General features: G+C 39.8%; 40 protein-coding genes and 1 pseudogene (2 of these 41 running past the window's edge). 38 read left to right on the top strand and 3 right to left on the bottom strand.

Going from position 1 to position 57671, the window contains the following annotated elements; genetic code table 11:
- From V7077_RS13690 to nagA, 9 genes are all read left to right on the top strand, one after another.
- Window positions 1-1483 carry the 3' portion of a Sip1-related alpha-galactosidase gene (locus V7077_RS13690; RefSeq protein WP_335502411.1) on the top strand. Its footprint begins 671 nt before the window's first position, so only the last 1483 of its 2154 coding nucleotides appear in the window; its start codon lies beyond the left edge, outside the window; it ends in the stop codon at window positions 1481-1483.
- 19 nt (window positions 1484-1502) lie between these two features.
- A complete protein-coding gene (locus tag V7077_RS13685; protein ID WP_335502409.1) occupies window positions 1503-4652 on the top strand; it encodes an FAD-dependent oxidoreductase in 3150 nt (1049 codons plus the stop codon).
- Between the two features lie 95 nt (window positions 4653-4747).
- Entirely contained in the window at window positions 4748-6091 is a 1344-nt protein-coding gene (locus V7077_RS13680) for a GH1 family beta-glucosidase (protein WP_335502407.1), read from the top strand.
- Window positions 6092-6098: 7 nt separating this feature from the next.
- The gene (locus V7077_RS13675; RefSeq protein WP_335502405.1) at window positions 6099-7982 is read left to right on the top strand and encodes a beta-N-acetylhexosaminidase; all 1884 of its coding nucleotides are present in this window, start codon (window positions 6099-6101) and stop codon (window positions 7980-7982) included.
- A gap of 11 nt (window positions 7983-7993) precedes the next feature.
- Window positions 7994-9478, top strand: a complete 1485-nt coding sequence (locus V7077_RS13670) for an FGGY-family carbohydrate kinase (protein WP_335502402.1) — start codon at window positions 7994-7996, stop codon at window positions 9476-9478.
- Window positions 9479-9529: 51 nt separating this feature from the next.
- Complete coding sequence (locus tag V7077_RS13665; protein WP_335502400.1) at window positions 9530-10609, top strand: GNAT family N-acetyltransferase; 1080 nt, start codon at window positions 9530-9532, stop codon at window positions 10607-10609.
- 90 nt (window positions 10610-10699) lie between these two features.
- On the top strand, window positions 10700-11518 hold the full coding sequence (locus tag V7077_RS13660; protein WP_335502398.1) for a sugar phosphate isomerase/epimerase family protein: 819 nt from the start codon (window positions 10700-10702) through the stop codon (window positions 11516-11518).
- A gap of 39 nt (window positions 11519-11557) precedes the next feature.
- A complete protein-coding gene (locus tag V7077_RS13655) occupies window positions 11558-12535 on the top strand; it encodes a Gfo/Idh/MocA family protein (protein ID WP_335502396.1) in 978 nt (325 codons plus the stop codon).
- Window positions 12536-12736: 201 nt separating this feature from the next.
- Window positions 12737-13891 carry an N-acetylglucosamine-6-phosphate deacetylase gene (gene nagA / locus V7077_RS13650; RefSeq protein ID WP_335502393.1) on the top strand — a complete coding sequence of 385 codons (1155 nt, stop codon included), beginning with the start codon at window positions 12737-12739 and terminating at the stop codon, window positions 13889-13891.
- Window positions 13892-13980: 89 nt separating this feature from the next.
- Here the strand turns inward: nagA and V7077_RS13645 are convergent, their stop codons facing one another.
- Window positions 13981-14787 (bottom strand): sugar phosphate isomerase/epimerase family protein, encoded by an 807-nt coding sequence (locus V7077_RS13645; protein ID WP_335502391.1) that lies wholly within the window; start codon window positions 14785-14787, stop codon window positions 13981-13983.
- A complete protein-coding gene (locus tag V7077_RS13640; protein ID WP_335502389.1) occupies window positions 14784-15872 on the bottom strand; it encodes a Gfo/Idh/MocA family protein in 1089 nt (362 codons plus the stop codon). The genes V7077_RS13645 and V7077_RS13640 overlap by 4 nt, the downstream gene beginning before the upstream one ends.
- Before the next feature lie 132 nt (window positions 15873-16004).
- Between V7077_RS13640 and V7077_RS13635 the strand changes: the two genes are divergently transcribed.
- The 21 genes and pseudogenes from V7077_RS13635 to manA all read left to right on the top strand — a co-directional run bounded on the left by V7077_RS13635 (window position 16005) and on the right by manA (window position 43838).
- Window positions 16005-16838 carry a helix-turn-helix domain-containing protein gene (locus V7077_RS13635; RefSeq protein WP_335502387.1) on the top strand — a complete coding sequence of 278 codons (834 nt, stop codon included), beginning with the start codon at window positions 16005-16007 and terminating at the stop codon, window positions 16836-16838.
- A gap of 65 nt (window positions 16839-16903) precedes the next feature.
- Window positions 16904-17491, top strand: coding sequence for a YesL family protein (locus V7077_RS13630; RefSeq protein ID WP_335502385.1), 588 nt, complete (start codon window positions 16904-16906; stop codon window positions 17489-17491).
- Between the two features lie 259 nt (window positions 17492-17750).
- Window positions 17751-19094, top strand: coding sequence for an ABC transporter substrate-binding protein (locus V7077_RS13625; protein WP_335502383.1), 1344 nt, complete (start codon window positions 17751-17753; stop codon window positions 19092-19094).
- Between the two features lie 72 nt (window positions 19095-19166).
- A complete protein-coding gene (locus tag V7077_RS13620; RefSeq protein ID WP_335502382.1) occupies window positions 19167-20129 on the top strand; it encodes a carbohydrate ABC transporter permease in 963 nt (320 codons plus the stop codon).
- A complete protein-coding gene (locus V7077_RS13615; protein WP_335502379.1) occupies window positions 20126-21001 on the top strand; it encodes a carbohydrate ABC transporter permease in 876 nt (291 codons plus the stop codon). Before V7077_RS13620 ends, V7077_RS13615 begins: the two co-directional genes overlap by 4 nt.
- A gap of 64 nt (window positions 21002-21065) precedes the next feature.
- Complete coding sequence (locus V7077_RS13610; RefSeq protein ID WP_335502376.1) at window positions 21066-22028, top strand: ROK family protein; 963 nt, start codon at window positions 21066-21068, stop codon at window positions 22026-22028.
- A 37-nt stretch (window positions 22029-22065) separates the two neighbouring features.
- Complete coding sequence (locus V7077_RS13605; RefSeq protein WP_335502374.1) at window positions 22066-22644, top strand: SIS domain-containing protein; 579 nt, start codon at window positions 22066-22068, stop codon at window positions 22642-22644.
- A 19-nt stretch (window positions 22645-22663) separates the two neighbouring features.
- Complete coding sequence (locus V7077_RS13600; protein ID WP_335502372.1) at window positions 22664-23587, top strand: class II fructose-bisphosphate aldolase; 924 nt, start codon at window positions 22664-22666, stop codon at window positions 23585-23587.
- A gap of 14 nt (window positions 23588-23601) precedes the next feature.
- The gene (locus V7077_RS13595; protein WP_335502370.1) at window positions 23602-24969 is read left to right on the top strand and encodes a protein O-GlcNAcase; all 1368 of its coding nucleotides are present in this window, start codon (window positions 23602-23604) and stop codon (window positions 24967-24969) included.
- Window positions 24966-26306, top strand: coding sequence for an amylo-alpha-1,6-glucosidase (locus tag V7077_RS13590; RefSeq protein WP_335502367.1), 1341 nt, complete (start codon window positions 24966-24968; stop codon window positions 26304-26306). Before V7077_RS13595 ends, V7077_RS13590 begins: the two co-directional genes overlap by 4 nt.
- The gene (locus V7077_RS13585; RefSeq protein ID WP_335502365.1) at window positions 26282-28120 is read left to right on the top strand and encodes an MBL fold metallo-hydrolase; all 1839 of its coding nucleotides are present in this window, start codon (window positions 26282-26284) and stop codon (window positions 28118-28120) included. Before V7077_RS13590 ends, V7077_RS13585 begins: the two co-directional genes overlap by 25 nt.
- Before the next feature lie 249 nt (window positions 28121-28369).
- Window positions 28370-29164 carry a DeoR/GlpR family DNA-binding transcription regulator gene (locus V7077_RS13580; RefSeq protein WP_335502362.1) on the top strand — a complete coding sequence of 265 codons (795 nt, stop codon included), beginning with the start codon at window positions 28370-28372 and terminating at the stop codon, window positions 29162-29164.
- A 46-nt stretch (window positions 29165-29210) separates the two neighbouring features.
- Window positions 29211-30242 carry a Gfo/Idh/MocA family protein gene (locus V7077_RS13575; protein WP_335502360.1) on the top strand — a complete coding sequence of 344 codons (1032 nt, stop codon included), beginning with the start codon at window positions 29211-29213 and terminating at the stop codon, window positions 30240-30242.
- 1 nt (window position 30243) lies between these two features.
- The gene (locus tag V7077_RS13570; protein WP_335502358.1) at window positions 30244-31305 is read left to right on the top strand and encodes a Gfo/Idh/MocA family protein; all 1062 of its coding nucleotides are present in this window, start codon (window positions 30244-30246) and stop codon (window positions 31303-31305) included.
- Window positions 31306-31374: 69 nt separating this feature from the next.
- Complete coding sequence (locus V7077_RS13565; RefSeq protein ID WP_335502356.1) at window positions 31375-32145, top strand: sugar phosphate isomerase/epimerase family protein; 771 nt, start codon at window positions 31375-31377, stop codon at window positions 32143-32145.
- The gene (locus tag V7077_RS13560; protein WP_335502354.1) at window positions 32142-33917 is read left to right on the top strand and encodes a glycoside hydrolase family 2 protein; all 1776 of its coding nucleotides are present in this window, start codon (window positions 32142-32144) and stop codon (window positions 33915-33917) included. Before V7077_RS13565 ends, V7077_RS13560 begins: the two co-directional genes overlap by 4 nt.
- 102 nt (window positions 33918-34019) lie before the next feature.
- The gene (locus tag V7077_RS13555) at window positions 34020-37166 is read left to right on the top strand and encodes an alpha-mannosidase (RefSeq protein WP_335502352.1); all 3147 of its coding nucleotides are present in this window, start codon (window positions 34020-34022) and stop codon (window positions 37164-37166) included.
- A gap of 88 nt (window positions 37167-37254) precedes the next feature.
- Window positions 37255-40761 (top strand): glycosyl hydrolase-related protein, encoded by a 3507-nt coding sequence (locus tag V7077_RS13550; protein WP_335502350.1) that lies wholly within the window; start codon window positions 37255-37257, stop codon window positions 40759-40761.
- A gap of 33 nt (window positions 40762-40794) precedes the next feature.
- On the top strand, window positions 40795-41841 hold the full coding sequence (locus tag V7077_RS13545) for a family 43 glycosylhydrolase (protein ID WP_335502348.1): 1047 nt from the start codon (window positions 40795-40797) through the stop codon (window positions 41839-41841).
- A gap of 164 nt (window positions 41842-42005) precedes the next feature.
- A complete protein-coding gene (locus V7077_RS13540; RefSeq protein WP_335502346.1) occupies window positions 42006-42878 on the top strand; it encodes an ROK family protein in 873 nt (290 codons plus the stop codon).
- A 15-nt stretch (window positions 42879-42893) separates the two neighbouring features.
- Window positions 42894-43838 (top strand): annotated as a pseudogene (gene manA, locus V7077_RS13535) (mannose-6-phosphate isomerase, class I).
- A 202-nt stretch (window positions 43839-44040) separates the two neighbouring features.
- Here the strand turns inward: manA and V7077_RS13530 are convergent.
- Window positions 44041-45201, bottom strand: a complete 1161-nt coding sequence (locus V7077_RS13530; protein WP_335502345.1) for an ROK family protein — start codon at window positions 45199-45201, stop codon at window positions 44041-44043.
- Window positions 45202-45389: 188 nt separating this feature from the next.
- Between V7077_RS13530 and V7077_RS13525 the strand changes: the two genes are divergently transcribed.
- From V7077_RS13525 to V7077_RS13490, 8 genes are all read left to right on the top strand, one after another.
- A complete protein-coding gene (locus V7077_RS13525) occupies window positions 45390-47540 on the top strand; it encodes a glycoside hydrolase family 52 protein (protein ID WP_335502343.1) in 2151 nt (716 codons plus the stop codon).
- 106 nt (window positions 47541-47646) lie between these two features.
- Window positions 47647-48285: a YesL family protein gene (locus V7077_RS13520; RefSeq protein WP_335502341.1), complete on the top strand. Its 639-nt coding sequence runs from the start codon at window positions 47647-47649 to the stop codon at window positions 48283-48285.
- A 225-nt stretch (window positions 48286-48510) separates the two neighbouring features.
- Window positions 48511-49845 carry a xylose isomerase gene (xylA, locus tag V7077_RS13515; RefSeq protein WP_335502339.1) on the top strand — a complete coding sequence of 445 codons (1335 nt, stop codon included), beginning with the start codon at window positions 48511-48513 and terminating at the stop codon, window positions 49843-49845.
- A gap of 86 nt (window positions 49846-49931) precedes the next feature.
- The gene (gene xylB / locus V7077_RS13510; RefSeq protein WP_335502337.1) at window positions 49932-51431 is read left to right on the top strand and encodes a xylulokinase; all 1500 of its coding nucleotides are present in this window, start codon (window positions 49932-49934) and stop codon (window positions 51429-51431) included.
- Between the two features lie 258 nt (window positions 51432-51689).
- Complete coding sequence (locus tag V7077_RS13505) at window positions 51690-52841, top strand: glycosyl hydrolase family 8 (RefSeq protein ID WP_335502334.1); 1152 nt, start codon at window positions 51690-51692, stop codon at window positions 52839-52841.
- 395 nt (window positions 52842-53236) lie between these two features.
- The gene (locus V7077_RS13500) at window positions 53237-54823 is read left to right on the top strand and encodes a response regulator transcription factor (RefSeq protein WP_335502332.1); all 1587 of its coding nucleotides are present in this window, start codon (window positions 53237-53239) and stop codon (window positions 54821-54823) included.
- A 5-nt stretch (window positions 54824-54828) separates the two neighbouring features.
- Window positions 54829-56583 carry a sensor histidine kinase gene (locus V7077_RS13495; protein ID WP_335502329.1) on the top strand — a complete coding sequence of 585 codons (1755 nt, stop codon included), beginning with the start codon at window positions 54829-54831 and terminating at the stop codon, window positions 56581-56583.
- Between the two features lie 123 nt (window positions 56584-56706).
- Window positions 56707-57671, top strand: partial view of an ABC transporter substrate-binding protein gene (locus tag V7077_RS13490; RefSeq protein ID WP_335502327.1) — the 5' portion only. The gene runs 712 nt beyond the window's last position; the window shows 965 of its 1677 coding nt (coding positions 1-965); its start codon is at window positions 56707-56709; the stop codon falls past the right edge of the window.

Genomic DNA, 57671 nt, shown 5'->3' with positions numbered 1-57671 from the left:
AAATACTAGACCAAGAGAGGAAAAAAAGTACCCTGAAATTTTGGATTACTTGGGCTGGTGCAGCTGGGATGCCTTTTATCATTCAGTAAATGAGGCAGGGATTCTGGCAAAAGCAGATGAGTTGAAGGAAAAGAAGCTCCCTGTTAAATGGATGATGATTGATGACGGCTGGTCTGAGGTTAACGGGAAAAAACTGCAGTCATTTAACGCTGACCAAGAGAAATTTCCGAATGGATTATCCAATACCGTTTCATTATTAAAAGAAGATTATGGTGTGAGCTGGGTTGGAGTATGGCACACTCTTGCAGGATACTGGGAAGGGATTGCACCAGAAGGTCCACTAGCTAAGTCGTTAGACAAGCATCTATATAAAACAAAGAATGGGAGTCTCATACCTTCACCAAAAGCAGAAGAAGGATTTGGTTTTTGGCACGCCTGGCATTCAAAGTTGAAAAAAGATGGAATTGATTTTGTAAAGGTAGACAGCCAAAGTGCGATCTTAAACTTCATGGTGAATAACCAAGCTGTTGGCGAGGCAGCAAGTGGGGCACATTCAGCTTTAGAAGCATCCTGCTCCTTACATTTTGATAATACCGTGATCAATTGTATGGGGATGGCAGCGGAAAATATTTGGCACCGTCCTTACTCCTCTGTTTCAAGGAATAGTGATGACTTTGTCCCGCAAGAAACAAATAGTTTCAAAGAACATGCTTTACAAAATGCCTATAACTCCTTCTATCACGGGGAATTTTATTGGGGTGATTGGGATATGTATTGGACGCAAAACCATGATGACTTACAAAATATGATCTTACGCGTGATTAGCGGAGGCCCCATTTATTTTAGTGATGCCGTAAATCAAACCAATGCTGACAATATTTGGCCGCTCATTTATCAGGATGGAAGAATTATTCGTTGTGAACAGCCTGGCGTTCCAACTGAGGATTGTCTATTTATCGATCCAATTAAAACAAAAGCACCGTTAAAAATATGGAATACCTGTAAAGGCACGGGAGTTGTCGCAGCATTTCATCTTCATGAAGAGTCCGAATCTGTTCATGGTTTGATCGGACCAAGTGATGTTCCAAATCTCGATGGTGAGCGGTTTGTTATTTTTGACGTGATGACAAGACGGCAATGGACTGTGAACAAAGATGATAGGATTAGCATCGAATTAGCCGAAAACGGCGTATCCTTATATTTAATTATTCCGATACAGGATTCTGTTACACCGGTTGGCCTTTTAAATAAGCTTATCTGTCAAGATGGGATCGTAAATGTTTGGAATAATGAGAACTCACTTAAGATTATCATTAAAGAAGGGGGAGTTTTTGGATGGGTGTCTGAAAACGAACCTAAGAAAGTAACAGTGAACGGTAAAGACGTAATGATTCTACAAGACCCGGCAAATGAACAGCTTTATACCATTAATTGTTCTAATATCCAAGGCGAAGTCCTGATTGAGATTGAAGAGGCTCACTAATTAGAGGGGGTCAGTCATTATGAAAAATCAGCAATTGCCCGCTCAAAGTATCCCTATCTTAGCAGAGATTGATGTCACCGTTATTGGTGGAACCTTTGCTGGTTTGGCAAGTGCCTTACAATTCGCGAATCAAGGTAAACGAGTAATCGTAGTCGAACCAAGGACCTATTTAGGGAGTGAAATGACTGCAGCACTTTCTCCTTGGATGAATCCATCTGAGCAGATATCTTCTAAATTAATAAAAATATGTAAAGAGAGTTGCGGAAAAACAGTATCTTTTGGAAGTTCTGATTGGTTCGTATTCCATCTCGACAAATTGAAAAGTAAGCTTGAAGAGGAATTGTTAGAAGCAGGTGTTCAATTATTATATGCATCGCTGCCAATCGGTCTTACTCGTTCTCAGGAAAATGGGAATGGTTTAGTTATTGCCAATAAATCTGGCAGACAATTAATTGAGTGTAAGGGAATCGTGGATGCGACTGAAACAGCGATCACCACATTTTTGTCAGGTCAGCCAATCAAACCAGCAGGTAAAGATAAAGGGACTTACAAACGTGTAGTAGAGTTTACAAATGTGCTGGAGATAGTTCAACAAGAAATTCCAGTACCCGCATCATTAGGAATTAGGGAGAATAAAGTGATTCTCTACCCCGGTTTTCATGAAAATGGCCATTACTATGTTGAATACCAAATGGTATTAGAAGTGGATAACAGTTTAGAAGGAAATCGACTTCGTGAAACTGCTGCACAAAAACTGGGAATTTCTCTTGCGGAATATTTAGTCCATGAGGTTCCATCCTTCCATAAAGCGCTGCTGTGTTCAAGTTCTAATGAACTAAAAGGGCCGTATATGGTGGATGAAGCAGAATCGGGTATCCATGCTCGACAACATATACAAATTGAAAACTTAGCGATTAACCATCCTAACACATGGTGCTTTTATCAGGATTTTTATAAAAATAACAATCAGGGTTGGCTTAACCCTGTCACAGCTGCAACTTATGGTGAACAGTTTGCAGATTTAGTAAAAGACTTCATCTTAGAAGAACAGGGCCCCATTCAGATAAATCGGTCTGTATCAGAAATCGATTCTGAATATGATATAAAAATTCCAGTTGATTATGTAGAACAGAATCTTAATTTTGGGAACGTTCCTAGTCAAGAGATTTCCTTATTGAAAACAACCGACGTACTCGTTTGCGGCGGCGGCTCTAGCGGCGGCCCAGCCGCGATTGTATCCGCACAAGAAGGAATGAATACGATATTGGTTGATCTTAACCCAGGTCTTGGCGGGACTGGTACTTTCGGCGGCGTTGACAGTTATTGGTTTGGGAAACGTCATGGGTATGCTGAGAGGATAACGAAGCTGGTTCATGATGTCCAGAAAAGAATTAAATATAAGGGTTATAAATGGAATATTGAAGCGAAAAAATACGCGCTTTTACAAACTGCTGATGACTTAGGAATCGAGATGCTCTTCAACACGATTACTTTTGGGGCTGTCATAAAGGGCTCTCGTGTATGCGGCTGTATTACGGCAACCAGATGGGGAGTATGTTCGATTATAGCGGACTGTGTGATTGATGCCACTGGTGATGGGGATGTTGTTTCCTTTGCGGGCGCAGAATTCGTTTATGGTTCTGTCCGCGACAATCTCGTCATGTGGTATTCGCTGGCACAATATAATTCACCGGGCAAATTACAAAATAATTTTACTAGTATGGTGAATGTGGCAGATGTGCGGGATTATACAAGAGCAATTTTGGCGGGCAGAAGAAGATGGAGTATCGATGTTGATGGATGCCATGATCATGGGGTCTATGTTGCTCCCCGTGAAAGCCGCCATATTGTTGGCGACGTTGTCATGAAGATAAGCGACCAATTGCTGCAGCGAAGCTGGCCAGATGTCATTAATATTCATTTTAGCAACCATGATATAAAAGGAATCAGTGAGGCAAACTGGGTACATTCCGGTTTAATCCCGCCAAACCTTGAAATTGAAATCCCTTATCGGCTGCTGCTGCCAAAAGGGCTTGAAGGAATACTAGTGGCAGGAAAAGCGATATCTGCAACCCATGATGCCCTGCCTGCAATCCGGATGCAATCAGATTTGGAAAATTTGGGTGGTATTGCAGGTCTTGCTGCTGCGATGGCTGTGAAAGAAGGCAAATTTCCACGACAGCTTGACTATCCGCTTTTACAGGAAAGAATCGTGAAGGAAGGGCTTCTGTCCGAACGGATTTTGACGAGGAAACTGAAGCCGATTCATTACACTGATGAAGAACTTTTGTCACTAATTCATTCTATCGAAGTGGACGAACCATTATATGAATATTCCAATATGAGGATGAATGAAATCTATCAAAACCGAATACCGTTTGTTGAAATTTGTTCGGTCGGAAAACGAATCATTCCCTTTTTAGAAAAAGCACATGAAGAGGCAGAAGGGGTTCGGAAAGTTCGAATTGCACAAGCTCTGGCGATTTATGAGTCAACAGTTGGTGTACCGACATTAATTTCCGAAATCATGACCTTGCTTCAAGGTGAGGGGCTGCCGAAAAGAACGGCGAATATTTTGTATGTAACCATGCCGCCTGACCATGGTGCCATGCCGGATGTTTGTTATTTACTCTATTCCCTGGGTCTTCCTAGGGATAAGCGAAGCATCGAGGTCTGGCAAAAGGTGGCGGAATTACTAGATCCCTCCGAGGAAGATTTTAAAGATTCGATGTCGGGAATCTTCTATTATATCCATGCCGTTTCGATTGGTGCTGAGAGATTAGGCAGCCAGGATGCTATACCAGTCCTGAAACAGTTACTACAAATTCCATTTGTAAATCATCAACATTGTTATCAGGGCCATCAAGCAGATTACTTTCTTGAAAGGCGTTCTATCCTTGAATTGGCGATAGGGAGAGCATTAGCAAGATGCGGAAGTAAAAAAGGGTATCAAATCTTAATCCGTTATCTGGATGATGTTCGTTCCCTGCTTAGCAAGCAGGCTCATTCAGAATTAAAGAGATTAAGTGGACTCCATTTAAGAATGGACAAACAGAGTTGGTCCGACTGGCTTGAAAAAGTAAAAGCAAGCATCACTCCCGAGCCCTATATTTATCAGACCGATCTAGCAGATGAAAATGAAATCATTTTAAGGAAAGTAATTTCTTAGTTTAACAGAACAGGCATGATGGATCTCTTACTAAATGGGATATAAAAGCATGCCTACCTTCATTGAATAATAGAATCGAAAAGAGGTTAACAATCATGGCAATTATTACGTTTCCGAATGATTTCCACTTCGGGGTGTCCACGGCTGCCTATCAAATTGAGGGAGCCTATAACGAAGATGGCAGAGGCATGTCGATTTGGGATACCTTTAGCCGGATTCCAGGTAAGGTCAGAAACGGGGACAACGGTGATATCGCATGTGATAGCTATCATCGTATGGATGAAGATATTGCTTTATTAAAAGAATTAGGTGTAAACACGTATCGTTTTTCCATTTCATGGCCAAGAATTTTTCCAACTGGCAGAGGAGAGGTCAATCCAAAAGGTCTTGAACACTATCATCGATTTGTTGACAAGCTGTTAGAAAACGGAATTGAACCGCTTTGTACCATTTATCATTGGGACCTACCGCAGGCACTTCAAGATGAAGGCGGCTGGAAGAATCGTCAAACAATTGAAGCATTCGTGGAGTACTCAGAATTATTGTTCCGTGAGTTTTCCGGGAAAATCAAATCATGGCTGACGATCAATGAGCCATGGTGTGTGTCGTTCTTAGGTTATTTCATAGGGGAACAAGCACCTGGCGAAAAAAATTTACAAGCGGCTTTAGATGTTGCGCACCACTTATTATTGGCCCACGGAAAAACGGTTAAACGCTTTAAAGAACTCGGAATACCCGGTGAAATTGGTTTTGCACCGAATGTTACCTGGTATGAACCATACAGTAATCGTCCTCGGGATATCGAGGCTTGCCAGCGTATATCTGCGTGGTTCATGGAATGGTTCTTCGATCCTGTTTTCAAAGGTACCTATCCCAAGATATTAGTGGATTGGTTTGCAGAAAAAGGAGCAAAGGTAAACATCGAGGAAGGCGATATGGAGATTATTTCACAGCCGATCGATATTTTGGGCATCAATTATTATACTGGAACGGTTTCCCGTTATAAAGAAGGCCAGGGAACTTTTGATTGTGAGCATATTGATATTGGCTTTGATCATACGGATATCGATTTCACCATTTATCCTGAAGGGTTCTATAAGGTGCTGATGGACATTAAACATAAATATGGTGATGTTCCAATCTACATAACGGAAAATGGAGCCACCTACAATCAGGATCCAGTTGATGGCAGAGTCCGAGACGACAAACGAATTAAATACCTGAAGCAGCACTTAACGCAGATTAGTCGTGCACTTGAGTCAGGTGTTAATTTAAAAGGCTATTGTATTTGGTCCTTGATGGATAATTATGAATGGTCTTATGGCTATAGCATGCGATTCGGTCTTGTCCATGTCGACTACCAGACATTAAAAAGAACGAAAAAAGATAGCTTCTTCTGGTACAGTAAATTGAATCAAAATCATTGGTTTGAGGTGTAGCACTAATATGAAAATTCATTTTCTTGGTGACGTTGAAAGTGTTGGGCAGGGATTAGAGATTATCTGCAATGAGCTGAATATTGAACGTAATGATGATGGTTTTCCTATTCACTTGAAACAAAAGAAAGGGCCATTAGTAGTCAGCTGTACACGAAAGGGCGGCGAAATTTCCTTTCAGGAAAAAATCCACTTCTTCCGTGCATTAGGTTTATGGTTACAGGAATTTAAGGAAAATCAGGAGTTTCATGTAAGTGAAGAGCCTCAATTTAAAACAAATGGCGTTATGGTTGATGTTTCACGCAATGCTGTCATGACCGTTGAAGAGATTCAAACTCTCCTACGAAAGATGGCTTTAATGGGTTTGAATGTCGTCATGATGTATACAGAAGATACGTTTACAGTTGAAAAATACCCTTACTTCGGCTATATGCGCGGTCGTTATAGTGAGAAGGAGTTGGAATTATGTGATGAGTATGCTCATTGCCTTGGGATTGAGATGATTCCATGTATTCAAACACTTGCCCATTTAACCGAGGCATTGAAATGGAATTATGCTGCAAAAATCAAAGATACTCCCGATATTTTGTTGGTTGGCAATCAGGAAACATATGAATTTATTGAAGAGTTATTAAAAGCTGCCTCTAAACCATTTCGAAGTAAGCGTATTCATATTGGTATGGATGAAGCCCACCAGCTTGGCTTAGGAAAATACTTAGAACAGCATGGCTACCAAAAACGCTTTTCAATTATGAATGAACATTTGCAAATCGTGGCAAAACTGGCTGGAAATCTATCATTAAAGCCAATGATTTGGAGTGATATGTATTTCCGCCTGGGATCAAAAACAGGAAATTATTATGACCTGAATACGGAAATACCTGAAGATGTCATTGAATCGATGCCAAACAACGTACAGTTGGTTTATTGGGACTATTACCATACAGACGAAGAATTTTATCGGACTTTTTTACAAAAACACAAAAAGTTCGGCTCTGAACCAATATTTGCCGGCGGTGTCTGGACATGGAACGGGATTGCCCCCAACTATGGTAAAACCATTGCCACCACAATACCAGCACTGAATGCTTGTAAAAAAGAAGGAATTTCCGAAGTTTTTGCAACTATGTGGGGAGATAACGGTGCCGAAACCCATCCATTCACAGGATTGGCCGGTCTGCAGCTGTTTGCAGAACTTGGATATGGAAATGATGTTAGCCAAGAAAGAATGGCAAAACGCTTTGCATTTTGTACGGGCGGAAATTGGGACGATTTTCTTGCGCTAAATGAATTTGATGAGACACCTGGTGTATCAAAAGATAATCTTCATGAATCCCATCCATCAAAATTTTTACTATGGCAGGATGTTTTACTCGGCTTATATGATGCAAATATTCGCTCATTGCCGTTGCAGGAACATTATGCAAACCTTGCATCAAGATTGGATAGAGCGAAGGAAAGGAATAAAAACTGGAAGCAGATTTTTACCTTTTATAAACAGCTTGCAGAGGTTTTAAGTGTAAAAGCCATGTTAGGAACGAAAATAAAAGAAGCTTACGACCGAAACGACAAGGATCAAATCACAAAATTAAAAAACGAAATGCCTGGATTACGAGCTATGGTGGATGATCTACGAAAGCTTCACCGTTCCTTATGGTTTTCAACTATGAAGCCTTTCGGTTGGGAAATCATCGATATTCGCTATGGAGGAGTATTAGCAAGATTAGAATCCGCGGAGTATCGGCTTCAGCAATGGCTGAACGGTGATGCTAATAATATCGAAGAGCTCGAAGAAGAACGCCTTTATTTTGATGCCCCATGGATGATGCCAGAAGGCGCTTTAGGAAGAAATTCTTATCATCGGATTGTTACAGCAGGAACCTTTTCTGGATAGGGGTGTTTATTTTGATTTTAACAATAGATTTAGGTACTACCAATCTTAAAGTAGGTTTATTTGAAGAGAATGGGTCCTTAACAATGGTATCTACGGAGCAAACCCCGTACGTACATCATCCGGAAGGATATACGTATATACCTGCACTTGGGCTATGGAATCAAGTGTCTGGACTCATTCAAAAAACCATTGAGTCCTCTGGCAGTCCAAGAATCAGAGCTGTGAGTATTACAAGTATGGCGGAGAGCGGGCTGTTAATAAACCCAGACAATGGAAGACTTGTTTCAGAAATCATTCCATGGTTTGATCCTTCTTCCATCAAACAAGCAGGTTTTATTGAAGGTGAGATAGACTCGTTTGAACAATTTTGCCAAACAGGGCTCCATGTGTCCTTTAAGCATGGACTTTCTAAACTGCTTTGGCTCCGGGAACGCGATAGTGCTCTCTTCAACAATCAGGTTGTTTGGGTATCAATTTCATCTTTTATCGGGTATTGCTTAACAGGTGTCATTGCAGAGGAACAAAGTTTAGCAGCTCGGACCTTCGTCTATCAAATTGACAGGGGAGAATGGGACAAATCCTTGATTTCTCATTTTGGATTAAGCCCTGAACTGTTCCCTCCTGTCACGCATTGTTTGGAGCCGATTGGAGTGGTGAATGAGGAAAACTGTTATTTAGGATTAAATACCACTACAAATGTCTATATAGCTGGGCATGATCATGTGAGCTCCTCACTCGCTGCAGGAGTGGTTTCACCAGGGAGTGTTTATAATTCCATGGGAACAGCTGAGACCCTAGTCGGTACCTTTAATAAACGGAAGCTAACAAGGAACGATTATCAATCTGGCTTATCGTTCGGTCTGCATCCCCTTAACCAGCTTTATTTTTGGATGGGGGGGCACTCATCATCAGGAGGATCGGTTGAATGGATGCGTGATATTCTCGGGGATGATCGATTAACTTATGCCGAGATTAATCGCTATTTAGAATTGGCAGGTGACGATCCTAGTGGAATCATTTTTTACCCGTATTTAACCGGCCGCGGTGCTCCAGCCCCTAACCCAAATGCAAAAGCAGCTTTCCTTGGACTAAAGAAAAACCATGGGAAAACCGATCTTCTCAAAGCGGTGTTAGAAGGGAATGCCTATCAGATGGAAATGCTTCGTGAGGAAGCGGAAAAAACCAGCGAAATGAAAATTAGTAGAATGAGTGTGATTGGAGGCGGTGTCCGTAATCCTCATTGGATTCAAATAAAAGCTAACATTTCAGGGAATGATCTTGTCTTGCCCAATATTTCAGAAGCGGCGCTGTGTGGTGCTGCATTAATTGGTGCAACAGCTGAAGGGATCTTTTCCTCCTTGGAAGAGGCTGTGGCCAACCTTCGTAAGGAAACGGATAAAATAGTACAGCCAAATAAAGAAATCTATGACTCCTATCGTGATATCTATGAAAATCAGTATAAACCACTTAGCAAACTGATGGATTTAATAACGTAATTTTAATAGAAGAAACAAGGAAACAGTAGATTGCTGAATAGGAGAAAACCAATGATAGAATTTCGATTGTTACACTATGATGAATTCGATCAAGCGATCGCATTAGCTGACAAAACGTTTCGGGATGATGAGCAAATATCGATGGGGGATGCATTTCCCTATGTATTTTCACATGAACTCAGCCAGTCATACGGTGCCTTTATTAACAATGAACTAGTTTCCTTTATTGGGTTAGTCCCTTCCGTTATCCATCTCGAGTCTGCTGAAATTCGGGCATACTCGATTGGCGCGGTTTGTACACACCCAAATCATCGAAAGAAAGGCTTTGCCAGCATTCTTCTAGAAAAGGTTATCGCTCACGTTAAACGGGCGAAAGCTTCTATTTTATTTGTATCCGGAGATTTGCCCATCTATCGAAAAGCGGGCTGTACCTTTTATGGGGAACGGAATGTATACGAATTTCAAAAAGGAGATTTACCAATAGCAGGTGGATATTCGATTCGAGAATTTCTCCCATATGATTGGTTTGAGCTGCGGAAATTAAACGAGGCTCGTAAAGTTTATGTTGATCAAAGTATCTTTGATTTTGCTGTTCTTCATCAATCAAAAGGCTTCGCCAGTATCCATAAGTTGGAACATAAGATTTTAGTAGCAGAATCGGGAAATGAAATAAAAGGGTTTATTGTTCTAGGTGTTCCTAATTCTTCTACTAATCAAACACCTGCCCGCCTGATTGAATGGGGAGGGGACCCTCAAGCGATCCATGCTTTGTTGGCCAATTCTTTTCAACATGGAGTGAATACGTTAAAACTATCCATTCCAACATATGAGACGGAACTAAATGGGCTGCTCGGCTCTTTTGAAAAAACAGTGGCAGCTTTTCCAGGGACCATTAAAATTACTAATCTAAATTTGTTGTTGAAGCAATTACAACCATACTTTAATGGAAAAATAAAGATCGAAAAAGCCGAACAGAATTATATGAAACTGCTATTTCATGATAAGTCACTTGTCGTTGACGATGCTGCCTTGGAAAAAATGATTTTGCAAGGAAATCCTAATTTAGATGCTGATTTACAGGGGATTTTTCCAATTCCACTCCCTTTCCCTGAAGGATTAAATTATGTTTAAACCTTTTTTCTATTAAAAAGCTTTATGTATTAATGGTACGTGACCCCTGTGATTTTCGGATTAATTATAATGAGACAAGAGGTGTTTTTCATGCTTTTAGGTTTTCAAACAGCCAATTATTTTGCTCGATCAACAAACTATCAAACTAGTATGGATGAATGGGGAGCTGCAGAACGAAAAGTGATTGAAAACTTTAGTCTGGCTGAATTCGAGCGGATTTGCCGTGATATTAAAGGAGCAGGGTTTCAACATATAGAGCTTTGGATGGGGCATGCATTTCCTAAGTTTATGACTCCCTATTTGGCAGACGAATTAAAATCGATTTGGCAGCGGAATGGATTAAGTGTCTATTCCTATTCTTGTTCCCTCGGAGATCCGGTAAGGTATCCAAGGTGGACCCGTCTTTGCTTTGAAACTGCGAAAATGCTTGGGATAAACATGATTACAAGCGGAATCTCGAAGGAATCCGCCCCGAGTATATATGGTATGTGTAATGAATACGGATTAAAGGTTGCAGTTGAAAATCATCCGGAGAAAAGTCCTGATGAAATTAAAGCAGTGATTGGGGATTACGGGGATTTAATTGGTGCAGCCGTTGATACAGGCTGGTTTGGTACACAAGGCTACCATGCACCAGAAGCGCTTTGGGAATTAAAAGACAATCTTTTCAATGTTCACTTAAAGGACGTTAGGGAGGCAGGGGAGCATCATCCGGTGGCCTTAGGTTCAGGAATTGCGAATATTGGAGAGTGTGTCCAGGTATTGAAGGAAATCAACTACAATAAAACAGCTTCCATTGAGCAAGAGTCCGGGGACCATGATCCCACAGAAGAGTGCGCCATCGCTCTAAAGTGGATTCAGGAAATGCTTGATGAGAATGCCATGGAAAACCATTCCAGTAGGAACTAACATTTACTATTCATTTTTTTAATTAAGGAGAGGATCACAATGGTACGTTTAGCTGTGGCAGGGTCAGGCTGGCAAGGTCAAGGTCATTTGTCCACCATGAAAGATATTAATGAAATTGAAGTTGTAGGTATTTGTGATTTAAATGATGAAATGTTAACAAAGGCCGTGAACAAATTTGGAGTGAAAGGCTTTCATGACTATGTCGAAATGTTAGAAGAAACAAAGCCGGACGGAGTTATTATCTGTACACCTCCGGAAGTACGTGAGTTCCTCGTACGCGAGGCTGCTGAACGCGGAATTCATTGTTTTATAGAGAAACCGCCTGCCAAAAATCTTGAAATGGCAAAAAAAGTTGATGAAATATTAGATCGAACAGGTGTCATTAACAGTGTTGGGTTTATGTATCGTTATAGCGGCGCAGTTGAGAAGACGAGAGAACTAATTGCAGGTAAAAGGGTGGCATTAGTGCGAAGTGCGATGCTTGATGGGCTGGCACTGAGACCAAACTGGCCGCGATGGTTTTTTGATAAAGAACGTTCTGGCGGACCTGCATTTGACCAAGCCATTCATATCTTTGATTTATCACGATATTTGCTTGGGGAAGTGGACCGGGTAACGGGTTATCAAGACAATCTCGTTGTATCAAAGGCAGATGACTTTACCATTGAAGACAGTTTTAGTGTAACTATGAAATACACTAATGGAATTTTGCAATCACATACACATACGTGGTCATATCCAGGTGTGGTTACGCAAATAGAGTTTATTTCAGATGAACTTCACTTAACTCTTGATCTAGTAAAAGGGGTTGTTAGTGGTAAAGTGGATGAAATCCAAGTCTATTTCGAATCAAACGATGACGCCTTATATCGACTTGAGCTGGAGGCATTTGCAAAGGCCATTGCGGAAAATAATCAAGACGTTGTCCTATCAACCTATAAAGATAGCATTCAATCACTTGAGGTAGCTTTAAAAGTTGTCGAAGCACTTGAAACAGGTATAAAAGTAAAAATCTAATGGAAAAGCTCTGTTAAACGATATTCCGGAACTCCCGCGGAAAGCGAGCTTCTTTCGCTGCAATCAACAGCCAAATTTATCAGAGCCAATGGAAAAAATGCCCTTTCCATATTTCCGGTTTCTCCAGGTGATAGAAGAGGGGGCCTTTCTAAAAATAAGGTATTTTAAATTGCGAAATCCTAATAAGGGGCTATCAAAGTCATGAGTTCTATCTTAATTCGAAACGTTCGTTTGATTGGTGATAAAGAGCCGCAGCCACGGTGTCTTCTCATTCGTAATGGCAAAATAGTATTGGTTCATTCCGAAACAGAATCCTCTATTATAGAAGCTGATTCTGAATTAGATGGAAATGGACATTTTCTTATTCCAGGAATGATCGATGTTCATATTCATGGGGCAGAAGGGTTTGACATGATGGACGGCACCATAGAAAGTGTTGAAGCTGTATCAAAAGCGTGTGCCCGGACCGGATGCACTTCTTTCTTAGCCACTTCGGTATCATCTTCACTGGATGACCTTTTGAAAATGGTTTCTAATGTAAAAAAACTGGAAGGTAAGGAACCAGGAGCTCGGATTGCCGGAATCCATATTGAGGGACCGTATTTGAATGTAAAACGAAAAGGGATGCAAAATGAGTGTTATTTGCGTCATCCTAATCAAGGAGAAATGGAAAAAATCATCCAAAATACAGGTTCGTTACTTAAAATGGTGACGCTAGCACCGGAATTACCAGGCGGGCTTAAAATGATTGGTTTTTTAAGGGAACGAGGAATCATAGCGGCCATCGCCCATTCAGATGCAACCTATGAAGAAGCGAAACAAGCATTTGAAAATGGTGCCAGTCATGTTACCCACTGTTTTAATGGGATGAGACCGATTCATCACCGTGATCCCGGGTTAGTCATAGCGGCATTTGAAGAAAGCAATGTCAGTGTTCAAGCCATTGTAGATGGTGTACACCTTCATCCTGCAATCGTCAGGCTTATCTATAGGGAAAAGGGACCTGACAAAATGGTTTTGATAACAGACGCCCTTCAAGCGATGGGAATGGGGGATGGAACCTATCTATTCGGCGGACATGACGTTACAGTGAGAAACGGGGTTGCAACATTAGTTGATGGGACACTTGCCTCCAGTACGGTAACAATGAATGAGGCATTGGCAAAAACAGTTCAATCCGGGATCCCATTGAGAGATGCCGTTAAGATGGCAACAGAGACACCAGCGGATGTATTGGGGTTAGCAAACAAAGGAAGAATTCAACCAGGAGCCGATGCTGACTTAGTTCTTATGAACGATCAGTTTGAGGTTATATGGACAATGGTTAATGGAAAAATGGTTTATAAGGTAGATTAATTTAACAATCAGGCAGGAGTCCCTTATATGGACAACATGCCTGATTGTAAAAGAAGAGCAAACCCTAAACGCTAAGGCTTAGCCTAATATTATACGGAGTGACTAACCATTAGGCTTTTTAAATAATCGATGGATCGCTCGACATCTTCTTTCATTGTTCTGATTGGCTGTGTTTGCCCCGGATGCCATAGTTCGAGCGCCAGCCAGCCCTTATATTGAGCGGCCGCTGCGGCATTTAGAACAGAAGCAAAATCAATATCACCTGCTAGTAAATCTTCAGTTGGAACGTTCCCGTTTTGATTGCGGAAATGGAAAGCGTATATGCGTTCTGGATATTTATTTATCCATTCGATTGGATTGCAGCCAGAAACGTAGGCCCATGCAGTATCGACACATAAACCTACTTGCTTATCCGCATATTGAATGACTGACCGGAGATCCCCCATTGCATTGTGGTGATCTGCAGCGTGATTATGCAGGCTAACCTTTATTCCCATTGGGGCAACAAGATCACAAATGCGGGTTAAGTTTTCGCCTTGCTGCCTGAATTGATCTTCCGACTTTTCTGCATGGGTGTTCCAACTGACCGGATCAGCGTTTAATAACAAATCACGGCCATTGGCGGCTGTTAAACGTTCCGCAAATGGTAATACCGTTCGCTCAGCTTCAAGCTGGCTGAATGGGACATGTAATGGTAGACCGACGTAGGAAGCAGAAACAGACAATCCATAAGACCGTGCCAATTGAAGTTTAGCTGGGTCAGCGTCAATCTCTACAGCATCCAGACCTGCTTCAGCACAAGCACGGAATATTTCGTTCCATTCTGGAGTTTTACCGTCCGTCTTCCATCGTTCTACCCAGCCGTACATATTAGATGAAAATCCTAGTATGTTCATATTGTTACTCCTTTCGATGACAAGTCGATTGTTTGTTTCTGGCCTGTTTCCGCAACGGAATACAGAGACTGTAAGCACTGAAAATTCTGCAGAGCATAATCGTTAACGTTCGCGTGGGATTCAAGTCCTTTTACTTTGCGATAAAAGTGATGAAGTGGATTATCAAAAATCGTGTACTGGCTGCGAGGTCCGGTTTCAATCTGTTCCTCAATGGTTTGCCCTTGCTTATCGTATCTACGGAAAACAGGCTGTTTAGAATCGAATGGCGTCCATCTTAATGAGCCGAGAGTACCTTCAATTTCTGCCTTTACGTAACCCTCACCATGGGCGCATGAAGCACGCTCGTAGTGAACATGAATAGGATGGTTGCTACGGAAGTAGGTCATAGATGCACCGACGTGTGTTTCAACATCGAATGGAATATCGTGTGGGTCAATTTCTGTCATCGGCTTTGCGCGCCAAGCAGTATTGAATACAATTTTGTTTGGATTCAGAATGTCGTTCAAAGTCGTAAAGTCATAAGGTCCCCAATCCATTAAAACACCGCCGCCGCTTTTCGTTGAATCTAAAAACCAGCGGCTTGAAGGCTGATATTCAATTCCAGATCGGCTTCGTTCCCATTTGTTAACGAACGTAACATGATAGATGTCTCCCAGCCAGCCTGAGCGGACTACCTTCTTTACGGCTTCCATGTGAGGCATGCCTTTAAAACGGACGCTGCAGCAGCCTATTAATCTATTATGTTTATCAGCAATTTGAATCATTTCACGGGCTTGTGATTCGTTCATCGCAAGAGGTTTTTCACATAGGACATGGCGTCCGGATTCCAGAGCCTGTTTGGTTGGATCAAAATGTGCCATTGGCGGAGTACTGATGATCACAATATCATCTTTTTGTGCCGCCTCAGAGTTAAGCATTTCTTGTACATTTGTAAAACCAACAGCTTCAGGGAACTGTTCACAAAATAAAGTAAGGGTATTCGGATTTGTATCAGCTACACGCAATTGAACTGGTTCAGAAAGTTTGTAGGCTGCTTCCGCATGGGTACGTCCGATTACTCCCGCACCGATAATATAAAGTCTCATCTCTGTCACCTCAGTGTTAATTGATAGTTTTACACTACCATAATCCCAAAATGAGGTTCTCCTCCAAATGAGAGAGAAACTTATCATTTTGTACACAAAATAAGACCAAACTAGTTTAGGTGGGTTTCGAAAATGTACGTAGAGCATTTAAATTTGAAGCGATCATTTGCATTTTGCCGAGTATGGGGGTCACATGAAGAACATGATTTGCATGTTCATGATTGTTTGGAAATCGGAGTGGTTATTAACAATGAACTGGAATATAGATTCAACGACAATACGTACCATGGCCGTCCAGGGGATGTCTTTCTATGCCGTCCTTTTGAGCCACATTGGAGTTTCGCCCGGTCTGATCGACCGTTTGAGTGCATTCTGGTTTTATTCACACCGTCTGCTCTTCGAAACATCCCGGAAGGAAATCTGCTTTTAGAACCCTTCTATACTGTCCAAGGGGTACAACCATTTATACCGGCTTCTTCAAGTTACGCACAAGAAATAAGACAGGCCGCTGTATTAGCGATGGAAGCTCAAGAACAGGGGATAGGAGTATGGATGACCCGTCAATACATGCATTTCATTCAGATTTTGCTCCAAGTAAATGAGTTTGTAAAAGAATCTAAGGTTGCTGATGATTTGAATTTACAACATTATGAAATAGCAGAAGTTGTAGGATACATGCTAAATCATTATAAAAAGCCTCTAGATATGGAAACACTGTCGTGGCAGGCGGGAATGGGGAGAACAATGTTTTTTAAAGAGTTTCGCAGGTTAACAGGACTTACTCCCAATGAATTTCTTAACCGTCTGAGGATACAAAGTGCCATGAATTCTCTTCTTGTTTCAACAGGCGAGAGTATGATTGATCTTGCCTATGCAAACGGATTTCAATCTCTAAGTACCTTCAATAAACAATTTAAGAAGTTTACAGGCGTATCTCCCCGTGATTATCGAAAAAATAGTAAGTGACTTATCTTTTCTAGCTCGCTCATTTTTGTGCTTTCACTAAATCTTTTGTCTGAGGAGGATTTTTCATGGGACTCAGGTTAATCATTTTCATTATGAATTGGATTTGGCGGCTTTCGTGGATTAATCTATTATGGTTATTGTTTTCCATACCTATGTTTACGGTCATTCCCTCGACCTTTGCTATGTATTCAGTTGTTATTAAGTTAGTAAAGGGAGAGGACGAAGCAGACATATTACCGACTTTTATACAAGATTTTAAAAAATACTTTAAAAAGAGTTTCCCTCTTGGGTTTGCTCTCTTCATGATTGGAGCCTTTTTATATGCAGATATGATGATTTTAAAAGAACAGGCGGGCAGCATCCTGCTGATTCTACGATACGCTCTTTTAATTATTACTGTTTTGTTTATACCAATCGCTTGTTACAGTATTCCAGTTTTTATAGAATACGAGGTATCATGGTTTAAAGCGCTCCCTCTAGCCTTTATTTTAGCCATGAAAAAACCTATTAACGTTTTGTTGGTCTGTTGTGGTATTTTGGGGTGTTTGTCTTTGTTATTTTTCTTTACAGGAATAGGAGTTTTATTTTTTGGGAGTTTGTGTGCGTTGTTTACAACGAAGGGAGCACTTTCAGTCTTGCACAAAGAATACTGAAAAAGATGTCCATTTCAGCTTTTCTCTATTTTTTTAAAAAATTGTCAAAATATTATTGACAATGAAAGCGTATCCATTGATAATAAAGTCAAGTCAACAACAAACCACAAAAACAGTCTAAAAACCAAAATAGGAACGTTCCTAAAAATAGAAAACGTCATAAATCAATGGAATGCTTCATCATCTTTATATCTTTTAATCTAAAAAAGTTTTTGTGGGCTTGAGGATGACTTAAACATTTTATAAAGGGGGAAAATGTATGAACAGTTTAAAAAAATCTTTATCTTTACTATTAGTTCTAATGTTAGGTTTGGTAACATTCTTAACAGCATGTTCTGGGACCGACAAAGCATCGACAGAGAAGTCTACTAAAAGTGGCAGTTCAAAAGATCAAGTAGTAGAATTGGATTTTTGGTCATTCTGGGGATCTGAAATTCGTAAGCCGATCATTGAAAAGATTGTTGATGATTTCAATAAGTCACAAAATAAGATCCACGTAAAATATACATATCTTCCATTTGGGGATATTTGGACAAAAGAGCTTGCTTCAGTAGCTGCGGGTAATGCGCCGGATGTTATCATCAATGACATTAACACAGTACGCCAGCGCGCTCAAAAAAACCAGGTTGAAAGTTTAGAAGAATTCATCAAGAAAGACCCTGGATTAAAAGATCAATATTTTCCGGAACTTTGGAAGGCGGTTGAAAAGGATGGCGTTCCTTATGCTCTCCCATTCAACACTGATACACGTTTACTATTCTGGAACAAAGACATATTCAAGCAAGCTGGTTTAGATCCAGAGCAGGCTCCAAAAACATGGGATGAACTGAAAGAGTTTGCTAAAAAAATCGATCAGAAAAATGGCAGCCGTTATGTACGTATGGGATTCCTCCCAAGACAAAGTATCAATTCCGATATTTGGATGCTTAATGCTACTGGTCATGGATACTGGGACTATAAAGAAAATAAAGCAGTTGTAAACGATCCTAAAGCAGTGGAAGCACTTCAATGGGTTCGCGACTATGAACAGCAATATGGGGATAAGGTTATTAATTCCTTTAAAGCTCAATTCGGTGATAGCCAGGCCGATCCATTCGTATCCGGCAAGCTTGGGATGATCGTTCAAACTGCTACAGATTATACAAAGTTACGTGATTATGCTAAAAACATGAATTTTGGAGTGGCTCCAATGCCTGAGTTTACCCCTGGTAATGGTCATACCATGTGGGGAGGCGGATTTGTGGCAGAAATTCCAAAAGGGGCAAAACATGCGGAAGCTTCTTATGAATTTATTAAGTTTTTAACAGGTGCAAAGGCACAAGAGTATTGGGCTGTTAAAAACTTTGATAATGTAGCCAATATTGAAGCAGCCAAAAATGCTGGTCAAAGCAGTGACATGTCTGAAAATGACAAGCGTGTATACAATGCCGCTGTAGAAAATTTGAAAGATACCATTTTAACTCCGATTCCACTTGAAGCGCCTGACTATATTAACTTAATTAACCCTGAATTGGACAAGGCGTTGTTAGGCAGTAAAAAGCCTAAAAAGGCATTGGATGATGCACAAAAAGCAGTAGAAGACCTAGTGAAAAGTTCAAAGTAGTTGATAGTTATTCAAAGGGAGTGAAGGTTATTTTCGCTCCCTGATTACATAAGAAAAGGAGGACGGAAAAATATGCAAACAGAGATTCATAAAGAAGCAGGTGCTCGATCAAAAGTAAGGAAATCATCTAAAAGAATGACCCTTGAGCAAAAGGATGGTCTGAATGGATATCTCTTTATAGCTCCATGGCTGATCGGATTTCTTATTTTAACAGCTGGCCCAATGTTGTTTTCACTATATTCCAGTTTCACTAACTATGATGTGACATCAAGAATGGATTTCATCGGCTTAAAAAACTATGTTCGTATGTTTACTCAAGATGACCTATTCTGGGTTTCGCTTGGGAATACCCTTTATTATGTCGCTGTCTCCGTTCCATTAACGACAATTGGTGCTGTACTGCTAGCGGTTTTATTAAACCAAGGTGTTCCGGGAATGAGGCTGTTTCGAACAATTTATTACCTTCCTGCCGTTTTATCAGGGGTCGGAGTTTACTTGCTTTGGATGCAATTGTTAAACCCGGATTCAGGGCTGGTCAACACGGTATTATCTTGGTTTGGAATAACAGGGCCGGCCTGGTTATTTGATCCAAATTGGACCAAGCCTGCCTTGATATTTATGAAGCTTTGGAGCGTTGGAGGCGGAATGCTATTGTACCTCGCAAGCTTACAAGGAGTATCCAAGTCACTTTATGAAGCAGCAGAGATTGATGGTGCCAATACTTTTCACCGTTTTAGACATATTACTTTACCAATGATTACGCCAATTATTTTCTTTGACGTAGTAACAAGCTTTATTGGAGGTTTCCAAGTTTTCCAGGAAGCTTACGTCATGACACAAAATGGGACAGGTGGGCCGGCTAACTCCCTTGTTTTCTTTAATCTTCATATGTTTAATAAGGCGTTTAAATCGTTTGACATGGGATATGCAATGGCAATGTCGTGGATCCTATTCATCATTGTTTTAATTCTAACCGTTATTAACTTAAAATTAGCTCCTCGTTGGGTGCACTATGAAGGGGATGTTCCAAAATGAGTGTAGCATCAAAACAGAAGACCTCATATTTCGAAAGTGTGAAAGTTCGGAAAAGGATTTCACAAACCATCGTTACGATTATTCTCATACTTGGAAGCTTGTTGATCTTGTCTCCTGTTTGGTGGATGTTCGCCACTTCTGTAAAAAGTATGGGAGAAATCATGCAATTTCCTCCAACCTTTATCCCTAAAGAATGGCACTTTAAAAATTACATTCAGACATGGAAGGCAGCACCTTTTACAAGATATTTATTTAATACATTATTGATTACATTCTGTGTTGTGATTGGGAATGTACTATCGAATTCTTTTATTGCATATGGATTCGCCAAAATCCGTTTTAGGGGTCGAAACGTGCTTTTTGCCGTGGTATTAGCCACGATGATGATACCCGGCTTTGTAACGATGATTCCACATTACGTCATGTATTCGAAAATAGGGTGGTTAAACACCTACCTTCCATTGATTTTGCCCTCTTTTTTTGGGAGTGCCTTTAATATCTTTTTAATCCGTCAATTTTACTTAGGGGTACCAAATGAACTCATTGAGGCAGCAAAAATCGATGGTGCCAGCCATATATACATCTGGTCAAGAATCATGATTCCCCTCGCAAAACCAGCAATCGCAACAGTAGCCATTTTCTCATTTAATGGTGCGTGGAATGACTTCTTAGGTCCGTTGCTTTATATCAATGATGATACTCTATATACGTTGCAATTAGGGCTTCAGGTGTTTAAAGGGCAGCTCGACACCCAATGGAACTATTTAATGGCAGGTTCATTACTTGTTTTACTTCCAGTTATCATTATCTTCTTTATCTTCCAAAAATATTTTATCGAAGGCATGAATTTAACGGCGGGATCAAAGGGCTAATCCCCAAGAGCGGATTTTTAAAAAGGTTTATAATTTCAGTCCAAGGAATAGGGGATAGATGAAAATGGATCAACCCGTTGTTATTGGAATGGATATAGGCGGTACAAAAACACTAATCGGCCTCATAAATCCGAAGGGTAAACCAATTGCTAAATACCAATTTCCTACAGATATACTTAATTCACCAGTGGAACATTTATTGAAGTGTATATATGCTTCTAAAACACTTCTGGAGGAAAACAATATAAAAACCATTTTAGGTATTGGAGTTAATGCCCCTGGGTTAGTAGATTCCAAAAAAGGCATACTTATTCATGCCCCATATTTGGAATGGAGAAATATAAAGATGCGGGAGATTATCCAACAATATTGGCCTAATACTCCAGTACAAATAGCTAATGATGTAAATGCATGCGCAGTCGGTGAGCTTTTGTTTGGGAAAGGGAAGACCTTCACTGACTTCCTTTGGGTCACAATAAGTACAGGGATTGGCGGGGGAATTATTCAAAATCGTCAACTTATAGAAGGAAATTCTCAATTAGCCGGTGAGATTGGACACTTTGTGGTCGAGTGGGAAAAGGGTTATCAATGTACTTGCGGAAATAGGGGGTGTTTAGAGGCCTATAGTTCGGGTACAGCGATAGCGAAACAAACAAAGCGCAAAATAGAGCAGGGTCAATACGGAGAACTGGCTGCCTATTTTAATAGAAGAAACTTATCCATTTCAGCCGAAAATGTAGCTGTTGCTGCAAATGAAGGGATCGAGCCGGCATTAGAGATCTATCGTATGGCAGGGAATTATCTCGGAAGAGCATTCTCATATGCTATCAATTTACTGAATCCTGCCGCTATTATTGTTGGCGGTGGTGTAAGTCAGTCTTTTGAATTGCTAAAACCTTCTATATCCGAAGTGCTTGAATGTTCAGTAATTAGTGAGTCAAATAAATCCATTCCTATTCTTACAACAGGAATTGGCCCTGAGGCAGGGTTAATAGGAGCAGCCAGCTTGATTTATTGGAATGTATAAAGTTATTCATAATTTATAGATAAGGGGAGGGCTGTACATGTTTGCTTCTTATTATTATAACTACAAAAAGGAATTCATCGAAACCATCGATTCTTTAAATTTTGAAGTAATTGAGAAAATATACCAAACATTGGAGGATGCGCGGAAAAACGGAAACCAAATTTTTTTAGTTGGAAATGGTGGAAGTGCTTCCAGTGCTTCACATTGGGCTTGCGATTTTATAAAGGGAGTAAATGATGGAGAAAGCATCCGCTATAGGCTGATGGCACTGACTGATAATATCCCATTAATTACTGCCTATGGGAATGATGTTGACTTTGACGAAGTTTTTGTCGAACAGTTAAAAAATTTCCTTAACCCAGGTGATATTGTGATTGGTTTATCCGTCTCTGGTGCTTCTGAAAACATTGTTCGTGCTTTTCAGTATGCCAAAGACAATGGAGCGGTAGTTATATCATTAATTGGCAGTCAAGAAGGAAGAATGAAGGATTTTTCAGACCTATCGCTCATTATTTCCTCTAATAATTATGGTGTTGTGGAAGATGCACATATGTATGTAAATCATGTTATCTCACAATATATTAAACAAACAAATCAACAAAAAGTAATTAGTTAATTTTGAGGAGCCTATTTTAATGACAAAGCAATTGCGATTAAAAAATGTATTGACTTTAAAAGAAGCCTTAGTTAAGGCGGAAGAAAACGGTTATGCGATCGGATCTTTTTCACCACGATATACTTCGATGATTCGCCCTATTTTGCGGGCAGGGCAAAAAACACAATCACCACTAATTGTGCAGATTTCTCAAAAGGAACTAGAGCGGTATGGAATTACCCCGTATGAATTTGGACAGGAATTTTATACAGCCTTAACAGAAGAAAATATTACGGTTCCTGTGGTTCTGCACCTGGACCATACCAAACAGTTCTCGGTCATCAAGGATGCAATTGAAGCAGGATTTACTTCGGTCATGATTGATGCTTCAGAGAGAGCATTTGAGGAGAATGTCTCCATTACGAAGAAAACAGTGGAATATGCCCGCGCAAAAGGTGTATCTGTGGAAGCGGAATTAGGTAAGATTGGTACCACTGATTTTGTGGAAACGGATAATGATGAAGAACTTTATACAGACCCTAAAGAAGCGTTACAGTTTGTGAATAAAACAGGATGTGATGCTTTAGCTGTTTCTGTTGGTACGGCACACGGAGTCTATACCAACATAAGACAGCCGAAGGTAGATGTGGAACGATTAAAAGCGATTCGTCATCTTACTCCTGTTCATTTGGTTCTTCATGGTGGTTCTGGTGTTCCGTCAGAAATGATTAAAGCGGCACTAAAAATCCCCAATGGGGGGATTAGTAAAGTGAATATCGCAACTGATTTAGAAATTGCCCTGTTAAAATCCCTATCACGAGAAGAAAGAATGACAAATAAACAATGCAAGGCTTTGATCCCTGAACAGTTGAAATTAGCGCAAGACGCGGTCGAAAGGACTGTCGTAGAAAAAATGGAAGAATACTTGGGCAGTGCGAATCAGGCTGGAACATTCCAACTTTAAAAGGAGGTTTCAATATGAACAATTCCTTTTTTCCGATAAGGGGAGTCGTAGAAGGGTTTTATGGTGCTTTTTATACGGCACCTGAACGCAATGATTTACTATCCTTTATGTCTCAATATGGATATAACTTGTATGTCTATGGTCCTAAAAATGACCGGCAGCATCGAGCCAGGTGGAGAGAGCCATATCCTGATTTTATTATGAAACAGTTTGCCGAAACGGTAGCTCATTCCAAGCAACTTGGAATCGAGTTTTGTTACTCCATCGGCTCTGGTGTATCGATCAATTATGCATCAGAGGAAGACTTTCACCATATTATGACCAAATTTAAAGCCTTTTTTGATATCGGTGTGAAAACGTTTATGATCATGCTGGACGATATAAAGGCTGAATTTCAATATGAAGAAGAACGGAACATGTTCAAGAGTTATGGTGAAGCACATGTTGAGCTAACCAATAAACTTTATCATTGGTTAAAGTCACTGGATCGGAACTGTCAATTATCTATTTGCCCTACAGATTATCATGGCAAGGCACCATTTAGTGACTATATTTATGAAATTGGCAAGGGCTTACAACCAGAAATCGATATTTGTTACACGGGTCCAGAGATATGTTCAAAAGATATAACGGAACAGGATGCTTCAGATTTTGCTAATGCTATCAATCGGAAACCGATTATCTGGGATAATTATCCGGTTAATGATTTAGCCATGACATCAGAAATGCATATCGGACCGATAACGGGCCGCGGAGCCTCACTTTCAAATGTAAGTAAAGGATTTATTGTTAATACAATGACTCAAGCGGAGGCATCCAAAATTGCTTTAATATCTTTTGCTGATTACTTTGAAAATCCAGAAAGCTACAACCCCTGGACTTCATGGAAAAAGGCATTGATAACAGTCGGTGGGGAAGAAAACTATGAGGCATTAAAAACTTTTGCCGAAAATTCATTATATTCCTGTCTTGGATTGCCGGAAGCTGTGAAACTCGAAACACTCACAGCTAATGCACTGCATGCACTTCATTCTGGTGAATCAGCATCAACCTCTCAAACCGTTAACGAACTGTACCAATATCTAGATTTATTAGATGAAGCGGGATATCACTTAAAGTTTAGGTTAACGAATTATGGGCTGCGAAACAACCTCTTGCCATGGATTGAATTGATGGAAAGCTGGGCGTGGGCCGGCAGAAGAGCCATAGCTATATTAAGGGCGTTGGAAAAAAGAGAAGATATTAAAAGTTTACTTAATTGGCTAAATGAATCAGTAGGAGAGGTGGAAAGACATCCAAAGCGGTTTGCCGGCAGGATTCTATTTCCGTTAATTGATTACACCAAGAGTAAAGTTGAAAACGATAAGGGGTCATTAGTATGACGAATCAGGCAGTAAAGACAGCTAACATAGTGAAAGAAGGAAGAAAAAAAGCCGAAGATCTCTTGTTGGCCAATGGTGGGGATATAGGGCTGCTAGGTTCAAACCAAGCCTATCAGCAGGTTTGGGCAAGAGATAGCATGATTTGCGGGCTGGGACTTTTGCTTTGTCAAAATCCAAATGCGAAGGAAATCCATAAACGCTCATTAGAAACTTTGGGGGGTTTTCAAAGTGAACTTGGAAAAATCCCTCATAATGTTGGGTTCACGAATGTTGTTGACCCTGCCTTGATCGCTCATGGTGGGAAGCTTGATGTTGCCGGTAAAGAAGGAATTGCCATCGAGGACACGATCCATTCTGGATGTGTTGATGGAAACCTTTGGTATATCATCGGGCATTATTATAATTATTTGGTAACCAAAGATCGGGACTTTTTAAAAAATGCCTGGGAAAGCTTAGAAAAGGCTTTACTATGGCTCAGATATCAGGATTCCAACGAATGCGGGTTACTTGAAGTCCATGAAGCAATGGATTGGGCAGATTTATTTGGGAACCGTTATAATGTCCTGTTTGATAATGTTCTATATTATGCTGCTTGGAAATGTATGGCGGAAATGGCGCGAGACCTTGGCTATGAATATGCATTCTATGAGAGCAATGCAAAGGATGTACATAAGAAAATTAATGTGCTGCTTTGGGTAGGTCCGGAAGAGCCGAATAATTATGAATGGGTTTCAAATGAACGGAAAGAATGGCTTTACCCGATGAAACGGGTGGAGACTGAACTAGTCGAAAGGCCCTTCTATTTACCGTATATGGGTTTTAGGGATTATGCGGATCGTTTTGACACGCTGGCAAATCTTCTTGCGATTGTTTTCGGTGTGGCCGACCAGAAAAAAGCCGATAAAATCTTAAATTATATTCATGGATGTGGATTAAATGAACCATTTCCTGTACAGGCTTTATATCCAGTTATCCAACCTGGTGACAAAGACTGGAGGGAATATTATCGAGTGAGGAACTTAAACCAGCCGCATCATTATCATAATGGCGGCGCCTGGCCATTTATTGGGGGATTTTATGTTGCGGCATTAGTTCAAGCCGGCCGTATAGATGAAGCTAAAATCCAGCTCCAAAAATTAGCGGAAATGAATAAAAAAGGAAAAAACGGTGAGTGGGAATTCAATGAATGGTTTCATGGTCTTTCGGGCCGGCCAATGGGGTACGGCGGTCAATCGTGGTCAACCGCTATGTATATCTTTGCTGAGAATGCAGTAGAAATGGGTCAGCTTACTATCTTTAATAAGGAAAACAATTGGGGCTGCCAATCATCATCATGAGACAAATTACTACTAATCTATTTCAATTTGAAAGTACATGCCATGTTTATGTCATCAAAATGGAAGAGAACGCCATTTTAATTGATTTTGGAAACGGAGACATCCTAGATTCCCTGCATTTGATTGGAGTGAAAAAAGTAACGGATATCTTGATGACCCACCATCATCGCGATCAAGCACAAGGTTTGGAGCTGGCGGTAAAGGAAGGTATTCGGATTTGGGTTCCACACGGAGAACAAGATTTATTTGGAAAAGCAGATCAACATTGGCAGGCAAGAGAGATTGATAATAATTATAACATGAGACAGGATCGTTTCTCGCTGCTTCATTCGGTCCCTTTTTATCAAACTTTACAAGATTACGCAAAGCCCACAATTAATGGACTCGAGTTCACCATTATTCCAACACCAGGGCATACAATTGGGTCGATTACGGTGATGACAGCACTAGATGGGAAACAAGTCGCCTTTTCAGGTGATTTAATTTATGCCCCGGGAAAGGTGTGGTCATTGGCAGCAACCCAGTGGACCTACAACGGAGGGGAAGGGCTTGCATTAAGTACTCTTTCTTTATTGGACTTAAAAGAGAGGAATCATGATCTTTTGCTCCCCTCACATGGAGAGGTCATGGAAGAGCCCATAAAGGCTATGAATCTCTTAATTGAACGATTAACAGAGCTAATGAAGCAGCGGAAGCAAAATCCAAGACTACACGAACTTCGTGAGACCCCATATGAAGCGCTAACACCACATCTATTAAAAAACCGCACGAGCATGGCCCATTCATACGTACTCCTCTCTGAAAGCAGGAAAGCGTTAGTCATTGATTTTGGGTATGACTTTATTGGCGGGCACGCGTCAGGGAGTGATCGTGCATCAAGAAGACCTTGGTTATATACTCTTTCAACTTTAAAAAGACAATATAATGTAGAAAAAATTGATGTTGTCATCCCGACCCATTTTCATGATGATCATGTTGCGGGTATCAATTTATTAAGAGAAGTCGAAGGTGCTAAAGTATGGTGTCCCGAAAATTTTTCGGATATCTTGGAAAATCCAAAGAAATATAATTTACCTTGTATGTGGTATGACCCTATTATCGTAAATCGGGTTCTTCCTCTTGAGAAAAGAATCAAGTGGGAGGAGTACGAACTAACTATTTATGAACATCCTGGCCACACCCTGTATGCGGCTGCCATCTATTTTAAGGTTGATGGAAAAAAGGTACTTGCGATTGGTGACCAGTATCAGGAAATAGAGGATTTTAACTATGTCTATCACAATAGGTTCCGTATATCTGACTATATTGCTAGTGCAGAGCTATATAAAAATTTGAAGCCTGATTTGCTTATTTCCGGACATTGGGACCCCGTCTATGTGACAGAGGAGTATCTCCAAAAAATTGAGGAAAAAGGTAACGCCCTAGAACGGCTCCATCGTGAGTTATTACCATTAGAGGAAGTTGATTTTGGGGCAGAGGGTTTCGGGGCTGTCATTCAACCCTACCAAACAATTATTCAAGCTGGAGAGACCTTTCGGATAACAGTTGAAATCAGAAATCCTTTTGCTGAAGAAAAAGTGGCGGTCGCTAAAATGGTTACCCCTAAGGGCTGGCATGTCGAGAACCAAGACTTCCAGAAGATCCTAGCCGGTAATGAGTTCACCCAATTTACGGCCGATATAACAGTACCTCATGGAATACAGGGATATAGAGAACGAATTGCCATCGATTTAACGATCGGAAACCATCATTTTGGTCAACAGGCAGAGGCACTAGTTTCAATCATAAATCCGCCTCATCATGTGGTCCAGTAAATCGGTTATAGTGTTGAAGGGGAGTAAAAAAATCTACGCTAGTTCAAGAATTTACCATGTATAATAAGTGAGACCAAATAGATTCCATTGTTTGAACTCGGTTTGGAACAAATTTATATTAATGGGAATAATAACCTATAAATCAGGTTGAGAACTTCCGGGTTTTTTAGCCCTTTCCTAATACGAATAATTAGACAAGGACAAGAAATAGCTCGTTCATGAGAAAGAGTGCAGGAGGAAATATATAACATGATGGTGGCGGAACGGCGTAAGCTTATAAAAGATTTGTTATTTAAAAATAAAAGTGTAAAAGTATCTGATTTAGTTGAGTTGCTGAATGTATCCGAAGAGACGATTCGTCGTGATTTAGTTCAATTAGAAAAAGCGGGTATTGCAGAGAAAAACTATGGCGGTGCCATTTTAATTGAAGATTCTCCCTATATACCTGTCATTTTACCTGTTGATGAAAGGAAGCTTCAATATTCCCGTGAAAAGGAAGTAATCGGAAGGGCAGCTGCAAGTCTAGTAAAGGAAGGGCAGATTATCATTTTGGATGCGGGTTCCACAACATGGTTTGTCGGGCAGCACTTGCCTGCCAATGGAAACCTAACGGTGATTACAAATGCCATAAATATTGCAGAAGAATGCAGCAAAGATGAAACGGCATCCATCTATTTGCTGGGGGGGAAATTGCGTAGGAATTCAATGAGTCTGGTTGGCCCCCAGGCGGAAACAGAACTGAAAAAATACAGTGCAGATTTTGTTTTTCTAGGTACATCTGGTATTTCTCTTAGACAGGGATTCACAAGTTCTGATTTATATGAAGCCGAAATAAAAAGGGGTATGGTTTCAGCGGGACAAAAAATTGTTGTTGTAGCAGATCACACCAAACTTGAAAAAGCTGGATTAACCACTTTTTGTGATTTTGAAGAAACAGATATTTTTATAACAAGTGACCTGACGGATAAAAAAATCCTAAAGGAAATAGAAGATACAGGTGTTGAGGTGATTGTTGCCCCATTATCTGGTGAGAGCTTTAACTAAAGGTCGGAACATGGAGAAATATTCTAAAGTAGGAGAGGGGTACTTCATGATAAACGTTGCATTATTAAGCAAATGGCATGTCCATGCGGATGATTATGCCCGTCAGGCGAATGCGAATAAACATCTTCAGATTAAAGTAGTCTGGGATGAAAATATCGAACGAGGGATAGAATGGGCCCAAAAGCTCGCGGTTCCTTTTGAACAGGATTTAATGAAGGTTTTAACTGATCCTGAAATTGATGCAGTCATTGTAGATACACCGACTAATCTTCATAAAGAAATCATCATGCTTGCTGCCGCAAACAGGAAACACATTTTTACTGAAAAAGTACTGGCATTTACCGTGGGAGAATGTGAAGAGATTTATGGAGCGGCAGAGAAAAATAATGTTAGATTGATGGTTTCCCTACCGCGGTTAACCGAGAACTACTATTTATATGCTCAACAAGTATTGGACGGTGGTTTACTCGGTAAATTAACCACTGTTCGCTGCCGGTTAGCACATAATGGTGCCGTCCCGACGGAGGGAAATCCAAACGGATGGCTGCCTAAGCACTTTTTTAATAAAGAGGAATGCGGAGGTGGTGCTCTTATTGACCTTGGAGCACATCCGATTTATCTCACCAATCGCTTGGGAGGGCCGGTAAGAGCGGTAAGCGCTCGATTACAACAACAAGCCGGATTTGATGTGGACGATAATGCTGCCTTGATAGTCGAATATGAAAACGGTGCCTTAGGAATCATTGAAACAGGGTTCCTTTCAGGAGGAAGTCCGTTCCAGCTTGAATTATACGGAACAGAGGGAACTTTATTAATAGAAGATTCAAAGATTCGTATAAAAAGCAAGAAATTAAATGAGGGATGGCATACCCCTGAAACTCTGCCAGACCAACTTCCACTGCCAATGGAACAATGGGTAAATTCCATTATCGGTGAGAAAGTACCAACCATTACCGAAACGGATGTCCAAGGATTAACATTAATAAATCAAGCCGCATTACGATCATATGTACAAGGCAGACGAGTGGAAACAACAGAAATAATCAATATAATCAACCGTAAAAAAATAGGGGGATAAAATGACGAAAACATTAAGAGTAGGGATTATTGGTGCTGGCGGAATAGCTAGAGGTGCACACTTGCCAAACTATTTAAAGTGCGGAGATAAGGTTGAGGTTGTCGCACTATGTGATGTAATAAAAGAGAAGGCTGATCAATTAGCAGAAGAGTACAATATTCCTTATGTATTTTCAAGCTATGAAGAAATGCTTCAAAAAATTGAAATAGATGCGGTGAGTGTTTGTACTCCTAATAAAGTTCATTATCCTGCAACGATGGCTGCCTTAGAGGCTGGTTGTCATGTATTATGTGAGAAGCCGCCAGCCATGACAGCAAAAGAAGCGGCGGAAATGGCGGCAGCAGCTGAAAACGCTGGAAAGATTCTCACCTATGGTTTTCATTTTCGTCATGCGCCACAAGTAGAAGTATTAAAGCGCTTTATTGATGCTGGAGAACTTGGTGAAATATATGCAGCACGGGTAACAGCGATGAGGCGCCGTGGTATTCCTGGCTGGGGTGTATTTACGAACAAAGAATTACAGGGTGGAGGCCCATTAATCGATATCGGGGTACATATGTTGGATACTGCCCTGTATTTAATGGGGTATCCAGAACCGGATACGGTGTTTGGTGTTACCTACCAAAAGCTAGGGACAAAAAAAGGAGTGGGTCTCATGGGTTCATGGGATTGGGAAAACTTCTCGGTTGAAGATATGGCCCGTGGAATGATTACGTTTAAAAATGGGGCTTCCATTTTATTGGAATCGGCATTCGCTGCAAATGTTGAAAAGGCTGACGAAATGAATGTGAATTTAATGGGTGACAAAGGCGGTGCGGATGTCTTCCCGCTTAAAATCTATCAAGAGAAACACGATACATTAGTTGACATGACTCCAACCCTTTTGCCAAAGAGAGATTATCATGAATTAGAACTTAAGAGATTTGTAGAGGCATGTCTAGATGGGAACGTTCCACTAAGCACCTCTCGACAAGGGGTCTATCTACAACAAATTATCAATGGTCTTTATGAATCGGCAAGGAAGGGCGAAGCAGTCAAATTAAGTAAGAATGTCCTTGTATAATTAAAATCCAATAAGGGGTGGTCAGTTTTTTTACCTTCCCTTTCAATTAAATAAGGAGTTGGGGTTTACTTGGGTAAAGTTGGCTTACAGTTATTTTCTGTATGGAGAGATGCTGAAAAGGACTTTTTGGGAACGTTCCAAAAAGTGATCGACCTTGGATATGAGGCAATTCAATTTGCTGGCTTTTATAATACACCAGCGGAAAGTGTAAAGAATTTATTAGTTGAGAACAAAACATTAGTTGCCGGAGCACATGTTGGACTTCCTCAACTTTCACATGATGAATTAGAAAGAACGTTTGAATATCATCATACCATTCAAAATAAACTCATTATTTGCCCTGCTCTTCCAAAGGAAATGCGCCTAACAAGTGATGATTATAAGAAATCAGCAGAAGTGTTAAATCAAATAGGTGAAGCCTGCCAAAGAGCAGGGTTTACTTTTGCTTATCATAACCATGACTTTGAATTTCAAACATTTGCGGATCAGACAGGGTTGGAACTGTTATTTGATAACACAGATCCAGAGCTAGTGAAAATGGAACTAGACTGCTATTGGGCTAGCTTTGCCGGTCATGATCCATTAGAAATCATTCGCAATTATAAAAACCGGGTAGTATCCCTGCATATAAAAGATATGAAAATCGAAAATGGTAAAAAGACGGGAACCGAAATTGGTCATGGGCTACTTGATATTAAATCACTAGTTGAGGTTGGGAATGAATTCGGTATTGAATGGTTCACGGTGGAGCAAGAGGAATTTGAACGTGATCCGTATGAGAGTCTAACGATAAATGTTACTAATCTTAAAAAGTTACTATCGGAGGAAGCTGCAAAATGACAAAATTTATACCCAGACCCGAATACCCCAGACCAGACTTCTTACGGAATGAATGGTTAAACCTTAACGGGCAATGGAATTTTGATTTTGACGATCACAACCTAGGCCTAAAAGATGAATGGTATCTGAATCATGATTTTTCGCAAGTCATTACGGTTCCCTATGCTTTTCAAACAAAACTAAGTGGGATTGAAACCAAGGAATTCCATGATGTCGTTTGGTATGAAAGGTCATTTACCATTCCGGAAAAATGGGAGGGAAAACAGATCCATCTCCATTTTGGTGCGGTTGATTACCGTGCAACAGTTTGGGTAAATGGAAAGTTTGTCACCTTCCATGAAGGAGGACATACATCGTTTTATGCCAATATTACCGATGCTTTATTAAGTGGATTAAATAAAGTAGTTGTAAGAGTGGAAGATTTGTCAAAAGACTTGGAACAGCCGCGTGGGAAGCAATTTTGGGAAGTGGAATCGAAAGGGATTTTTTATACAAGGACGACCGGTATATGGCAAACGGTTTGGCTTGAACCCGTAAACTCTTCCTATATTGAGAGAGTCAAACTAACGCCAAATATTGATTCAGGGGAAGTCACAGTTGAATACCTTATTCAAAATCGTGTCGAAAACCAAGAATTAGAAATCGATATTTATTTTCAAGATCAGCTGGTGGCGAAAGAGTGTGTAAAAGTAGATCTCGTCCAGCGCAAAAATAAACACTCTATTTTGTTAAAGGATTTCAAAAAAAGTGCCGGGAAACTTTGGAGTCCGGAACATCCCCATCTGTATACAGTTAAGTTTTGTTTAAAGGCAGAGAATGAAGTATTAGATCAAGCAGAAAGTTATTTTGGGATGAGAAAAATATCTATAAGCAACGGGAAGATTGAACTTAATAATAATCCCTATTATATGAAGCTCGTTCTCGATCAAGGCTATTACCCTGAAAGCCTATTAACAGCACCAACAGATGAAGATATAAAGAAGGATATCCTCTTAACAAAAGAAATGGGCTTTAATGGGGTGAGAAAACACCAAAAGGTAGAGGAGCCCCGTTATTTATATTGGGCTGATCACCTTGGAATTCTTGTCTGGGGTGAAATGGCAAACTGCCATACATTCTCAAGCCAAGCTGTAAAACGGATTTCAACGGAATGGCAAGAGGCAGTTGAACGTGATTATAATCACCCTGCAATTGTTGCCTGGGTACCTATTAATGAAAGCTGGGGTGCTCCAAGGTTAAAGAGAGACCCGCGTCAGGCAAATCATTTATTAAGTATGTATTGTTTAACAAAATCTTTGGATTCTTCACGTCTCGTCATATCAAATGATGGATGGGAACACACGGTTTCCGACATCTTAACCATTCATGATTATACAGGTGAAAAGGAATTATTGAAACAACGGTATTCCAAGCTTGAAAAGGCATTACAGTATACTCCTGCAGACCGCTTTTTATATGTTCCTGGATTTCATTATCAGGAAGAACCTGTCTTTGTATCTGAATTTGGCGGTATCGCCTATCAGAAAAGTAATTGGGAAGGCTGGGGATATACAGCAGCCTCGAGCGACGATGATTTTATTGAGAGATATTACAATGTTGTCTCAAGCTTGCTGGAGTCTCCGCTTGTTCAAGGGTTCTGTTATACCCAAATCACAGATGTAGAACAGGAAATTAACGGCCTTTTAACTTATGACAGAAAGCCAAAGGTTGACCTTAAGCTTATCCGCGAAATAAACGAGGGTAAAAAACCTCCAATTGCCGCAAAAGAGTGAAAAGGAAAAAAGGCAGCAGCCTGCTGCCTTTATTAACGCTTCATTGTTTGTGCCATATTGCAGAGGGCTGCTAAAACGATTGAACTAAGGAGTGGTTTTAGTTTGTATTTTACAATTGAAAAAATCGAGAGACATATAGCAGAAGTGAAGAATTATATTTACAAAGAAACTAAGGAAATTCCTGTCTTTCGCTATAAAGAGTGGGAGTTTGGAAATGAAGAAAAAGAGGCTTTTAAACCTGACTTTGATGACCGTAATTGGGAAACCTTCAAGATTGGGGATTATTGGGGCGGTTATGATAAGTCCGCCTGGTTCCGCACCACTATAACAATTCCAAAGGAATGGAAAAATGAACGTTTGGTCCTGCACTTTTTAGTAGGACCGCGGGATGGCGGAGGATCAACGGCCGAATCTTTACTGTATGTAAACGGCATTCCAATACAAGGAATAGACGTATGGCATGAGGAGGCATGGCTGCCGGCAGAGTTTTTACAGAACGAGGAAATCCAGATTTCATTAAAAGCATGGAGCGGTGTTTTAAATCCGCCTGACCGACGGAGATTTAAAGTGGCGAGGCTTGCCTGTGCCGATGTCTCAACGGAGAAGTTTTTTTATCTTGCCCATACATTGGTTAATACAGTAAAAGTACTTGATGAGAATGATCTAAGACGGACCAAGATGCTTCAATTATTAAATGAAGCGATATTAAAGGTGGATTTCATTAAACCTGGTTCAAAAATCTTCTATCAATCTATTCAAGAAGCCTATGATTTTCTACAGTCAAAAGTCGACCAATTTGGTGAGATGGAGGAATTAAAACCATTAGTTACGGCTTTAGGACATTCACATATTGATATGGCTTGGTTATGGCGCTTGGTTCATTCGCGCGAAAAAGCTTCAAGGACTTTTTCAACTGTTCTCCATTTAATGCGCCAATACCCGGAATACAGATACCTCCATACTTCACCCCAATTGTATAAATACTTAAAAGAAGACTATCCCGAAATCTTTGCGAAGGTAAAGGAAAAGATTACGTCGGGTGAATGGGAGATTACAGGGGGAATGTGGATTGAGCCTGATACAAACATTCCTAATGGAGAATCATTGATTCGGCAAATCCTATTTGGGAAGCGCTTTATGAAGGAAGAATTTGGCGTCGATACGAAGGTAGTATGGCTTCCAGATGTATTTGGTTATTCATGGGCCTTACCGCAAATTATGAAAAAGTGCGGAATTGAAACCTTTATGACAACGAAAATAAGCTGGAACCAATATAATCGATTCCCATTTGATACGTTTCAGTGGCGTGGAATCGACGGTACGGAAATACTTACCCATTTTATCACCACTCCCGAGGTTGGTGCCCGTTCCTATACATATAACGGAATGGTGGAACCGGCAAGTGTAAAGGGAATTTGGGATGCCTATCAGCAGAAGGAAGTAAATGATGAATTATTGCTCGCCTTTGGCTGGGGAGATGGCGGCGGCGGTCCGACAAAGGACATGATTGAATCCGCCAGGGCCATGAAAAACCTGCCCGGGCTGCCAAGAGTTCAGATGGACAAATCAGAAGCCTACTTTGAACGTGTAAGAGAACGTGTAAAAGATAAGGCACTACCCGTATGGGACGGGGAACTATACCTTGAGTATCATCGGGGAACCTATACATCGCAGGCCGCGTTAAAGCGGGCTAACCGGCAAGTTGAAATTACGTATCATAATGCTGAATGGTTAAGTACGCTTTCGGATTATTTTACCGGTGAACAAAACTACCCTCATGAAATCTTAAATGAGGGCTGGGAAATGTTGCTCTTGAACCAATTCCATGACATATTACCAGGTTCTTCAATCCGTCAGGTAAATGAGGATGCCCGAGATGATTACCGGAAAGTGAAAAGGATTGCAGAAAGCGTTTTAAATGAAGCGAAAAGTTCCATTGAGCAAAATATTAAAACGGAACACGATAGCATTGTGGTGCACAATTCTCTCTCCTATGAGCGCGATGGTTTAATCGAATTGCCTGTTTCTGCGGCTCTAACTGAATCTACAACGATTGTAGACGAGGAAGGAAACAAATTGCCATCACAATTGATACAAGATGGACACCATAAAAAGGTGTTAATCCAAGCAAAAAATATCCCAGCGCTAGGCTATAAAACTTTTAAACTTTCGAACCGTTCCTTAGAAAATCGTGGACTTGTCATAAAAAAAGATTATTTAGAAAATGATTATTACCAAATTCGTTTAAATGATAGAGGTCAGATTATATCTTTATTTGATAAAAGGTTAGAGAGAGAAGTTATCGCTCAAGGGGCCAGGGGGAATGTGCTCCAGACTTTTGAGGATAAGCCCATGAATTTTGATGCTTGGGATATTGATCTCTATTATCAAGAAAAAATGCGGGAAATTGACCAGTTAGCGGAAGTTAACATTCATGAGGTTGGTCCTGTGCGTGGCAGCCTTAAATTGACATGGAAATTCTATGATTCTACGATTACACAATATCTGACTATTTATAAACATTCACCGAGAATTGATTTCCGTACTCAAGTGGACTGGAATGAAAAACAAACATTAGTAAAGGTTGCCTTCCCTGTTAACGTCCGTTCTACAAAAGCCACCTATGATATTCAGTTTGGAAATATTGAGCGCCCGACACATTGGAACACAAGCTGGGATCATGCACGTTTTGAAGTAGTTGGACATAAATGGGTTGACCTTTCCGAAGGGAATTTTGGGGTTAGCTTATTAAACGATTGTAAGTACGGTCATGATATAAAAGATAATGTTATCCGTTTAACATTACTTAAATCATCGGTTAGTCCAGACGAAACAGCGGACCGTGGGATCCATGAATTTACTTATAGCTTAGTACCTCATAAAGGAGATTGGCGTGAGGGGAATATTGTAAAAGAGGCTTATCATTTGAATGTGCCTCTAATGGCCGCCGAACTTAGCGCTAATCCGAAGGGGAATTTACCACCAGCCTATCAATTTGCAGAAATTGATCGTGATCATGTTTTGTTAGAAACGGTGAAAAAAGCTGAAGACAATGATTCGATTGTTTTCCGTTTCTATGAATATAAGCAATTTAGTAATAAGACAAATATTTCATTTGCCAAACCAATCAAGAAAGCAGTCGAATGCAACTTAATAGAAGAGGAAGTAAATCCTGCAGACTATCAGGACAAAACCCTCTCTTTCGCTATTTCACCATATGAAATAAAGACATTTAAGGTCTGGTTTTAATGAGTTGAATATATGGAGGAAGTCCGAAAGCGATGTGTCAAAATCCTTTCGTGATATCCTCCTATCTTTGGATAAAGGGGCAGGTTAGATGGATGAAATTCTTCTGTGGTCGATTGGTTCCCTATCGGGGCACTCTAAACAATTAATAGATAATTATAAACAGCCTAGTCTTTTTGACAACCATGTCTTCCATATAAACAAAGATTCAGAACAATACTGGCCTCTTTTCCATCCAAGCGAGGCCGACCCGGATGCTGGGTATCGACTCTATCCATATACGATTAAATTTTTGTTGGATGAGGTACCTAGCGGCAGTTACCGTTTAAAAATCCACTATCTTGTCATCGCCCCGCGCTTGGCCTACCTTGAGTTAATGATAAATGGGGTAAAAGGGCAAGGGTATTTCCGCCCAAGGCCATCGGAAACAGGTGAAATCACCCTTCATTCAGGCTTACATACGACCATCTATTCGGAGGGTTTCTTAGAAATCATCATTCCGAGGCACCTGCTTGTTAAAGGGGAAAATTCACTTGTATTAACAAGTCGCGATGGAGGTGATGTCATCCATATAGATAATTTGGAAAAGATTAAGCGACTAGACCGTATGGCAAATGGTGCCGGTTTTATCTATCAAGCTATCACATTTTCCAAACTTGATGAAGAGTTGAAAACGGCTATTAGAAAAGTGGAAATTGCCCCCTCTATCCTCTACAAAAAAACAAGCAGTGGGAAACTTTCTGAAATATGTCATGTCTATCTTGAATTAAACGGGCCTATTCAAGAAACGGATTTAACTTTAACACTAAACTATGGAAATTGGGTAGAAAAGGTTGACTTTCACATTTCCAAACAAAGCTTTGGCCATTTCTTCACTAGCTTTGATCTATGTGATGGGGATGGAATCGTAGAATATGAATTAATAGGTGGGAATTATTATCAAACGGGTAAGCTTAAGCGGCGCCGTAAATGGAAGGTCTATATCACCCCTCATTCCCATACGGATATCGGCTATACTCATCGCCAGTGGGAAGTGGCTGAACGATTATGCAGGAATATCGATACAGCGGTGGATTTTTTAACAAAAGAAGAGAAGGGAAAAGTGGATATTCCCGCTTTTTCTTATCACATTGATGCATCTTGGGTGTTGGAAACTTATCTAGCTACTCGAAGCAAAGAAAGAATAGAAGAATTATTTAACTTTATAAAAGCAGGAAGACTGGGGGTCCCGCACTCCTATGTAGACCTGTTAACCCAGTTCGCATCCTTAGAGGACCTCATTCGCAACGGGGAGTACTCAGAATCATTACTAAGACCAAGAGGATTAAGAGCCTGCTTTAACGCTGTTGTCGATGTACCTTCCCTTTCAGGGTCACTGCCCGCAATCTATGAAGGTTCAGGAGTTAAGTATTTGATTCACGCCAATAATCAAGACCGTGGTCCGTTCAGATTAAATGGCGGACTCCACAAAGATTCCCCTTACTATTGGGAGGGGGTGAGTGGAGGCAAGGTTCTTGTGTGGCTATCCAAGATGTATTGTGAGCTTCGTAAGGTTTGCGGAAGCCCGCCAAATAACAGTGCGGCTGAACGGGGGCTGCAAATGTGGCTTGATGAGTATGAAAACGATCAATACCAGCCTGATGCGGTTTTGCTTTATGGGCAAGAGGCTGATAATACTGATATCGACCCGCAGCCGCTTGATTTTACAAAAACATGGAATGAAACCTATGCCTATCCAACCTTAATCTCCTGTGATGTTAATGCATTTTTTGAATATGTTGAATCCAACTTTGGAAGCTCATTTAAAACAGTTAAGGGAGATGGAGGGGCCTATTGGGAGGATGGAGTAGGTTCAACGATTGTCCCAGCTGTCAAAATCAGGAAGGCGCAAGCCATGCTTCCTGCCGCCGAAAAATTGGAGTCACTGGCTGTCATACATCATGAGGGCTGGGAATACCCTGAGCAGCAATTTGAACAGGCGTGGCGGGCTAATCTGCAATTTGTGGAACATACATGGGGGGCCTATTTAAGCGGGACAGATCCCGATGCCCTGTTGCAGCAGGACCAATGGGCGATTAAAGAGCACTTTGCAAAAGACGGCTTCCAATGGGCTAAACGACTCCTCCATACGGCAGCGGTAAGACATAGTTTAAATTGGAATAACAATGGCAGAGAAATTGTTGTTTACAACCCTCATAGCTGGAAGGTAAGCGGTGAAGTCATCGTTGAAATTGGTAATCAGGAACAGTTGGTTGATCTGGAAACAGAAGAAGTTATTCCAACCCGTTTAATTAGTGTAACTAACTCACAGGCGGTTGTAGCATTTTGGCTGGAGAAAGTTCCCGGGTTAAGCTATCGCCGGATTGCACTGAAGGAAACAGAGACAGCTAATGAAAAGATGGTAGAAAAAAGGAATGTAATGGGAGACACAGTAGTAGAAAAAACCATTACACTAGAAAACAACTTTTACCTGTTGACTGTAGATTTAGAAAAAGGCTGCCTGACAAACGCATTTGATAAAGCGCTTCAAAAGGAACTTGTCGACGTAGAAGACCAATGGGGCTTTGGACAATTTCTTTATGCAAACGGAGGAGAAGGAACAAGGCTTGTTGGAAACCAGATGGATTTGTTAGATGGACACGTTGACCTGCTGCATGATTTTTCTATTGAAAAATACGAGATTCAATCCTTTGCCTACGGAAAATCCATAAAAATAGCGGGGAAAGTACCTTTTGGAAATATTGCAATTGAGTGGAAATTATTAGATAAGATAAAGCGTTTCGATGTTTCCTTTGAATATGAAAAAGAGGAGCGTTTGGAGAAAGAGGCTGTTTATGTGGCGTTTCCTTTATCCGTCCAACAGGCTGAAACCCTGTCAGATTCACAGTTAGGCTGGGTAAATTGGGATCAGGATCAATTACCCGGCGGTTGTAAGGAATGGCTGCCACTTCAAACAGGCTTTCTAGTAGAGGGGATTGATATGGACGTGTTTATTGCTTCTCCCGATATCCCTTTATTCTGTATAGGTAATATTGTAAAAGGAAATTGGCCCAAAGAATTAACTTTATCAGGAAGCCGTCTATTTTCTTACGTTCTTAATAATTACTGGAATACAAACTATAAGGCCTTACAAGGAGGGAAGATTTCATTTCAGTATAGTATCACTAGTGAGTCCAAAATTAAAAAAGAGAAAGCCTACCAAATGGGATGGGAAAAACGACAGCCATTATATGGCCACCGTATAAGCTTTCAGGATTTTAGAGTCCCAAAACCGCCATACCATCAACATGGACAAAATATTTTAGCTTCCATTGATTGTGAACAAGTTGCCATAACCACTATTAAAAAGGCCAAGTGGTCGGACGGTTGGTTGATAAGGCTGCAAGAAATATCGGGCGAAAGTCAAAATGCAAAAATTTCATTTCCAGGAAAAGCGGTTACTGAGTCATGGAAAATGGACTTATTGGAAAAAGATTTACACCCACTGGCAGTGAATCCGGATGGCACCATTACAGTTCATGTACCAGCATGGGGACTGGTAACATTACGAATTCTTCTAAAAAGTGAGAGTGATATAACTAAACAAGTTGAGTTATAGAGAATGAGCTTGATAGAAAGGAAGAATCAGTTGATGAAGTCGGTTTTCGTTCCCTTAATTATCAGCTTAGCAATGATTTTAAGCAGTTGTTCTTCAAAGGAGAAACAAGAATTGACCTATAAAAATCCTGTTTTTGAACCCGTAATCGCTGACCCCTCGATTATAAAAGCTAAAGATGGATATTTTTATGCTTTTGGTACAGAAGATGATTGGGGTGATCAAAAAGGAAGCCGGCTAATTCCAATTGTTCGATCCAAAGATTTAGTGAATTGGAAGTATGTCGGACAGGCCTTTGAAAATAAACCCGATTGGAAAGGTACAGGCTCACTTTGGGCACCCGATATTCGTTTTTTTAATGGAAATTATTATTTGTATTATTCGATGTCAGTATGGGGGGATAGTAATCCAGGTATTGGAGTTGCTGTTTCAGACGTTGCTAAGGGGCCATATAAAGACCAAGGGAAACTATTTGATAGCCAATCCATTGGTGTAGGGAATTCTATTGACCCATGTGTTTTTGAAGACGATGATGGTACAGCCTATTTATTCTGGGGAAGTTTTCATGGGATTTTTGGAATTAAACTATCTGAGAATCGGTTAAGTACTGTGGGAGAGCCATTTCATATTGCAGGGAATGACTTTGAAGCTTCGTATGTGATTAAGCGTGATAAATACTATTATTATTTTGGTTCAAGAGGCACATGCTGTGAAGGAGTAAATAGCAGTTACAATATAGCGGTCGGCCGATCTAAGAGTATTAAGGGGCCGTTTGTAGATAAAGACGGAACCGATCTTTTACAGGGGGGAGGGACCTTGGTATTAACGGGGAATTTCCCAAATGACAAGGGGGAAAGATTATTCGCAGGTCCTGGCCATAACGCGATCATTAAAGATGATAACAGTATGTACTGGATGGTTTACCATGCCGTTGATAAAAATAATCCATTATTACCAAATGGTGCAACTAGAAGGCCGCTTATGATTGATCCAATTAAATGGAAAAAAGGGTGGCCCGTAATTGACAGATTGGTTCCTAGCAACAAAACAAAATCGGGTCCTATTTTTTATGAGCAATCATAAATAACTATTTTGTCATCACTTTAAATGAAACTAGTTAACTTATAGTTTCACGCTCCAATTTCCCTGTGAGAGAGTCCATCTTTTTTTGAGAGAACTTGTTAGGAATTTAAATATAGAAAACTTAAGAAACAACGGTAAGAATGAATATAAACGGAGGCTTTCATATGTTAGGTGCCATTGAAGCAGGAGGAACAAAATTTATTTGTGCGGTTGGTGACGAATTTGGCAACATCGTAGATCGTATTCAGATTCCAACCACAATTCCTGAAGAAACCATGCCTAGGGTGATCGATTTTTTTAAAGGATATGATCTAGAAGCAATTGGGATTGGGTCCTTTGGTCCCATTGATGTAAACAAGGAAAGTCCAACTTACGGTTATATTACATCCTCGCCAAAAACAGCATGGAAGAACTATCCCTTTATAAAGCAAATTAAAAATGCATTTTCAGTACCGATCGGCTTTAATACAGATGTAAATGCTGCGGCGTTAGCTGAATCAACACTTGGGGCGGCAAAAGGTCTGGATAGTTGTTTATATATCACAATTGGTACCGGAATTGGAGCAGGAGCATGTATTCAAGGAAAATTACTCCAAGGCCTTTCCCATCCTGAAATGGGGCATATTCTTGTTAAGCGTCACCCAAATGATGTATATCAGGGAAAATGTCCGTATCATCTAGATTGTTTGGAGGGGCTAGCCGCAGGACCTGGCATTGAGGAACGCTGGGGAGATAAAGGAATTAATCTTTGTGAAAGAGGAGAAGTTTGGGATTTGGAAGGATATTATATTGCTCAGGCGCTAATGCAGTATATTTTGATTCTTTCTCCTCAAAAAATAATCCTTGGCGGCGGTGTGATGAATCAAAAACAGGTATTTCCTTCTATATATAAATATTTGCAAAAGCTAATGAATCATTATGTATTCTTACCAGAACTTTCAAGTTATATCGTAAGCCCGCAATTAGAGGATCGTGCAGGGATAATTGGTTCACTATTACTTGCTTATAAAGCACTTCAAGACGAAAGTCGAATATAAATTGCTGGGGGAATTATTGTGCAGCCATTATTCTTAAAACCAGTCTTTAAAGAAAGAATTTGGGGTGGAAAGGCTTTACAGCAAGAATTTGGTCATGAGATTCCATTCGCTAAGACCGGGGAATGTTGGGCTATTTCCGCACATCCGAATGGACCATCAATCATTGAAAATGGACCATATGCTGGAAAAACATTGGACCAGCTATGGAAGGAACATCCAGAGCTTTTTGGAAATCCAAAGGGAAAAGATTTCCCTCTTTTAACCAAAATTTTGGATGCCAATATGGATTTATCCGTTCAAGTCCATCCTAACGACGATTTCGCGAAAGTGAATGAAAACGAAGAATTTGGTAAGACAGAATGCTGGTATATTATTGACTGTAAAAAAGATGCCAACATGATTTTCGGTCACAATGCCAAAACAAAGAAAGAACTAAGTCAATATATTAATGAAAAAGAGTGGGACAAACTGCTACGCAGCGTGAAAATTAAGCAGGGTGATTTTTTCTTTGTTCCAAGCGGAACCATCCATGCTTTATGCGAAGGCACGCTAGTTTTAGAGATTCAGCAAAGCTCTGACACAACGTACCGAATTTATGATTATGATCGGAAAGATGGTGATGGAAACTTACGTGAACTTCACATAGACAAAGCAATTGAAGTAATCACTGTCCCACATCTAGATCCAGAAAATGTTACAACAGTTGAAACAAAGGAAAATGTAACGATTACTACTTTTATCGAATCGGAATTTTTTTCGGTTTATAAATGGGACATAAATGGGAATGCAATTTTTTCAAACGATAATAAATATTTGTTAATCAGTGTAATTAACGGTGAAGGTTCTCTCGTTTAAAATGGAGAACAGTATTCTCTAAATAAAGGAACTCATTTGATTATTCCTGTGGGAATAAGAGGTTTTAATGTATATGGTTCTTGTGAGTTAATTGTTACGCACTGATATAAGTAATCTGAATATTATGAATATTGTTTTCCTATTAAAAGGAGCCCAATTATTCTGGCTCCTTTTATGGAAGTTCGGTAGCAGCACATTTGCTTTACATAGATGACAAACTATCCTTTATAGGGTACGTAATTTAATGAGAGGGTGGGCACTTGTGTGCTCACCCTGAGCTATTGGGCATGAAAACAATCCTGCAAGATTATTGTGTAATTACAATTTCCTTTATAAAGTTTTCAACGACAAAGGCAGCAACACCTAATGCTGCAGAATAAATAGACATAGATGAAAAATGTACTTCCAATTCATTCTGGTGAAACGACAAGGTATGGTTTTCAATCGTTCTCTTAATGGGTGTATCCAGCCATTTCTTTGCTTTGGCTAATCGATTTCCGATTATCACCTGCTGTGGATTGAATGTATTAATAATGTTATTAAGGCCATAACCCAGGTAACAGCCAATTTCCTCAAAAAGTTCCAGTGTATCTTTATCATCTTTCTCAGCTAGTTTAATTAATGATTCAAGTGTCGCGTCTTTATCTTTGGTCATTTTTAAAAGAGTATGTTCTGAAGCATACATTTCCCAGCAGCCTTTACTCCCACAGCTGCAGGGTCTCCCGTTTACCTCGATAATCATATGGCCAAATTCTCCAGAATAGCCGTTATTTCCTTGATACAACTCACCATTCAGGATGATCCCAACCCCAATACCGATTCCAGCACTTATATAGATGATATTTTCGTGATGCTGACCTGCACCAAATTGTTTTTCACCATATGCGCCGGCATTTGCTTCATTTTCTATGATAACGGGTAGTTTAAATACTTCCTCAATCTCTGCCTTTAATGTGACGTATTTCCATCCTAAGTTGGGGGCAAGTAACACCATTCCTTCTTTATCAACAATACCTGCAACACCTAGTCCCACACCAACTACACCATATTTACTTTGAGGCATTTCATCAAGCAGGCTATGGATACCTGTTTTGACTAGCTCTTTAACAGCTGGAAAACTGGAATCTTGGATGAGCTGGTTTTTTTCAATGATAATATTTCCCTTTAAATCAGTTAAAGCACTAAGGATATAATTAACCCCGATATCAATACCAATTGCGTATCCCGCCACTTTATTAAAGTGAAGAAGAACAGGACGCCTGCCGCCGCTTGATTCACCTGGGCCAGACTCATAAATAAGCTCTTCTTCCAATAATTCATTCACCATTGATGAAACAGTGCCCTTATTTAGGCCGGTTACCTGGGCAATGTCTGCACGTGAAATCGGTTCTTTATCAATAATCATTTGCAGTACCAATGATTTGTTATTTCTTTTCACGACTTGCTGATTCCATGTAATCGTTGTCAATGTAAAAATCTCCCTAAGTTCGTTATTGTATATTTATCTTAACATAAACTTAGTTTATTGGATATACAAACGAAGAAAAGAATGATATAATGCAATTGTATTCGGTAAGAAACAGCCTCAAATTAGCCTCAAAACTACGGCTAATATGCGCAATTATAAATATCAGTTGGAGAAAGAAGGGGAACTAGTTGACAAAAAACATGTTTTTCAACGCACATCATTCACCAATCGGAGCCTTTTCAAGTTTTACCCTTGGTTTTTATGGGAATGGCGGGGGACTCGATCTTGAGCTTGGCCGCTCACCACGAAAAAATGTCTATGTAGGTGTTGAATCGGCAGAACGTGAAGGAATCTATGAGGCACTTCCATTTTTTGAATTAGAAGATGATGAAAGTAAGCGCTATGATATTGAAAATATGGATCCAAACCCAGATAAGCCGCGCATCATTTTACCTTTCGAGAAGGAAAAAATAGAGCGGAACTTCCAATTGGGAACAGATTCTTGGAAGGCCGGCGATTTAACCTTTACCGTCTATTCTCAAGTGCAATCTGTACCAGACCCAGCTACAGCCTCAGAAGAAGAACTAAAAAATGTATTAATACCAGCAGTTTGGGCAGAGCTTACCATAGATAACACGCAAGGAGCGAAAAGCCGCAGGGCCTTTTTTGGCTACCAAGGCAGTGACGCATACAGCTCGATGCGCCGTTTAGATGATACTTGTGATGGGATTGCTGGTGTTGGCCAAGGACGTTTAACCGCCATTGCTACAAATGATCCTGAAGTAAAATCAGCTCTGCACTTCAGCTTGGAGAATATTTTAACTACACCGTTTGAAGAAAACTGGGCCTTCGGTTTAGGACCTGTCGGTGCACTAGTGGTGGATGTTCCTGCCGGGCAAAAACGCACCTATAAATTTGCTGTGTGCTTTTACCGCGGTGGCTATGTAACAGCTGGGTTAGATGCTTCCTACTTATATACAAGATATTTTCCAAATATCGAATCTGTAGCGACTTTTGCGTTAGAGAATTTTAATCAATTTACAGCCGTTGCGAAAGAATCCAATCAATTAGTAAGTGATGGGGATTTATCAGATGATCAAAGGTTTATGATGATTCATTCGATCCGAAGCTACTATGGTTCTACCCAATTGCTTGATGTAGATGGAGAGCCTTTCTGGGTGGTAAATGAAGGTGAATATCGGATGATGAACACCTTTGACTTAACCGTTGACCAAATTTTCTTTGAGTTAAAAATGAACCCTTGGACCGTGAAGAATGAGTTGGACATGTTTGTCAGCCGGTTTAGCTACGAAGATAAAGTACGTTTCCCAGGAGAAGAAACGGAATATCCTGGCGGTATTAGTTTTACCCATGATATGGGGGTTGCCAATACGATTTCTCGTCCGCATTATTCTTCCTACGAGCTTTATGGCTTGGACGGCTGTTTCTCTCATATGACCTATGAGCAGCTAGTGAACTGGGTCTTGTGTGCATCGGTATATGTAGAACAAACCGGTGATGCAGAGTGGTTAAATGGTAATTTGGATATATTCGTCCGCGGCTTTGAGAGCATGATCAATCGTGATCATCCTGAAGCAGATAAACGGGACGGCATTATGGGGCTTGACTCCACACGCGTAATGGGCGGTGCCGAAATTACGACTTATGATAGTTTGGATGTTTCGCTAGGTCAGGCAAGAAACAATATTTATTTAGCCGGCAAGACATGGGCATCCTATGTGGCATTAGAGAAAATCTTTAAAGAGAATGGACTAGCGGAATTGTCGAAACAGGCTGGAGAACTGGCGGAGAAATGTGCATCCACGATTGCAAGCCATATAACACCTGGAGGTTATATTCCTGCCGTCATTAAGGAAGGAAACGATTCAAAGATTATCCCTGCGATTGAAGGGTTGATTTTCCCTTACTATACTAATAACAATGAAGCACTTGACCCTAATGGCCGTTTTGGAGCCTATATCCAAGTGTTGAAGCAGCACTTAACAACCGTATTAACAGAAGGTGTCTGCTTGTTTGAAGATGGAGGCTGGAAGATTTCGTCTACAAGCAATAATTCTTGGTTAAGCAAGATCTACTTAAGCCAGTTTATTGCCCGTGAAATTCTTGGGCTTGATTGGGATGAAAAGGGAGCGAAGGCTGACGCAGCACATGTTGCTTGGCTGACGCATCCAACATTATCGGTATGGAGCTGGAGTGATCAAATCATCTCTGGTGAAATCGCCGGAAGTAAATATTACCCGCGCGGAGTAACAAGTATTTTATGGCTTGAGGAGAGTAAAAAATCCGCACCATTAGCGGCTTCTGCAATGACTGAATAGAGAAATCGAGACTGTCTGGTAGTAACTAGACAGTCCTATTTTTTAATAGAAGTAATGCGATACTTGTCTTATAATAAAGATAGAACTCATCAAGAGGTGAATGAACATGCAATTTAATTGGGTAGTCGGTAAGGCATACACTGGTTGTGAGTGGGTTATGAAACTAGCTTATTTAAATATTTTATGGGTGCTCTTTTCATTGGGCGGTCTTATTTTACTCGGCATTTCCCCTGCATCTGTCGCATTGTTTACTATTTTAAGAAAATGGTTGATGAATGAAACGGATGTACCGATCTTTCGTACCTTTTTAACTACTTATAAAAAGGAGTTTGTCAAATCCAATCAGCTTGGATGGATAATGGCGCTGATTGGGATGTTCCTATATTTCGATTTCAAGTATCTGATTACGGTTGGAGGAACGATACAATATGTACTTTCCATCCCGCTTGTGATTGTTACGATTTTATTTTTTATCACCATGCTTTATCTTTTTCCTGTTTATGTTCATTACGAATTACGCCTGATTCAGTATATTAAGAATTCCTTTTATATTGGAATCATTAACATGCATATCACTATTTTGATGATCGCTGTAACGATCCTTATAGGTATCTTGTATAGTTCTATTCCAGGGATTGTTCCGTTTTTTAGCATAAGTTTATTCTCTCTCATGATGATGACGGGGGCCAAACAAAGTTTTAATCGGATTGAAGCAAAACAAAAAAAACTTAGTGTACAAAATTAATAAACTGTATTTCCGAAAAAGCTGTCGACGCTAAAATGGGACAGCTTTTTTATTTGGAAAAACTTGTTCAAAAAAATTTAAATAAATCTTTGTTTATCCGATAGACAAACGAAGTGGAGGGTGCTATAATCTAATTAAACCTAGGTTAAAGACTATGAGATTAAAAGACATGTAAGCATTTACAATGCTGGTCTATAACCGAAAAACCTTAGGAGGAATCCACCCATGGCTTATTTTGAAAATGTAAAAAACATTCAATTTGAAGGTTCAAATTCATCGAATCCTTTAGCATTTAAGTATTATAATCCACAAGAAGTAATCAACGGAAAAACAATGGAGGAGTTATTACGTTTCTCTGTTACGTATTGGCATACATTCACAGCTGACGGCACAGATCCATTTGGTGTAGGTACTGCGATCCGTCCTTGGAACCACTTAAAAGGACTTGATTTAGCAAAAGCACGCGTTGAAGCAGCATTTGAACTTTTTGAAAAATTAAACGTTCCATTCTTTGCTTTCCATGATGTTGATATTGCTCCTGAAGGAGACACACTAGCTGAAAGCAACAAAAACCAAGACATTATCGTTTCAATGATCAAAGAATACATGAAAACAAGCAAGACAAAGCTTCTATGGAATACGGCAAATATGTTCACAAATCCTCGCTATACACATGGTGCAGCAACTGCTCCAAATGCAGATGTATTCGCTTACTCTGCTGCGAAGGTTAAGAAGGGCTTAGAAGTAGCGAAGGAATTAGGCGCAGAAAACTATGTATTCTGGGGCGGCCGTGAAGGATATGAAACACTATTAAATACAGATATGAAGCTTGAGCAAGATAACCTAGCACGCTTCTTCCATATGGCAGTAGATTATGCAAAAGAAATCGGGCTAAACGTTCCATTCTTAATTGAGCCAAAACCAAAAGAGCCAACAAAACACCAATATGACTTTGATGTGGCTACTGGACTAGCATTCTTACAAAAATATGACTTAACTGATTACTTCAAGTTCAATCTTGAAGCAAACCATGCAACATTAGCTGGTCATACTTTCGAACACGAACTTCGTGTGGCTCGTATCAATGGTATGCTAGGATCGATCGATGCAAACCAAGGTGATCCATTACTTGGCTGGGATACTGATGAGTTCCCAACTGACTTATATTCTACAACATTAGCAATGTATGAAATTCTATTAAACGGCGGCCTAGGAAAAGGCGGTACAAACTTTGATGCAAAAGTGCGCAGAGGCTCTTTCGATCCAGAAGATTTATTCCACGCTCACATCGCTGGAATGGATGCTTTTGCAATCGGCTTAAAAGTAGCAAACAAGTTACTAGAAGACCGTGTATTCGAAAACTTCATTGATGATCGTTACAGCAGCTATACAAAAGGCATTGGTTTAGACATCGTTGAAGGCAGAACGAATTTCCGTGAATTAGAACAGTATGCTCTTGGTTTAACTGAAATCAAAAATACTTCAGGCAGAACAGAAGTATTAAGAGCTACCCTTAACCAATATCTATTAGAAACACTTTCAGGTGTTACAGTTCGATAAAAACAACAATGAACTCAACAAAATAAAATGGAAAATGTGCTGGAAGTTACTTGTCCAGCACATTTTTATAGAGAGGGATGCTGCAAATGAAATACGTAATTGGTGTTGACCTTGGGACGAGCGCTGTCAAAATTCTCCTCGTTAATCAAAATGGTGATGTATGCCAGGAAGTTTCCAAATCTTATCCTTTAATTATCGAGAAATCAGGTTATAGTGAACAAAACCCGGAAGAATGGGTGGCAAAGACAACTGAAGGATTGGCTGAATTGGTCCAAGCATTCCAAGGCGATGTTAAGGATATTGAGGGAATCAGCTTTTCAGGACAGATGCATGGATTGGTTCTACTAGATGAGGCATACCACGTTTTGAGAAATTCAATTCTTTGGAATGATACAAGAACCACGAAGCAGTGTCAGGAAATTTATGAGACTGTGGGTCAAGAGAGACTTCTTGAGATTACGAAAAACCCGGCATTGGAAGGCTTCACATTACCGAAAATCCTTTGGGTAAAAGAGCAGGAGCCTGAAACATTCAAACGTGCAAGCGTATTCATGCTTCCAAAAGATTATTTGCGTTACCGCATTACCGGTAATCTTCATATGGAGTATTCGGATGCGGCCGGAACTTTAATGTTAAATGTAAGTAAACGGGAGTGGAGTCAGGAAATTTTAAATCTATTTGGTATTGCCCCTGAACTTTGTCCGCCTCTGGTAGAATCCCACGCTTGTGTTGGCACAGTTACAGCTGAATTTGCGCAAAGCACTGGATTATCGGAAGCAACCAAGGTGTTTGCGGGCGGAGCAGATAATGCTTGTGGAGCAATCGGTTCAGGTATTCTTTCAGAAGGTAAAACACTTTGCAGTATTGGTACATCTGGTGTTGTTCTTTCTTATGAAGAAAGAAACGATTTGGATTTTGAAGGAAAAGTCCATTATTTTAACCACGGTGAGGAAAACACTTATTATACGATGGGTGTTACTCTAGCTGCGGGCTATAGTTTGAGCTGGTTTAAAGATACGTTTGCCAAAGAGGAAGCATTTGAAGAGTTTTTAGAAGGTGTGGATGGAGTACCTGCCGGAAGTAATGGATTAGTATTTACTCCGTATATTGTTGGAGAAAGAACACCGCATGCTGATGCTAATATCCGTGGCAGCTTCATCGGCATCGATGCTGGCCATGAACGGAAGCACTTTGCCCGCGCAGTTCTTGAGGGAATCACTTTTTCATTAAATGAATCCATCGAAATTTTTAGAAACAGTGGTAAGACCATTGATTCTATCATTTCCATTGGCGGCGGTGCTAAAAATGAAACATGGCTGCAAATGCAGGCTGATATCTTTAATGCTAAAATTGAAAAACTTACAAGCGAACAAGGTCCAGGTATGGGGGCAGCAATGTTAGCGGCTTATGGAAGCGGCTGGTTTACCTCTTTGAAAGAGTGTGCAGAGAAGTTTATTCAAACGTCAAAAACCTATTATCCTATTGAGGAAAATGTAGAAGTATATAAAAAACTATTTGCTATTTACCAACAAGTTTATACACAAACCAAAACGCTTAATGATCAATTAAAAGAATTTAGAAGATAGTAGTAGTTAAACTCGTGGCCGTTCAAAGATTCCCGGATTAAGAAAGTTTAGAGACACTAAGACAAGTGGCCAAGCCGTATGTTCGAACCTCAAGAGCAAGTCATCTAACGGAATAGCAACAATCCAAGCCGCCTTTACAAAAAAAGAAATCACTTTTTTGAAAGAATCCCTGTTAAAGATGATACGGATACGTATATTGGGCTAAGATGATCGTTTAATAACTTCCTATTAATATAAGTTATTGTGGAGGGAAAACATATGACAAAGTTAGTTGAAAAGCAAGAAGGGTCATTTTTCACTGGAGAATATCGTAATCTCTTTAAAGAAATTGGGAAAACAGAAGAAGAGATCAATCAAAGAATCAAGGACAATTGGGAAGAACTCTTTAATGGTGACGAAGATACTAGAATCTATTATCCAGTCGGCGATGATTTAGGCTACATGCTTGATACCGGAAACCTCGATGTCCGGACTGAGGGGATGTCCTATGGCATGATGATGGCGGTACAAATGGATAATAAAGATGTTTTTAACCGGCTTTGGAACTGGACTTATAAATACATGTATATGACAACAGGGAAGCACGCAGGTTACTTTGCCTGGTCTTGCCAGCCTGACGGGACGAAAAATGCCTATGGTCCTGCACCGGATGGGGAAGAGTTTTTTGCGATGGCCTTATTCTTTGCCTCCCACCGCTGGGGAGATGGTCCAGAGCCTTTTAACTATAGCATTCAAGCAAAGGACATTCTCCGGACTTGCCTTCATAACGGTGAAGACGGTGTGGGCTACCCTATGTGGAATCCGGATAACAAATTAATTAAATTTATCCCTGATTGTGAATTCTCTGATCCATCCTATCATTTACCCCATTTCTATGAATTGTTTTCATTGTGGGCTTATGAGGAAGACCGTCCATTCTGGAAGGAAGCAAGCAGAGCGAGCAGGGAGTATTTGAAGGTTTCCTGTCATCCAGAAACAGGCTTAGCCCCTGAATATGCCTATTATGATGGCACACCGAACAATGAAAGAGGCTATGGTCATTTCTTTAGTGATGCTTATCGTGTAGCTGCTAATATCGGTCTTGATTATGAGTGGTTTAGAGGGGATGAATGGGAAACGGAAGAGGCGAATAAGATTCAAGCCTTCTTTGCCGATAAGGATCCTGCTGATTATCGTCGTTATACGATCGCGGGAGTTGCATTCGAGGAAAAGTCTCTTCATCCTGTCGGTTTGCTTGCGGCAAATGCTATGGCATCCCTTGCTGCCGATGGTCCAGACTGTTTAAGATGGGTAGAATTTTTCTGGAATACTCCTGTTCGAACTGGGGAAAGACGGTATTATGATAACTGCTTGTATTTTTTCAGTTTGCTGGCATTAAGCGGCAATTATAAAATTTGGATGCCTTATTAAGTGAAAGATAGACTGTAAGAATGCTCTTCGTATTTATTAAAGCGAAGGGTTTTCTTATTTTACATAGAAATAAAAATTTGGAGAAACATCAAATGAAGCCCCTCAAGTATGAACTTGAGGGGCTTTGTCGTTTGGAAACTTCATTAATTTAAAAGAGATTTCAAAAAATTTTCAGATAGTTTAACCAATAAACTATGTTCCGTGATAAAATGAGAATAAATAAGTTCTGATACGAAAATAATTGGTTCTTTATTTATTAGTCTTTCAACAGCAATAACAATAAAACACTAGTAAAAATGTCAAGTGAGATATACGTCTTTTTACTATGTAAGCGCTTAATGTCCAGGCTTTAAAGCGTCGAATCGCTAATATCATCTAATTGGAGTTGAATAGACATGCATAAAGTGATTTTAGTTGATGATGAAAATTTTTTCCGGAAAGGATTAAGAAGTTTAATAGATTGGGAAGCATGCGGATTTAGGGTTGCAGGAGAAGCAGCAAATGGTGAAGATGCGTTAGCACTTATTGATGAAGTAAATCCCGAACTCGTCATAACTGATATCCGAATGCCGGTCTTAGATGGATTAGAGTTAATTAAACATGTTATGCAAAAGGAGGGAAATCATCCCAAATTTATTATTATCTCGGGTCACAGTGATTTTAAATACGCCCAACAAGCGGTACGTTATGGTGTTCATGATTTTATCCTAAAGCCGATTGATCAGGAAGAAATCGAGGAAACCTTGCAATCGCTTTCCAATACGATAACAGAACAAAAGCTCGTTGTTGAAAAGAGCATCGAAATAAAGAAGGCTGTTTTACTTGAAAATCTGATTTATGGAAAGGTGAATGAAGAGGATACAGACGCTTTCTCAAGAGAACTGTCGTTAAGCAGAGCAGCCGAATATTATTATCTGATTTTGGAGGTAAACGGACTTCCCGAATCTCCAAGTGTAGCGGCCCCTGATTATCAAGTCGAAGAAAAAATAACCAACATTATTCGCGATATTTGTGATCCTCAAGTAGGGGCATTTATTCAAGAGTTAGAACAAGGAAGCTATGGGATGTTAATTCCGTCCACCTATCTGCATCATTTCCAAATGCAAATCGGTCATTTTGTGAACTGGATTAACGGACTACTTACAAGTAATATGACTCAAGCGATTACCTTTTATATTGGACCTGCTGTTTCTAAATTACATTTGTTAAAAGATTCGTTTGAAGCAGCCAAAAATGCACGCGAATATAAGTACGTATATGAAGATAAAAATATTATTCTTTCAAAAGAGACAGAAAACAATCAATCGATTACCTATACAGAACTCGAGGATTCCTATTACCATCTATTGATGGAGCAAATAGAAGAAAATACAACCATGGCCATTATGGAAACAATCGATAAAATTTTCCTTCAGTTTGCCTCGAAAAAAATGGCTCAAGTAGCAGTGAAAGCATCCATCAATCGATTTGTACACGCGATTCTAAAAATAATTAAAAACATGGAAGGGGAAGTATCGAATTTAAAAAAATTCCGGACAATGCTTCAGCTGCAAAACTATAATTTAACTTTACAACAACTTAGGAAACAATTTCTTGAATTTGTATTAGAAAGTAAAGAAATGATCACGATCCTTCGCAAACAATCTTCAGATGGTGAGGCTCATAAAATTAAACAATTTGTAGACTCACACTATACAGAGAATATAAGTTTGAAATCCATCGCAGCAAAATTTTATATGAATCCTGTCTATTTGGGACAACTATTTAAGAAAACTTATGGGATCTATTTTAAAGATTATTTATTGCAGGTAAGAATTAATGAGGCGAAAAAACTGTTGAGGCAATCGGAACTAAAGATATATGAAATTGCGGATAGAGTAGGTTTTAATAATACTGACTATTTTGTGACGATGTTTGGGAAGTTTGAAAAGTTAACTCCGTCTGAATATCGAAATAAACTCCTGGAGAAAAGAAAAGTGTGATCAACATGAAAAAAACAAAATTTAGTTTTCATAATGTGCGTTTAAGTAAAAAACTACTAATTATGTATATTTTTTCAGTCCTTATTCCGATTGTTTTAACCAATATTATTTTTTATACCGTTACGATTAACAATGTAAAACAGCAGCAAATGCATGACTCGGAGTTGGCATTGAACCGAATTAGTAATGATTTTGGGAAGATTATCGACGATGCCGTTGGGATATCTTCCTCACTCTATACGAATACCAATATCAACTTATTTCTAGAGAAAGAATATCCGTCAGATGCTGAATACGTTGATGATTATGACACTTACTTACGAACATTTAACCAATCAAGCCCAATTAATCCTTCGATAAATTCTATCCGTTTTTATACGGATAACCCAACGATTATTTATTCAGGCGGAGTTTATCCATTAACGGAAGAAATCAAAAAGTCAAATTGGTATCGACAAATAATGGGAAGCAGTATTACCTCTCCTATCGTCTTACGATCATCAATAGATAACCAAACATCCACGTTTAGTATTATAAGGAAACTCGATTATTTTAACTTTAATAATAAACAAAAGATTGTAAAAATCGAAATCAATCCCGCAACCATTGAAAATATATTCAATAATGTCACCTTTAAAGGAGATGTGTACCTTCTAAATGAAAAGGGGGAAATTGAATATTCAACAAAAAAAGATCTAGGATGGAGAAAAAAGGTTATTCCATTTCGTCAGATTTCGAATAAAAATAATGCGGATATCCTAGATTCGACCTACTTGAACCAATCCTATCTTTTAAACTGGAAAGTCGTTGGGACTGTTTCTGAAAAAAAGATGCTTAATACAGTTAACAAGTCAGGACGTTTTATTCTCTACTTGGCCTTTATCAATATTATCATTCCTACGATTATCATTATTTTAATAAATAGATCCTTTTTAAGAAGATTACAACGCATATTTAGGCATGTAAAAAAAATGGGCGATCAGAATTTTGAAAGAATTCCTGATCCAGAATACACGGATGAAATTGGTACCTTAACGAGTGAGTTTAATCGAATGGTTAGGAAAATTGAGGAACTAATTCAAGACGTATTTATGGCTAATATCCAAAAGCAAGAGATGGAGATTAAACGGAACCGTGCGCAGCTGAGCGCTCTCCAGAGCCAAATTAATCCGCACTTTTTATTCAATGCTCTCGAAACCATTCGCATGAGAAGTTTAATGAAGGAGGAGATCGAGACAGCTAAGATTATTCATAATATGGCGAAAATCTTTCGCAATTCCCTGACATGGGGGAAAGATATGGTAACGGTACGAGAAGAAATAAACCTTATTGTCAGTTTTTTGGAAATTCAAAAATACCGCTTCGGAGATAAGCTAGAGTATGAGATTCATATCGATCACGATGCGGATGAATGTATTATACCCAACATGGCACTGCAGCCATTTATCGAAAATGCCAGTATTCATGCAATTGAGCCGTTGAAGGAAAATGGCAAAATTGAGGTTCATATTTCTATTGATGATGATCTGTTAGTCTGTAAAGTCATGGATAATGGTGTGGGGATGTCGGAATCCAAAACGCAACAATTGATTAAGGAACTCGAGAAAGAAAATGATATGGGAAAAAGTGTTGGAATCAAGAATGTGTATTATCGATTGAAGCTTTATTATCAGGACCAATTTCACTTCCAGCTGGATAGTAAAGAAGGGGAAGGTACGGTTATTATCATAAAGATTCCGAAGCAAACTAGAGGAATCTAAAAAAACTAAAGTTTTAGAAAACCATCTATACTTTTCTAAGTAATACCTTTAGTTTTTAAATGGTCGATGTAAACCCTTTCAAAATATAATAAGGATGTACCAAATAAATAGGGGGGTTAGAAAATGATAAGGAAAAAAATTGTAGCAGTACTCACCTTAGTTATGCTGATACTCGCGGCAGTCGGCTGCTCAAAAGATCAAGGTGCCAGCGGAAAGCCAAGCGAATCCGGAGGTAAGGAAAATTTAAAACCGGTAACATTCTCGTATTATAATGCCGCTCAGGCAGGTAAGGACAGAAATACGAATGAAACCGTTATCGGGAAAGAGTTGGAAAAACAAACTGGTGTTAACTTTAAAGTAGAATACGCTGTCGGTGATATTAATACAAAAATCGGGACCATGATTGCAAGTGGTAAATATCCTGATCTTTTAGTTCCAGATGCAGCATTACCTAAAATTTTAGATGCAGGTGCATTTATTGATCTTTCTGATTTGATCGATAAGTATGCTCCGAATATTAAAAGAGTTTATGGCCCGTACATGAATAAAATGAAAGATAAAGATGGAAAGATTTATTTCCTTCCAATGGAAGCTTATCAAGGATATCTGCCAAATCCGAATATTGACCAGGGCGCATTCTGGATTCAGCGTGCTGTCTTAAAAGATGCAGGCTATCCGAAAATTAAAACACTTGATGAATATTTCAACTTAATTGAACAGTACCAAAAGAATCATCCGAAAGTAGATGGTAAATCAACAATTGGATTTACAGCTTTAACTTATGATTGGAGATTCTTCGCTTTATCAAATGCACCAAATCACTTGGCCGGGTATCCAAATGATGGCGGCGTTCAGGTTGATATGAAAACTCATGAAGCAAAAGTTTACGGTAATAATGAAGATACTAAGCGTTATTTTAAGAAATTGAATGAAATTAATAATAAAGGTTTATTTGATAAAGAATCGTTTGTTGCCAACTATGATGAATATCTTGCTAAATTAACTTCAGGCCGTGTACTTGGATTCTTTGATTACGGATGGCAAATTGGACAGGCAGATACAAACCTGAAAAATGCCGGTGTAGATGA

The organism is Neobacillus vireti (assembly GCF_036962465.1).
In the GTDB taxonomy this organism is placed as follows: Bacteria; Bacillota; Bacilli; order Bacillales; family Cytobacillaceae; genus Neobacillus; species Neobacillus vireti_B.
This window is presented reverse-complemented; position numbering and strand designations above follow the sequence as displayed.

Excerpts from the sequence above, each read along its gene's own strand:
- V7077_RS13685 (WP_335502409.1), top strand. The coding sequence starts at position 1,503 with ATGAAAAATCAGCAATTGCCCGCTCAAAGTATCCCTATCTTAGCAGAG.
- V7077_RS13680 (WP_335502407.1), top strand. The coding sequence starts at position 4,748 with ATGGCAATTATTACGTTTCCGAATGATTTCCACTTCGGGGTGTCCACG.
- V7077_RS13675 (WP_335502405.1), top strand. The coding sequence starts at position 6,099 with ATGAAAATTCATTTTCTTGGTGACGTTGAAAGTGTTGGGCAGGGATTA.
- V7077_RS13665 (WP_335502400.1), top strand. The coding sequence starts at position 9,530 with ATGATAGAATTTCGATTGTTACACTATGATGAATTCGATCAAGCGATC.
- V7077_RS13660 (WP_335502398.1), top strand. The coding sequence starts at position 10,700 with ATGCTTTTAGGTTTTCAAACAGCCAATTATTTTGCTCGATCAACAAAC.
- V7077_RS13655 (WP_335502396.1), top strand. The coding sequence starts at position 11,558 with ATGGTACGTTTAGCTGTGGCAGGGTCAGGCTGGCAAGGTCAAGGTCAT.
- nagA (WP_335502393.1), top strand. The coding sequence starts at position 12,737 with ATGAGTTCTATCTTAATTCGAAACGTTCGTTTGATTGGTGATAAAGAG.
- V7077_RS13645 (WP_335502391.1), bottom strand. The coding sequence starts at position 14,787 with ATGAACATACTAGGATTTTCATCTAATATGTACGGCTGGGTAGAACGA.
- V7077_RS13640 (WP_335502389.1), bottom strand. The coding sequence starts at position 15,872 with ATGAGACTTTATATTATCGGTGCGGGAGTAATCGGACGTACCCATGCG.
- V7077_RS13635 (WP_335502387.1), top strand. The coding sequence starts at position 16,005 with ATGTACGTAGAGCATTTAAATTTGAAGCGATCATTTGCATTTTGCCGA.
- V7077_RS13630 (WP_335502385.1), top strand. The coding sequence starts at position 16,904 with ATGGGACTCAGGTTAATCATTTTCATTATGAATTGGATTTGGCGGCTT.
- V7077_RS13625 (WP_335502383.1), top strand. The coding sequence starts at position 17,751 with ATGAACAGTTTAAAAAAATCTTTATCTTTACTATTAGTTCTAATGTTA.
- V7077_RS13620 (WP_335502382.1), top strand. The coding sequence starts at position 19,167 with ATGCAAACAGAGATTCATAAAGAAGCAGGTGCTCGATCAAAAGTAAGG.
- V7077_RS13615 (WP_335502379.1), top strand. The coding sequence starts at position 20,126 with ATGAGTGTAGCATCAAAACAGAAGACCTCATATTTCGAAAGTGTGAAA.
- V7077_RS13610 (WP_335502376.1), top strand. The coding sequence starts at position 21,066 with ATGGATCAACCCGTTGTTATTGGAATGGATATAGGCGGTACAAAAACA.
- V7077_RS13605 (WP_335502374.1), top strand. The coding sequence starts at position 22,066 with ATGTTTGCTTCTTATTATTATAACTACAAAAAGGAATTCATCGAAACC.
- V7077_RS13600 (WP_335502372.1), top strand. The coding sequence starts at position 22,664 with ATGACAAAGCAATTGCGATTAAAAAATGTATTGACTTTAAAAGAAGCC.
- V7077_RS13595 (WP_335502370.1), top strand. The coding sequence starts at position 23,602 with ATGAACAATTCCTTTTTTCCGATAAGGGGAGTCGTAGAAGGGTTTTAT.
- V7077_RS13590 (WP_335502367.1), top strand. The coding sequence starts at position 24,966 with ATGACGAATCAGGCAGTAAAGACAGCTAACATAGTGAAAGAAGGAAGA.
- V7077_RS13580 (WP_335502362.1), top strand. The coding sequence starts at position 28,370 with ATGATGGTGGCGGAACGGCGTAAGCTTATAAAAGATTTGTTATTTAAA.
- V7077_RS13575 (WP_335502360.1), top strand. The coding sequence starts at position 29,211 with ATGATAAACGTTGCATTATTAAGCAAATGGCATGTCCATGCGGATGAT.
- V7077_RS13570 (WP_335502358.1), top strand. The coding sequence starts at position 30,244 with ATGACGAAAACATTAAGAGTAGGGATTATTGGTGCTGGCGGAATAGCT.
- V7077_RS13560 (WP_335502354.1), top strand. The coding sequence starts at position 32,142 with ATGACAAAATTTATACCCAGACCCGAATACCCCAGACCAGACTTCTTA.
- V7077_RS13550 (WP_335502350.1), top strand. The coding sequence starts at position 37,255 with ATGGATGAAATTCTTCTGTGGTCGATTGGTTCCCTATCGGGGCACTCT.
- V7077_RS13545 (WP_335502348.1), top strand. The coding sequence starts at position 40,795 with ATGAAGTCGGTTTTCGTTCCCTTAATTATCAGCTTAGCAATGATTTTA.
- V7077_RS13540 (WP_335502346.1), top strand. The coding sequence starts at position 42,006 with ATGTTAGGTGCCATTGAAGCAGGAGGAACAAAATTTATTTGTGCGGTT.
- V7077_RS13520 (WP_335502341.1), top strand. The coding sequence starts at position 47,647 with ATGCAATTTAATTGGGTAGTCGGTAAGGCATACACTGGTTGTGAGTGG.
- xylA (WP_335502339.1), top strand. The coding sequence starts at position 48,511 with ATGGCTTATTTTGAAAATGTAAAAAACATTCAATTTGAAGGTTCAAAT.
- xylB (WP_335502337.1), top strand. The coding sequence starts at position 49,932 with ATGAAATACGTAATTGGTGTTGACCTTGGGACGAGCGCTGTCAAAATT.
- V7077_RS13505 (WP_335502334.1), top strand. The coding sequence starts at position 51,690 with ATGACAAAGTTAGTTGAAAAGCAAGAAGGGTCATTTTTCACTGGAGAA.
- V7077_RS13500 (WP_335502332.1), top strand. The coding sequence starts at position 53,237 with ATGCATAAAGTGATTTTAGTTGATGATGAAAATTTTTTCCGGAAAGGA.
- V7077_RS13495 (WP_335502329.1), top strand. The coding sequence starts at position 54,829 with ATGAAAAAAACAAAATTTAGTTTTCATAATGTGCGTTTAAGTAAAAAA.